This window comes from uncultured Massilia sp. (assembly GCF_913773735.1).
GTDB lineage: Bacteria > Pseudomonadota > Gammaproteobacteria > Burkholderiales > Burkholderiaceae_D > Telluria.
On record NZ_CAJYEB010000037.1, the window covers coordinates 55,275 to 111,340 of the forward strand.

The 56,066-nt window shown below is 68.9% G+C and carries 49 protein-coding genes and 9 tRNA genes (2 of these 58 cut by a window edge); 24 read left to right on the plus strand and 34 right to left on the minus strand.

All coding sequences use genetic code 11. The annotated features are described in order from the left end of the window. The 3 genes from QZ749_RS19100 to QZ749_RS19110 all read right to left on the minus strand — a co-directional run. Positions 1-1,594: the 5' portion of a DUF349 domain-containing protein gene (locus tag QZ749_RS19100; protein WP_296949930.1), read on the minus strand. Its footprint begins 1,097 nt before the window's first position; the window shows 1,594 of its 2,691 coding nt (coding positions 1-1,594); the start codon lies at positions 1,592-1,594; its stop codon lies off the left edge, out of view. Positions 1,595-1,688: 94 nt separating this feature from the next. Next, positions 1,689-2,339 (minus strand): hemerythrin domain-containing protein, encoded by a 651-nt coding sequence (locus tag QZ749_RS19105; RefSeq protein ID WP_296949932.1) that lies wholly within the window; start codon positions 2,337-2,339, stop codon positions 1,689-1,691. A 145-nt stretch (positions 2,340-2,484) separates the two neighbouring features. Next, positions 2,485-3,768 carry a winged helix-turn-helix domain-containing protein gene (locus QZ749_RS19110; protein WP_296949937.1) on the minus strand — a complete coding sequence of 428 codons (1,284 nt, stop codon included), beginning with the start codon at positions 3,766-3,768 and terminating at the stop codon, positions 2,485-2,487. 115 nt (positions 3,769-3,883) lie between these two features. Here QZ749_RS19110 and QZ749_RS19115 point away from each other — a divergent pair, with 115 nt between their 5' ends. The 10 genes from QZ749_RS19115 to QZ749_RS19160 all read left to right on the plus strand — a co-directional run bounded on the left by QZ749_RS19115 (position 3,884) and on the right by QZ749_RS19160 (position 15,995). Beyond that, a complete protein-coding gene (locus QZ749_RS19115) occupies positions 3,884-5,179 on the plus strand; it encodes an exonuclease SbcCD subunit D C-terminal domain-containing protein (RefSeq protein WP_296949941.1) in 1,296 nt (431 codons plus the stop codon). Then, entirely contained in the window at positions 5,176-8,937 is a 3,762-nt protein-coding gene (locus tag QZ749_RS19120) for an AAA family ATPase (RefSeq protein WP_296949943.1), read from the plus strand. Before QZ749_RS19115 ends, QZ749_RS19120 begins: the two co-directional genes overlap by 4 nt. Positions 8,938-9,099: 162 nt before the next feature. Next, the gene (locus tag QZ749_RS19125; protein ID WP_296949945.1) at positions 9,100-9,312 is read left to right on the plus strand and encodes a hypothetical protein; all 213 of its coding nucleotides are present in this window, start codon (positions 9,100-9,102) and stop codon (positions 9,310-9,312) included. An 8-nt stretch (positions 9,313-9,320) separates the two neighbouring features. Next, complete coding sequence (locus tag QZ749_RS19130) at positions 9,321-10,487, plus strand: class I SAM-dependent methyltransferase (RefSeq protein WP_296949947.1); 1,167 nt, start codon at positions 9,321-9,323, stop codon at positions 10,485-10,487. A 62-nt stretch (positions 10,488-10,549) separates the two neighbouring features. Then, positions 10,550-10,626: transfer RNA gene (locus tag QZ749_RS19135), tRNA-Met, on the plus strand. A gap of 64 nt (positions 10,627-10,690) precedes the next feature. Next, on the plus strand, positions 10,691-10,927 hold the full coding sequence (locus QZ749_RS19140; protein WP_296949948.1) for a hypothetical protein: 237 nt from the start codon (positions 10,691-10,693) through the stop codon (positions 10,925-10,927). 107 nt (positions 10,928-11,034) lie between these two features. Continuing rightward, positions 11,035-12,444 (plus strand): ATP-dependent RNA helicase DbpA, encoded by a 1,410-nt coding sequence (gene dbpA / locus QZ749_RS19145; RefSeq protein WP_296949950.1) that lies wholly within the window; start codon positions 11,035-11,037, stop codon positions 12,442-12,444. 142 nt (positions 12,445-12,586) lie between these two features. Next, the gene (locus QZ749_RS19150; protein ID WP_296949952.1) at positions 12,587-13,876 is read left to right on the plus strand and encodes a hypothetical protein; all 1,290 of its coding nucleotides are present in this window, start codon (positions 12,587-12,589) and stop codon (positions 13,874-13,876) included. A gap of 37 nt (positions 13,877-13,913) precedes the next feature. Further along, entirely contained in the window at positions 13,914-14,408 is a 495-nt protein-coding gene (locus tag QZ749_RS19155) for a TssQ family T6SS-associated lipoprotein (RefSeq protein WP_296949954.1), read from the plus strand. 129 nt (positions 14,409-14,537) lie between these two features. After that, on the plus strand, positions 14,538-15,995 hold the full coding sequence (locus QZ749_RS19160) for an MFS transporter (protein WP_296949956.1): 1,458 nt from the start codon (positions 14,538-14,540) through the stop codon (positions 15,993-15,995). Positions 15,996-16,055: 60 nt separating this feature from the next. On the opposite strand, the gene QZ749_RS19165 is transcribed toward QZ749_RS19160, so the two are convergent. The 3 genes from QZ749_RS19165 to earP form a co-directional block, all read right to left on the minus strand. Beyond that, the gene (locus QZ749_RS19165; RefSeq protein ID WP_296949957.1) at positions 16,056-17,666 is read right to left on the minus strand and encodes an amidase; all 1,611 of its coding nucleotides are present in this window, start codon (positions 17,664-17,666) and stop codon (positions 16,056-16,058) included. Between the two features lie 136 nt (positions 17,667-17,802). Beyond that, complete coding sequence (locus QZ749_RS19170) at positions 17,803-18,378, minus strand: elongation factor P (RefSeq protein ID WP_296949958.1); 576 nt, start codon at positions 18,376-18,378, stop codon at positions 17,803-17,805. A gap of 65 nt (positions 18,379-18,443) precedes the next feature. Continuing rightward, positions 18,444-19,619 carry an elongation factor P maturation arginine rhamnosyltransferase EarP gene (earP, locus tag QZ749_RS19175; RefSeq protein ID WP_296950313.1) on the minus strand — a complete coding sequence of 392 codons (1,176 nt, stop codon included), beginning with the start codon at positions 19,617-19,619 and terminating at the stop codon, positions 18,444-18,446. Positions 19,620-20,049: 430 nt separating this feature from the next. On the opposite strand from earP, the gene QZ749_RS19180 reads away from it, so the two are divergent. The 3 genes from QZ749_RS19180 (at position 20,050) to QZ749_RS19190 (ending at position 23,953) form a co-directional block, all read left to right on the plus strand. Further along, positions 20,050-21,537 (plus strand): hypothetical protein, encoded by a 1,488-nt coding sequence (locus QZ749_RS19180; protein ID WP_296949959.1) that lies wholly within the window; start codon positions 20,050-20,052, stop codon positions 21,535-21,537. A gap of 174 nt (positions 21,538-21,711) precedes the next feature. Further along, complete coding sequence (locus tag QZ749_RS19185; RefSeq protein ID WP_296949961.1) at positions 21,712-21,981, plus strand: hypothetical protein; 270 nt, start codon at positions 21,712-21,714, stop codon at positions 21,979-21,981. 16 nt (positions 21,982-21,997) lie between these two features. Beyond that, on the plus strand, positions 21,998-23,953 hold the full coding sequence (locus QZ749_RS19190) for a S8 family serine peptidase (protein WP_296949962.1): 1,956 nt from the start codon (positions 21,998-22,000) through the stop codon (positions 23,951-23,953). A gap of 72 nt (positions 23,954-24,025) precedes the next feature. Here QZ749_RS19190 and QZ749_RS19195 read toward each other — a convergent pair. The 9 genes from QZ749_RS19195 to gltX all read right to left on the minus strand — a co-directional run bounded on the left by QZ749_RS19195 (position 24,026) and on the right by gltX (position 26,603). Further along, positions 24,026-24,101: transfer RNA gene (locus tag QZ749_RS19195), tRNA-Glu, on the minus strand. A gap of 72 nt (positions 24,102-24,173) precedes the next feature. Beyond that, positions 24,174-24,249 (minus strand) — tRNA-Glu (locus QZ749_RS19200). Positions 24,250-24,315: 66 nt separating this feature from the next. Continuing rightward, positions 24,316-24,391: transfer RNA gene (locus QZ749_RS19205), tRNA-Glu, on the minus strand. Between the two features lie 96 nt (positions 24,392-24,487). Next, positions 24,488-24,563 (minus strand) — tRNA-Ala (locus QZ749_RS19210). A 94-nt stretch (positions 24,564-24,657) separates the two neighbouring features. Continuing rightward, positions 24,658-24,733 (minus strand) — tRNA-Glu (locus tag QZ749_RS19215). A 36-nt stretch (positions 24,734-24,769) separates the two neighbouring features. Next, positions 24,770-24,845: transfer RNA gene (locus tag QZ749_RS19220), tRNA-Ala, on the minus strand. A 74-nt stretch (positions 24,846-24,919) separates the two neighbouring features. Continuing rightward, positions 24,920-24,995, minus strand: a tRNA-Glu gene (locus QZ749_RS19225). A gap of 52 nt (positions 24,996-25,047) precedes the next feature. Beyond that, positions 25,048-25,123, minus strand: a tRNA-Ala gene (locus tag QZ749_RS19230). 88 nt (positions 25,124-25,211) lie between these two features. Next, positions 25,212-26,603 carry a glutamate--tRNA ligase gene (gene gltX / locus QZ749_RS19235; RefSeq protein WP_296949964.1) on the minus strand — a complete coding sequence of 464 codons (1,392 nt, stop codon included), beginning with the start codon at positions 26,601-26,603 and terminating at the stop codon, positions 25,212-25,214. A gap of 365 nt (positions 26,604-26,968) precedes the next feature. On the opposite strand from gltX, the gene QZ749_RS19240 reads away from it, so the two are divergent. Then, positions 26,969-28,141: a GGDEF domain-containing protein gene (locus tag QZ749_RS19240; RefSeq protein ID WP_296949966.1), complete on the plus strand. Its 1,173-nt coding sequence runs from the start codon at positions 26,969-26,971 to the stop codon at positions 28,139-28,141. Between the two features lie 126 nt (positions 28,142-28,267). Here the strand turns inward: QZ749_RS19240 and QZ749_RS19245 are convergent, their stop codons facing one another. Both QZ749_RS19245 and apbC read right to left on the minus strand, forming a co-directional pair. After that, positions 28,268-29,338 carry an RNA methyltransferase gene (locus QZ749_RS19245; protein WP_296949968.1) on the minus strand — a complete coding sequence of 357 codons (1,071 nt, stop codon included), beginning with the start codon at positions 29,336-29,338 and terminating at the stop codon, positions 28,268-28,270. A gap of 126 nt (positions 29,339-29,464) precedes the next feature. Further along, positions 29,465-30,553: an iron-sulfur cluster carrier protein ApbC gene (gene apbC, locus QZ749_RS19250; RefSeq protein ID WP_296949970.1), complete on the minus strand. Its 1,089-nt coding sequence runs from the start codon at positions 30,551-30,553 to the stop codon at positions 29,465-29,467. Between the two features lie 148 nt (positions 30,554-30,701). On the opposite strand from apbC, the gene metG reads away from it, so the two are divergent. Beyond that, positions 30,702-32,843, plus strand: coding sequence for a methionine--tRNA ligase (gene metG, locus QZ749_RS19255; RefSeq protein WP_296949971.1), 2,142 nt, complete (start codon positions 30,702-30,704; stop codon positions 32,841-32,843). Between the two features lie 123 nt (positions 32,844-32,966). Here metG and QZ749_RS19260 read toward each other — a convergent pair whose 3' ends face one another. Beyond that, the gene (locus tag QZ749_RS19260; RefSeq protein WP_296949973.1) at positions 32,967-33,098 is read right to left on the minus strand and encodes a hypothetical protein; all 132 of its coding nucleotides are present in this window, start codon (positions 33,096-33,098) and stop codon (positions 32,967-32,969) included. Between the two features lie 160 nt (positions 33,099-33,258). Between QZ749_RS19260 and QZ749_RS19265 the strand changes: the two genes are divergently transcribed. From QZ749_RS19265 to QZ749_RS19285, 5 genes are all read left to right on the plus strand, one after another. Continuing rightward, the gene (locus QZ749_RS19265) at positions 33,259-34,581 is read left to right on the plus strand and encodes a hypothetical protein (RefSeq protein ID WP_296949974.1); all 1,323 of its coding nucleotides are present in this window, start codon (positions 33,259-33,261) and stop codon (positions 34,579-34,581) included. A gap of 84 nt (positions 34,582-34,665) precedes the next feature. Then, entirely contained in the window at positions 34,666-34,869 is a 204-nt protein-coding gene (locus QZ749_RS19270) for a DUF3460 family protein (protein ID WP_296949976.1), read from the plus strand. Between the two features lie 32 nt (positions 34,870-34,901). Beyond that, positions 34,902-35,774, plus strand: coding sequence for a ScpA family protein (locus QZ749_RS19275; protein WP_296949977.1), 873 nt, complete (start codon positions 34,902-34,904; stop codon positions 35,772-35,774). Between the two features lie 27 nt (positions 35,775-35,801). Next, on the plus strand, positions 35,802-36,641 hold the full coding sequence (gene panC, locus QZ749_RS19280; protein WP_296949978.1) for a pantoate--beta-alanine ligase: 840 nt from the start codon (positions 35,802-35,804) through the stop codon (positions 36,639-36,641). Between the two features lie 101 nt (positions 36,642-36,742). Then, the gene (locus QZ749_RS19285) at positions 36,743-37,498 is read left to right on the plus strand and encodes a PilZ domain-containing protein (protein WP_296949980.1); all 756 of its coding nucleotides are present in this window, start codon (positions 36,743-36,745) and stop codon (positions 37,496-37,498) included. A 118-nt stretch (positions 37,499-37,616) separates the two neighbouring features. Here the strand turns inward: QZ749_RS19285 and QZ749_RS19290 are convergent, their stop codons facing one another. The 15 genes from QZ749_RS19290 to flhD form a co-directional block, all read right to left on the minus strand. Then, positions 37,617-38,825 (minus strand): EAL and HDOD domain-containing protein, encoded by a 1,209-nt coding sequence (locus tag QZ749_RS19290; protein ID WP_296949982.1) that lies wholly within the window; start codon positions 38,823-38,825, stop codon positions 37,617-37,619. A gap of 73 nt (positions 38,826-38,898) precedes the next feature. After that, positions 38,899-39,549 carry a protein phosphatase CheZ gene (gene cheZ, locus QZ749_RS19295; RefSeq protein ID WP_296949984.1) on the minus strand — a complete coding sequence of 217 codons (651 nt, stop codon included), beginning with the start codon at positions 39,547-39,549 and terminating at the stop codon, positions 38,899-38,901. Between the two features lies 1 nt (position 39,550). Beyond that, positions 39,551-39,946 (minus strand): chemotaxis response regulator CheY, encoded by a 396-nt coding sequence (gene cheY / locus QZ749_RS19300; protein WP_060566987.1) that lies wholly within the window; start codon positions 39,944-39,946, stop codon positions 39,551-39,553. A 126-nt stretch (positions 39,947-40,072) separates the two neighbouring features. After that, the gene (locus tag QZ749_RS19305) at positions 40,073-41,146 is read right to left on the minus strand and encodes a chemotaxis response regulator protein-glutamate methylesterase (RefSeq protein ID WP_296949988.1); all 1,074 of its coding nucleotides are present in this window, start codon (positions 41,144-41,146) and stop codon (positions 40,073-40,075) included. 17 nt (positions 41,147-41,163) lie between these two features. Beyond that, the gene (gene cheD, locus QZ749_RS19310; RefSeq protein WP_296949989.1) at positions 41,164-41,763 is read right to left on the minus strand and encodes a chemoreceptor glutamine deamidase CheD; all 600 of its coding nucleotides are present in this window, start codon (positions 41,761-41,763) and stop codon (positions 41,164-41,166) included. Between the two features lie 10 nt (positions 41,764-41,773). After that, positions 41,774-42,631, minus strand: coding sequence for a CheR family methyltransferase (locus QZ749_RS19315; protein ID WP_296949991.1), 858 nt, complete (start codon positions 42,629-42,631; stop codon positions 41,774-41,776). A 70-nt stretch (positions 42,632-42,701) separates the two neighbouring features. Next, positions 42,702-43,196, minus strand: coding sequence for a chemotaxis protein CheW (locus tag QZ749_RS19320; protein WP_296949993.1), 495 nt, complete (start codon positions 43,194-43,196; stop codon positions 42,702-42,704). Positions 43,197-43,230: 34 nt separating this feature from the next. Then, a complete protein-coding gene (gene cheA, locus QZ749_RS19325) occupies positions 43,231-45,399 on the minus strand; it encodes a chemotaxis protein CheA (protein WP_296949994.1) in 2,169 nt (722 codons plus the stop codon). 29 nt (positions 45,400-45,428) lie between these two features. Further along, positions 45,429-45,794, minus strand: a complete 366-nt coding sequence (locus QZ749_RS19330) for a response regulator (RefSeq protein ID WP_296949996.1) — start codon at positions 45,792-45,794, stop codon at positions 45,429-45,431. Positions 45,795-46,029: 235 nt separating this feature from the next. Next, a complete protein-coding gene (locus tag QZ749_RS19335) occupies positions 46,030-46,578 on the minus strand; it encodes a chemotaxis protein (RefSeq protein WP_296949997.1) in 549 nt (182 codons plus the stop codon). Positions 46,579-46,603: 25 nt separating this feature from the next. Then, positions 46,604-47,578, minus strand: coding sequence for a flagellar motor protein MotB (motB, locus tag QZ749_RS19340; protein ID WP_296949999.1), 975 nt, complete (start codon positions 47,576-47,578; stop codon positions 46,604-46,606). Continuing rightward, positions 47,578-48,438: a flagellar motor stator protein MotA gene (gene motA, locus QZ749_RS19345; RefSeq protein ID WP_296950001.1), complete on the minus strand. Its 861-nt coding sequence runs from the start codon at positions 48,436-48,438 to the stop codon at positions 47,578-47,580. The genes motB and motA overlap by 1 nt, the downstream gene beginning before the upstream one ends. Positions 48,439-48,573: 135 nt before the next feature. Continuing rightward, positions 48,574-49,383, minus strand: a complete 810-nt coding sequence (locus tag QZ749_RS19350; RefSeq protein WP_296950002.1) for a cyclopropane-fatty-acyl-phospholipid synthase family protein — start codon at positions 49,381-49,383, stop codon at positions 48,574-48,576. A 46-nt stretch (positions 49,384-49,429) separates the two neighbouring features. Beyond that, positions 49,430-49,975 carry a flagellar transcriptional regulator FlhC gene (flhC, locus tag QZ749_RS19355; protein WP_296950005.1) on the minus strand — a complete coding sequence of 182 codons (546 nt, stop codon included), beginning with the start codon at positions 49,973-49,975 and terminating at the stop codon, positions 49,430-49,432. Between the two features lie 140 nt (positions 49,976-50,115). Further along, entirely contained in the window at positions 50,116-50,433 is a 318-nt protein-coding gene (gene flhD, locus QZ749_RS19360) for a flagellar transcriptional regulator FlhD (RefSeq protein ID WP_296950006.1), read from the minus strand. 592 nt (positions 50,434-51,025) lie between these two features. Between flhD and kynU the strand changes: the two genes are divergently transcribed. The 3 genes from kynU to QZ749_RS19375 all read left to right on the plus strand — a co-directional run bounded on the left by kynU (position 51,026) and on the right by QZ749_RS19375 (position 53,779). Continuing rightward, a complete protein-coding gene (gene kynU, locus QZ749_RS19365; RefSeq protein WP_296950007.1) occupies positions 51,026-52,297 on the plus strand; it encodes a kynureninase in 1,272 nt (423 codons plus the stop codon). Between the two features lie 10 nt (positions 52,298-52,307). After that, the gene (gene kynA / locus QZ749_RS19370) at positions 52,308-53,168 is read left to right on the plus strand and encodes a tryptophan 2,3-dioxygenase (RefSeq protein ID WP_296950009.1); all 861 of its coding nucleotides are present in this window, start codon (positions 52,308-52,310) and stop codon (positions 53,166-53,168) included. Between the two features lie 65 nt (positions 53,169-53,233). After that, on the plus strand, positions 53,234-53,779 hold the full coding sequence (locus QZ749_RS19375; RefSeq protein ID WP_296950011.1) for an alpha/beta hydrolase: 546 nt from the start codon (positions 53,234-53,236) through the stop codon (positions 53,777-53,779). 60 nt (positions 53,780-53,839) lie between these two features. Here QZ749_RS19375 and htpG read toward each other — a convergent pair whose 3' ends face one another. Continuing rightward, positions 53,840-55,762, minus strand: a complete 1,923-nt coding sequence (gene htpG, locus QZ749_RS19380; RefSeq protein WP_296950013.1) for a molecular chaperone HtpG — start codon at positions 55,760-55,762, stop codon at positions 53,840-53,842. Between the two features lie 220 nt (positions 55,763-55,982). Here htpG and QZ749_RS19385 point away from each other — a divergent pair, with 220 nt between their 5' ends. Then, positions 55,983-56,066, plus strand: the 5' portion of a protein-coding gene (locus QZ749_RS19385) for an alpha/beta fold hydrolase (RefSeq protein WP_296950015.1). It continues 1,401 nt past the right edge of the window; only the first 84 of its 1,485 coding nucleotides appear in the window; the start codon lies at positions 55,983-55,985; its stop codon lies beyond the right edge, outside the window.

Below are 56,066 nucleotides of genomic sequence, written 5' to 3' on the forward strand. Positions count from 1 at the left end.
TGCCGGCCACGTGCTTCCAGTCGGCGCTGCCGTCGCGCAGGCGCGCGACCTCGGCGTTCGCCTCGTCGACCAGCGCCTGGCCGCGCGCCGCGTTCGCGTGGCGCTCGTCCGCCAGGTGGCGGAAATGGGCGGCGGCCGGCGCATAGGCGGTCGTGCAGGCGGCGTCGAACCGTTCCCACAGGCTCTTCGGCGCGGCGCCGGACAGGCTGTCGAGCGCCTTCCAGCGCTCGCGCATGCTGCCCACCTTCTTGGCCAGCTCGCTCATCGACAGGCCCTGCGTGGGCAGGGCCTCGACCGTCTTGATGAGTTCTTCGCGCGACACGTTGCCGCCCCAGCGCGCCCAGTCGGACAAACGCTTGAGCTCGGCGCGCACATGGGCCAGGCGGTCCGATTGCGCCGGGGTCAGGCGCATGCCCTTGTCGCGCGCTTCCTTCAGCGCCTTGTCGAACTCGGCGGCCGAACCCAGCGAGCCCTGCTGCAGGGCCGCTTCCATCGCATCCATGGTGTCCAGGAAGTGCTGGTCGGCGCCGCGCGGCCGGGCGCGCTGTTCCGGCGCGGCGCCGTCCTGCGCCGGGCGCGCCGCCTTGGCCGCGCGCGGCTCCTCGCGGCCTTCACGGGCTTCACGACCTTCGCGGCCGTCGCGGTGCCTGCGCGGCTCCGGCTGCGGCAGCGTGGCCAGCAGCGCGTCGAAGCGGCGCTGCAGTGCGGCCCCCTGCTCGGTGTCCGGCAGCGCCGGCAGCGCCTTCCAGTCGCGCCGCAGCGCATCCTGGTCGAGCTCGGCGACCGGCACGGCCTGGCGCGCCTCCAGGAACGCGGTGCGCGCGGCCAGCGCGGCCTGGCCCGCCTCGACGACGTGCAGGCCGGCCAGCAGTTTCTGGTGCTCGACGCCGAACTCGGCCACGAGCGTGCGCGGCAGCGAGGCATACTCGGGCGACTGCAGCGCCTGGGCCTGGGCCTGGGCCAGCGCGTCGATGCGCGCGGCCAGCTCGGCCGCCGCAAGAGGCTCGCCGACGGCGCCGGCCAGCGCGCGCAGCGCCGCCAGGCGGTCGATCATGGCGCGCTGCAGGTTCACCTGCGCTTCCAGCCGCGCGCCCAGGGCGGCGCGCACGTCCTGGAAATCGGGCTGCAGCTCGGGCGCGTCGATCACCGACCATTTACGGTCGAGCTCGGCGACCTGGTTCGGCGTGGGCGCGGCCTCGGCCAGCAGGGCGCGGGCCTGGTCCAGCGTCGTCCCGGCGCGGCGGCGCTCGGCTTCGCGGTGGCGGTGCGCATCGAGGCGCGCCTGCATCAGCTTGGCGACGCGGCGGTCGGTATTGCGCATGGCGGCGTGGACGCGCTCGAGCCGCTCCGGCGTATGGACGAACTCGGCGGCGGCGAGCCGCAATTCGGAAAATTCGCACTGGAGGATGAATTCCACCGCGGCGGCTTCGTCGCCGCCGATCCGGCTCAACGCTTCAGCCTGCTTTGCGCGCTGGGCGCTGGATGCCGACGCGCTCCCTGCGGACGCGTCCGCCGCGGCGGAGTCGGCAGGCGGCGCAGCCGCCTTGTCGCCGGGCTTGTTGTCGCCCGGCCGCTTGAACAGGAATTCGAACATGATGAAATCGCACTTCCAAAATCGCCATCATAGCAAAGAACCCTGATGGCTTCGCGCCACCGGGCTGGCGCGTGCGGCACCATGTCCGGCGCCGTCAGTGGACGACGGCAAGCGCCTGGCGCCGCCAGCCCGGTTCCGGCTGGGCGCCGTCGCGCATGGCCGCCGCCAGGACGCGGCCCCCGGGCCCGGCGGGGTCGTCCGGCACCGCCGCCGGCGCCGCGCGCCGCGGCACCGCGCGCCGCTCGCGCTGCCAGGCGTCGTGCGCCAGCATCTGGTTGGCGATCGCGAACCAGGCATCGCCGCCGACCGCGCCGCGCGCCAGCGGCAACAGTTCCCGCTCCTCGCGCTCGAGCCGCAGGCGCAGCGCCGCCACGCTGCGCTCGACGGCCGCGTGGAAGGCCGCGCGCGGCACGACGCGGTGCGCGGCGCCGTCGCCGACGCAGGCCTCGGCCGCCGTCATCGCCTCGGCCGCCTCGGCGCTGAGCGCTTCCAGCTCGCCCAGCAGCGCATCGGCGGCGCCGGTGCCGCGCCGCAGCGCCGGCACGACGAACTTGTCGAGCTTGCGCCAGTGGCAGTCGTCGTAGGCCTGGCGCAACATCCCGCACAGGGACGCCGCGCGCGCCGGCACCAGCGAGGACACGTCGCCGGGCAGCGCGTGGAGCGCGTCGAGCAGCGCCTGCAGCACGGTACGCGCCGTGGCCTGTTCGATGGACAGGGCAACGAGGGTGTAGGTCGAAGTCAGCATCGGGTCTCCTCTGGTCGTTCGCCAACGCCCGGCCGCGCCGGGCGATGGGCCGGCGCGGCCGTCGTCCCGGCAAGGTGGGCGGGGAATGTCGATGGGCCGGGCCTGGGGGATTCTGGATTCGTCGTCGGCCCGAAAGAGTCCTATGTTAAGGAGGCACACCGGTTGGCGTTTGATCTATAACAAAGTCGGTCGGCCCCTGGCCGGCGTCCGTTCCCTCTTCCAGCAACGCCCGCAGCGCCGGCGCCACCGCCTCCGGCCGCGCATGCGCCAGCGCCAGTTGCGGGCAGCCGTGCCAGCGCGCGCACCGCCGCAGCGCGCCGGCCAGGTCGCGCAGCAGGCGCTCGCTGGCGCGCACGCCCGGCTCCAGCGCCAGCGACTTGAGTTCGAACACGCCGGCCTTGCGGTGCGCCTTGGCGTCGACGCGGCCCACCAGCTGCCCGCGGCGCAGCAGCGGCAGCGCGAAATAGCCGTGGCGGCGCTTTTCCAGCGGCGTGTAGCATTCGAGGCGGTAGTCGAAGCCGAACAGTTCCAGCGCGCGCCGGCGGTCCCAGACGATGGGGTCGAACGGCGACAGCACGCTCGTCGACGTTGGCGCCAGCGTGCCGGCGGCGGCGCGCTCCAGCAGCGCCGCATGGTCGGGGTGCACGAACACCGGTTCCTTCCAGCCCTCGACGCGGGCACGCAGCAGCAGGCCGGCGTCGACCAGGGCCTGCGGCCGCAGGTGCGGCGGCCGGGTCCGGTGGTAGTCCGGGATCCAGGCCGCCTTCGCCAGGCCCAGCGCCTTCACCGCCTGCAGCGCGAAGGCGCGCCGGGTCGCCTCGATGGACGGCATGCGCGCATCGTCCCAGCCGGGCAGCACGCGCTCGGCCAGGTCGTAGACGCGGTGGAAGTTCTGGCGCCGCGCGATCATCAGGCGGCCGGCCGTGAACAGCACCTCGAGCGCGCGCTTTTCCGGCTTCCACTGCCACCAGCCGCCGCCCTGGCCGTCGGTGCGCTCGAAATCGGCGGAGCGCGCCGGGCCGCCGGCGCGGATGTGTTCCAGCACGCGCTCGACCTCGTCGGGATGCTCGCGCATCCAGGCGCCCGCGAACTTCCACCCGAGCGCGCCGGGGTCGATCATGCGGTGGCGGTACAGGCCGTAATCCTCGATCGGGATGAAGCAGGCCTCGTGCGCCCAGTATTCGAACAGCCGGCCCTCGGCCAGCAGCGCGTCCAGCCACCCCGGATCGTAGTCGCCCAGGCGGCTCCACAGCACCAGGTAGGGACTGCGGGCGACGACGCTGATGGTGTCGATCTGCAGCACGCCCATGCGCCGGATCGCGGCCAGCACGTCGTCCTTGCGCGCCCGGGTGCGCTGCGGGCGCAGCATGCCCTGGGCCGCCAGGTGCAGGGCGCGCGCGGCGCCGATGGTCAGGATGGGTTCGTTCATTGCTCCCATTCTAGTGACGTTTCGACATTGTTGCCGCTATCCGCCGGAACTTTGTCAGGCATGCGGCGTCTGCGCTATAGTGCTCATCCTCCCGTTGCATCCAACATACTCTCTCATGCGGCTGCTGCACACCTCCGACTGGCACCTCGGCCAGACCCTGCACAATTTCGACCGGACCTACGAACACCAGTGCTTCCTCGACTGGCTGCTCGACACCATCGTGGAACAGGACGCCGATGCCCTGCTGGTCGCCGGCGACGTGTTCGACAACGCCAACCCGTCGGCGGCCTCGCAGCGCCAGCTGTACCGCTTCCTGCAGCAGGCGCGCGCGCGCAAGCCGCAGCTCGACATCGTGATCATCGCCGGCAACCACGATTCCGCCGGCCGCCTGGAGGCGCCGGGGCCGCTGCTGGAAGCCCACGGCACCCGCGTCGTCGGCCACGTGACGCGCGGCGCCGACGGCGAGATCGACCTGGAACGCCTGCTGGTGCCCTTGAGCGGCAAGGACGGCGCGGTCGCGGCCTGGTGCGTCGCCATCCCCTTCCTGCGCCCCGGCGACGTGCCGCGCGACGTACCGCGCGACCCGCCGCCCGAGGGCGCGGACGACGACGCCTTCGACGCCTACCTGGCCGGCACCGCCCTGCTGTACCAGCGCGCCCATGCGCTGGCACGCATGCGCGCCGCGCCGGGCCAGCCGATCGTCGCGATGGGCCACTGCCACATGATGGGCGGCGAGCCGTCGCAGGATTCCGAGCGCCGCATCGTCATCGGCGGCAGCGAGGCGCTGCCGTCCTCGCTGTTCGCGCCCGACGTGGCGTACGCGGCCCTGGGCCACCTGCACCTGGCCCAGCGCGTCGGCAGGCAGGAGCACCTGCGCTACAGCGGCAGCCCGCTGCCGCTGTCGTTCGCCGAAGTCGGCTACCGGCACCAGGTGCTGCGCGTCGACCTGGACGGCGCCGGCCCGGCCGTGATCGAGGCGCTGCCGGTGCCGCGCGCCGTCGCGCTGCTGCGCGTGCCGCCCGCGCCGGCGCCGCTTCCGGACGTGCTCGCCGCCCTGGCGGACCTGGACCTGCCGGACGACCTGCCCGCGCACGCCTGGCCCTACCTCGAAGTGCGCGTGCTGCTGGACGGCCCGGAACCGGGCCTGCGCGCCCAGGTCGAGGCGGCGCTGGAAGGCAAGCCGGTACGTCTGGCCAAGATCGAGCCGACCCGGCGCGTGACGACCACGGCCGGGATCGAGCCGGCGCTGAGCCTGGACCAGCTGGCCCAGCTGCAGCCGGACGACATCTTCCGGCGCCTGTGGCAGCAGCGCTTCGGCGCCGACGCGCCCGACGACCAGCTGGCCGCCTTCGCCGAGCTGCTGCTGCCGCAGGACGGCGAACGCGGCGACGGCGCGCGGGAGGCTGCATGAAGATCCTGCGCATCGGCGGCAAGAACCTGGCGTCGCTGGCGGACGCGTTCGAGGTCGACTTCGAGCGCGAACCGCTGGCGTCGTCGGGCCTGTTCGCGATCAGCGGCCCCACCGGCGCCGGCAAGAGCACCCTGCTCGACGCCCTGTGCCTGGCCCTGTACGACGCCACGCCGCGCCTGGTCAAGGGGCCGCGCGTGGGCAACTACCTGCCCGACGTCGGCGCCGAGACCCTGTCGGTGGGCGACCGCCGCACCCTGCTGCGGCGCGGCGCCACCGAAGCCCATGCGGAGGTCGACTTCATCGGCAACGACGGCCAGCGCTACCGCGCGCGCTGGAGCGTGCGGCGCTCGCGCAACCGCGCCTCGGGCGCGCTGCAGCCCTCGACCATGAGCCTGCAGGCGCTGCCCGCCGGCCAGCCGCTGGGCGGCACCAAGACCGAGGTGCTGGCCGAGGTCGAGCGCCGCATCGGCCTGTCGTTCGAACAGTTCACCCGCTCCGTGCTGCTGGCCCAGAACGAGTTCTCCGCCTTCCTGCGCACCGACGAGAACGAGCGCGGCGAACTGCTCGAGACCCTGACCGGCAGCGCCGTCTACAGCGACATCTCGCGCCGCGCCTTCGAACGCTGGCGCCAGGAACAGGAAGCGCTGCGCCGCATCACGGCGCGCCTGCAGGACCAGGCGCCGCTGGCGCCCGCCGAGCGCACGGCGCTGGACGACGAGCATGCCGCGGCCCAGGCCGCGCTGCGGGACGCCGACACCCGCCGCGACGCGCTGGAGCGGCGCCTGCGCTGGCACCAGGAACTGGAACGCCTGCGCGGCGGCGAGGCGCAGGCCGAGGCCGCGCTGGCCGCCGCCGCCGCCGAGGTCGACGCGGCCGCCGGCCGGCGGCGCCACCTGGCCACGCTGGACGCCGTGCAGCCGGCGCGCGCGCTGGTCGCCGACCTGGCGCGCCTGGACGGCGAACAGCGCCAGGTGCAGGCCCAGCTGGCCGGCGGCGAACGCGAACTGGCGCGCGCGCTCGACGCCCAGCAGGCCGCCGCGCGCGGGCTGATGGAAGCCGAGCGCCGCCTGGAAGCGGCCGAGGACGCGCAGCAGGCCGCCAAGCCGGACCTGGACGCGGCCAAGAAGCTCGACGCGGCCCTGGAGGCGCTGGCCCCGGCCCATGCCGGCGCGCGCCAGGCGCTCGACAGCGCCGCCGGCGACGCGGCGCAGGCCGAGCAGGCGCTGCGCGCCAAGACGGCGCAGCGCGACGCCAGCCGGCACGCGCTGGCCGAGGTCGGCGCCTGGCTCGCCGCCCAGCGCCGGCGCGAGCCGCTGGCCGTGCAGTGGGCGCGCTGGGACCAGCGCCTGCAGCAGGCGGGCGCCAACGCGCGCCAGGATGAAGCGAATGCCGCCGCGCTGGACACGGCCAGGGCCGCCGCCGAGCAGGCCGCGCAGGGCGCCCAGCGCACCGCGACCGCGCTGTCGGCGTCGATCGCACTGCTGGACGTGCGTGAGGCCACGCGCCGGCAGGCGCTCGCGGCGCTGGCCGGCGTCGACGCCGACGCCCTGCTGGCCGAGCGGCGCGCGCTGGAAGCGCGGCGCGCGCAACTGGCCTCGCTCGACCAGACCTGGCAGGCGCTGGTCGCCAGCCGCGCGCGCCTCGCAGACCTGGATGCGCAGGCGGCGCAGCAGGACAGGATCCGCGCCGACGCCGCGCGCGACCTGGACGCGGCGCGCGCCGCCGGCGGCGCACTGGACGGCGCTGTCGGCCAGGCCGAGCGCGCCCTGAAGGCGGCCGAACTGGCCTGCGCCGGCGGCGTCGAGAGCCTGCGCGCGCGCCTGGTCGACGGCGAGCCCTGCCCCGTGTGCGGCGGCGCGGACCACCCCTACCGGCACCAGGACGAGCGCCTGCACGCGCTGCTGGAACACCTGTCCGGCGAGCTGGCGGCGCGCCGGCGCGAGCAGCGCGACAACCGCGACGCCCAGGCCGACCTGCGCGCGGCGCACGAGCAGGCCGGCGAGCGCCTTGCCGGCCTGGCGCGCGAACGCGCCGCGCTGGCGCGCACGCTCGAACAGCTCGACGCCGAGTGGGACGAGAGCCCGCTGACGGCGCAGGCGCCGGCGGGCGACGCGCGCGGGCCCTGGTTCGCGGCCGGCATGGCCGCGCTGCGCGCCGACCTGGACGCGCTCGACGCGCGCGACGGCGACCTGCGCCGCGCCGTGCTGGCGCGCGACGGCGCCCAGCAGGCCTGGGACGCCGCCAACCGCGAACATGCGCGCCTGCTCGACGCGGCCCAGGCCGCCCAGGGCCAGCTGGCGCGCCTGGACACGGAACTGGCCGCGCTGCAGGCGCGCCGCGACGCCTCGCGCCAGGCGCTGGCCGAGGCGCTGGCCGAACTCGACCCGGTGCTGGCCGACGCCGCCGGCGACGGCTGGCAGGATGCCTGGCGCCGCGACCCCGAGGGCTGGCGCCGCGCGCGCGCCCTCGAGGCCGGCGAGTGGAACGAGCGCGCCCGGCGCCATGCCGAGCTGGCCGGCGCCATGGGCGCGCTGGACGCCGAGCATGCGGCGCTGTCCAGCCGGGCCGAGGGCGCGGCCGCGCGCCTGCGGGCGGCGCGCGCCGAGCACGAACGGGTCGACGCCGACCTCTCGGCGCGGCGCACGCAGCGCCGCGCCCTGTTCGACGGCCGCCAGGTCGTCGACGTCGAGCAGGCCCTGGGCGCGGCGGTGACGGCCGCGCGCGCTGACGTGCAGGCCGGACTGGCCGCCAGCCAGGCCGCGGCCCAGTTGGAAACCCGGGTGCGCGCGGCCCAGGCCCAGGCCGCCGGCCGCATCGCCGACCTGCAGGCGGAACTGGCGCGCGCCGGCGAGCGCCTGGCCGGCTGGCTGCAGGACTTCGACGGCGCCGACCCTGGCCTGGAACCGGTCGCCGACGAGGCCCACCTGGGCCGCCTGCTGCAGGTCGGCAGCGCCTGGATCGCCCAGGAACGCGCCGCCCTGCTGGAACTGGACGCCGGCGCGCGCCAGGCCGGCGCCGTGCTGGCCGAACGGCGCGCGCAGCGCAAGCAGCACGAGGACTCCCCGCCGGACGACCCCCCGGCGCAGGACCAGGAAGCGGTCGCGGCGGCGCTGGATGCCGTCCGGGCCGAGCGCGCGCGGGCGCACGAGACGGCCGCCGCGCTGGCGGTGCGCCTGCGCGAGGACGACGTCCGGCGCGAGCGCGCCAGCGCGCTGGCGTCCGAACTGGCGCGGCAGCGCGCCGTCGAGGACCGCTGGGCCAGGCTGGCGGAGCTGATCGGCTCCGCCGACGGCAAGAAGTTCCGCAACTACGCCCAGCAATTCACGCTCGACGTGCTGCTCGGCTATGCCAACACGCACCTGGCGCACCTGGCGTGGCGCTACCGCCTGGAGCGCGTCGTCAGCCAGGCCGGCCCGTCGCTGGCGCTGATGGTGCGCGACCAGGACATGGGCGGCGAGGTGCGCTCGGTGAATTCCCTGTCCGGCGGCGAGAGCTTCCTGGTCTCGCTGGCGCTGGCGCTGGGACTGGCCTCGCTGTCGTCGAACCGGGTCAAGGTCGAGTCGCTGTTCATCGACGAGGGCTTCGGCAGCCTGGACAGCGAAACGCTGGGCGTGGCCATGGATGCGCTGGACGCCCTGCAATCGCTGGGGCGCAAGGTGGGCGTGATCTCGCACGTGCAGGAGATGACGGAACGGATCGCGACCAAGGTGCTGGTACGGCCGGCCGGCGGGGGCAGCAGCGCAGTGACGGTGCAATGAGCGGGGCGATCAGCGAGGCGACGAGTCAGGCAATGAGCGGTGCTACAATGCGCCCCTTCCCGTCGCCCCGGCGCAGGCCGGGGTCAAATTTCCTGTGCGCAATCGTGCAGGCCGGCCCCGGCCGGCGCCCGCGCGACGCTTGACCCTTTCACACGATCGACCATGTCCAAACCCGCCCGCATCCTGACCTTCAAGTGCGCCAAGTGCGCCAAGCCCGTCAAGGTATTCCTGCAACAGGTTTCCGCCTGCTCGCACATCACGCCCTACCAGGGCATCTGCGGCTGCGGCGAGATCAGGCGCCATGCCACCGGCAACGCGGAGACCGTGAAAGCCTTCGTCGAAACGGGCGCCACCCACTCGCACCACCACCATTGAGCGCCGCGATGACCACGGCCGACGGCGCGGCGCGCATCCACTGGGTCGAGCACGGCGAGCAGCGCTCGGCGCTGTGGCGCTCGGAAAGCGGCTGGCCGGCCCCGAAGAAGGTCGTGCCGGCCGACGACACCATGAACGCCGACACGGCCTACCGGCTGGCGCTGGACGGCACCGCCCTGCTGTGGCGCGGCGACTTCCAGAACGCGCGCCAGCTGGTGCAGGCGCTGGCGCGCCGCATCGACCACAAGGGCGAGCGCGCGAAGCGCTCCGCCAAGGCCAGGGCCGGCAAGCCGGCGCCGACGCCCACCGAGCAGTTCCACCGCCACCGCTTGGCCCAGCTGCAGCGGGCGCGCACGCTGGCGATGCTCCTGATCCCGTTCGATGCCGGCCATGCGATCCCGCTGCGCCGCGCGCCCGACGTGCGCGAGGCCTGCACCGAAGCCTGGGGGCCCGCGGACGCGCCGCACGTGGCGTCGCTGCGCGAACTGCTGGGCGCGATCGGCGCCCACGAGTGGCGCCGCAAGGGCGTGTTCGTGCCCGCGCTGGACGAGCGCATCCACCCCTGGTACGGCGTGTTCTCGCCGGTGCGCGGCGAATACCTGGAACTGGTCGCGCAGGCGCCGCTGCCGCCCGGCGCCACCAGCGCCTTCGACGTCGGCGCCGGCACCGGCGTGCTGTCGGCCATCCTGGCGCGGCGCGGGGTGCGGCGCGTGGTCGCCACCGACCTGGACGCGCGCGCGCTCGGCTGCGCGCGTGCCAACATCGAACGCCTGGGCCTGGCCGGCCAGGTCGAGGTGGTGCGCGCCGACCTGTTCCCGCAGGACCGCGCCGCCCTGGTCGTGTGCAATCCGCCGTGGCTGCCCGGCAAGCCCAGCTCGGCCATCGAACATGCGGTCTACGATCCGGACAGCCGCATGCTCAAGGGTTTCCTGGCCGGCCTGAAGGACCACCTGCTGGAGGACGGCGAAGGCTGGCTGATCGTGTCCGACCTGGCCGAGCACCTGGGCCTGCGCACGCGCGCGCAGCTGCTCGACTGGATCGCCGCGGCGGGCCTGGCCGTGGCCGGGCGCCACGACATCCGCCCGACCCATCCGAAGGCCAGCGACCCGGACGATCCGCTGGCCGCGGCGCGCATGCGCGAAGTCACCTCGCTGTGGCGCCTGCGCGCGGCCTGACGGCGCGTTCGGCAAGCCGATTTGCGTTCGCGGCCCGATCGCGATACAATAGCGTTCTCAGACGCGGGGTGGAGCAGTCTGGCAGCTCGTCGGGCTCATAACCCGAAGGTCACAGGTTCAAATCCTGTCCCCGCAACCAAATTCGCATGACAAAAGCCCGACTCTCGTAGCCGGGCTTTTGTTTTCTGGGCCGTGGCAAGCGCATGAGAGACAAGAAAGACAACGCGACGATCGATTTGCCGGGCTTCGAGTCCGGACCCGATACCGATGCCAGTGTCGTTGTCCCGGAACCGAAGCGCAGCGGCCCGCGCCCGCGCCGCATGGCGCTCAGGCAGGAACAGCTGGCCCTGCTGGAAGATACCGATGCGACCGGCCTGCCGGTCTGGAAGCGCGATCCGGATCTCGACCTGACCGGCCTGCCGGTCTGGAAACCGGATTAAGATAACGAGCAAGACCAGCGCATCCTGCATTGTCGTCATACCGTATCATTCGTTGCGCTGCCTGCGGGCGGCGTTTTTTTCGTGCCCACGCCTTACGCCGCCATCCCATGTCCGATACCTCCTTCGCCTCGCTGCAACTGGCAGCCCCCTTCCTCGCCAACCTCGACCAGCTCGGCTACAAGGAGATGACGCCGGTGCAGGCCGCCACGCTCCCCGTCGTGTTGCAGGGGCGCGACCTGATCGCCCAGGCCAAGACCGGCAGCGGCAAGACCGCCGCCTTCGGCATCGGCATGCTGCTGCGCCTGAACCCGGCGCTGTTCGCCGTGCAGGGCATGGTGCTGTGCCCGACGCGCGAGCTGGCCGACCAGGTCGCGGGCGAACTGCGCCGCCTGGCGCGCGGCATCGGCAACGTCAAGATCGTCACGCTCACGGGCGGCATCCCGATGCGCCCGCAGATCGCCTCGCTGGAATTCGGCGCCCACATCGTGGTCGGCACGCCGGGCCGCGTGCAGGACCACCTGTCGAAGAAGACGCTCGACCTGGCGCGCCTGCGCACCCTGGTGCTGGACGAGGCCGACCGCATGACCGACATGGGCTTCTACGACGAGATCGCGGCCATCGTGCGCGAATGCCCGAAGCACCGCCAGACGCTGCTGTTCTCGGCCACCTACCCGGACGACATCCGCCAGGCCACCGAACGCTTCCTGGCCGACCCGGAAGAAGTCGCCGTCGAGACCCGCCACGCGCAGAACCAGATCGACCAGCAGTTCTACGAGATCGGCTTCGACGGCCGCGACGCCGCGGTGGCGCGCGTGCTGCGCCACTACCAGCCGACCTCGGCGATCGCCTTCTGCAACACCAAGGCGCGCTGCCGCGAACTGGCCGAGACGCTGCGCGCCGCCGGCTTCACGGCGCGCGCGCTGTACGGCGAGATGGAGCAGCGCGACCGCGACGAGACGCTGGTCATGTTCGCCAACCGCAGCTGCACGGTGCTGGTCGCGACCGACGTGGCCGCGCGCGGCATCGACATCGCCGGGCTGGAACTGGTCGTCAACGTCGACGTGTCGAAGGATCCGGAAGTCCACGTGCACCGCGTGGGCCGCACCGGCCGCGCGGGCGAGACCGGCCTGGCCGTCACGCTGGCCGCCCCCAACGAGAAGCGCTTCGTGCGCCTGATCGAGGAGATGCAGGGCATCGAGGCCGAGTGGTACGACCTCGCCTCGCTGGACGACGGCGACGGCGCCGCCGACCCGGCCCCGATGGTGACCCTGTGCATCGCCGGCGGCAAGAAGGACAAGCTGCGTCCGGGCGACCTGCTGGGCGCGCTGACCGGCGACGCCGGCCTCGTCAAGGAACAGGTCGGCAAGATCAATATTTTCGAGTTCAACGCCTACGTGGCGCTGGACCGCCGCGTGGCCCAGGATGCCTTCGACCGCCTGAACGGCGGCAATCCGCTGGGCGTCGACTTCGGCACGATCAAGGGCCGCAACTTCAAGATGCGGTTCATCGACGCATGATCGCAGGGCGGGCCCGGGGTGCCCGCCCTGCGGACGAGTCCGTGGCACCGGTCGACGACGCCCCAGGGGGCGCGCACGGTTGAGTTGGCGGCAAACGCCAAGGCGCCAAATCTGGCATGATCTGACCAGGAGCCTTGCCGAAATGACCACGCAATCAACCATCGGACCGCCGCACCAGCACCTCGAAGGCCGCACGGTACGCGACATCGTCGAGTACAGTCCCGACCAGGTCGACGAACCCTGGTGCCGCCGCATCTTCCGCCAGGTACTGCAGTCGCTCGAACTGCAGTACGCCATGCGCATGCCGCACCGGCCCATCACGCCCGACACCATCGTCTTCCACGAGAACGGCGAGCCGCTGCTCGTCCCGACGCCGGGCGCCGCCGCCGAAGGCGACGAAGCCGGCGACCTGAACGCGCTGGCGCGCGTCGTGCACTACGCCGTCACGCGCGAACTGGCGCCCGCCGGGCCGCTGCGCGGGCGCGCGCCCGGCTACAGCGAGGCCCTGGTGACGGCCGTCGACCGCTGCATGGCGCCCGCCCCGGCCGAGCGCCCGCAGACCGTCGAGGCGCTGCGCAACCTGCTCGGCATCGTGCCGCTGGGGCCGCCGGTCACGCCGGCGCCGGCCATCGGCGCCGACGCCGCCATACGGCCTGCGCCACACGCTGCACCGCATGCCGCCGCTTCAGGCACCACTTCCGGCGCCGCCGCAGGCGCCGCTTCCACCGCGCCGTCATCCACCGCTTTCACCGCAGCCGCCCCCATGGACGCGCCAGCGGCCGTGCCGTCCCAGCCCTCGTCGGCCGCGGCGGCAGCCATGGACGCGGCCGTCCTCGCCCGCGCCCTTGCCCCGGCTTCCGGCCGCGGCCGGCGCTGGCGCGGCCTCGCGCGCTGGCAGCGCTGGGCCGTGGCGGGCGGCGCCGGCGCCGTGCTGCTGGCGCTGGCCCTGGCCGTGTTCGCCGAGCTGCGCGACGCCAGCTCCTTCGACCGCATCGTGCTGACGCTGCCGCAGGCCGGCGAAGCCCACGGGCCGGCCGCGCCGCCGGGCGACGTCCCCGCGCCGGCCGGCGCCGCCGCGGCCGGGTCCCCGCAGCCGGCGAATCCAGCCGGGTATTCAGCCGGGTATCCGGCCGAGCATCCCGTCGAAAATCCGGCGGCGAACGCGGGGACGCATCCCGCCGCGCCCGCCCGCGCGGCGGCCGCCCCGGCCGCGGACGGCAACGCCTACAAGTTGCTGATCCAGCCCTGGGGCGTCGTCTACGTGGACGGCGTCGACCGCGGCGTCAGCCCGCCCGTCAAGCGCCTCGTGCTCGCGCCGGGCAGGCACACGGTGCGCATCGCCAATCCGAACTTCCACGACCGCGTGCTGGAGATCGATACCGCCGCCGGCGGCGACAGCATCGCCGTCGACTTCAACGAGGCCGCGCCATGACGTCCGCCGGCCGGCCTCCCAACCGCCACGCAGCCCGATGATCATCCAGCGCACCGCCCTGCCGTCCCTCCTCGCCGTCGCCGTCCTGCTGGGCGGCTGCGCCGAGTTCCCCATCTTCGACAAGAAACCGGCCCGCAACGCCGCGCACCCGAAGGCCGCCGTGGCCGAACGCGACGCGACGGCGCGCGAACCGGCCGCGCGCCCGAAGGAGCGCCCGCACGAGCGGGACGACGCCCCCAGGGAGTCCACGGGCCTGCAGGAAGGCATCAGGCTGTACGACGACGGCGACTATGCCGGCGCGATCCGGCGCCTGGCCGCGCGCGACGTCAACAACGGCCCGCTGGCGACGCGGCTGGCGGCGCTGAAGTACACGGCCTTCAGCTATTGCGTGACGTCGCGTCCGGCGCAGTGCCGCCAGGCCTTCGATAAGGCGCTGCGCCTCGACCCCGACTTCGACCTGGCGCCCGGCGAGCACGGCCATCCGCTCTGGGGGCCGGTATTCACCCGGGCCAAGCAGGCGGCCGGACGCTGAGGCTGGCGCGGGCTTGCGTGCGCATGCGAACAGACGGCGCCGGCCGGCGCCGCGCACCATCGCGGCCATGATCCCAGCACATCTCTCCGCGCCGCCGGCGCCGCCGCCACCGTTCGCCGGAGCCACGGCATGAGCACCGTCCCGTCCCACTGCGACCGGCCGCTGGCCGAGGGCGCCCCGGCCGCCGCGCCGGCCGCGCGCAGCGCCCATCCGCACCTCGTGCTGGCGACCTCGATCCTGTCGAGCAGCCTGGCCTTCATCGACGGCTCCGTCGTCAACGTCGGGCTGCCGTCGATCGGGCGCGACCTGGGCGGCGACGGCGCCGGCCTGTCCTGGGTCGTGAACGGCTACCTGCTGCCGCTCAGCGCCCTGCTGCTGCTGGGCGGCGCGGCCGGCGACCGCTTCGGACGGCGCCGCATCCTGCTGGGAGGCATCGCCGTGTTCGCCGTCGCCTCGCTGCTGTGCGCGCTGGCGCCGCGATTGTGGCTGCTGGTCGGAGGGCGGGTATGGCAGGGCATCGGCGCGGCCATGGTCCTGCCGAACAGCCTGGCGATCCTCGGCGCCACCTTCGAGGGCAAGGCACGCGGCAAGGCGATCGGCATCTGGGCCGCGGCCGGCGCCGGCGCCGGCGCCATCGGACCGCTGCTGGGCGGCTGGCTGATCGACACGGTCGGCTGGCGCGCCGTCTTCACCATCAACCTGCCGATCGCGGCGGCCGCCCTGTTCATGGGCTGGCGCTACGTGAAGGCGCCGTCCGGCGGCCAGCGCGCCGCCCTCGATCCGGGCGGGGCGCTGCTGGCCAGCCTGGGGCTGGGCTGCGTCACCTGGGGCCTGGCGTCCGCCTCCGCCGCCAAGGCCTTCGGCGTCGCGTCCGCACTGGCCGTGCTGGCCGGCACGGCGATCCTGCTGGCCTTCCTGCGCGTCGAGCGGCGCGCCGGCGAAGGCGCGATGCTGCCGCTGGCGCTGTTCGCCTCGCGCAGCTTTTCCGGCCTGAACCTGATGACCTTCCTGCTGTACGGGGCGCTGGGTGCGCTGATGCTGCTGGTGCCCTACATCCTGATCGAGGCGCTCGGTTACTCGGCCAAGCAGGCCGGCGCCGCGCTGCTGCCCTTCCCCGTCGTGATGGCGCTGGGTTCGCCGCCGATGGGGCGGCTGGCCGGCCGGATCGGCTCGCGCCTGCCGCTGTCGATCGGCGCGCTGGTCGTGGCCGGCGGCTTCCTGCTGGCGCTACGCATCGGCAAGGGCGACTACGTGGCCACGGTACTGCCGGCCATCCTGACGATCGCCGTCGGCATGGCCTGCGTCGCCTCGCCGCTGACCACGGCCGTGCTGTCCTCCGTGGACGGCAGCCGCACGGGCGTGGCGTCCGGCTTCAACAGCGCCGTCGCGCGCGCCGGCGGCCTGATCGCCACCGCCCTGCTGGGTCTGGTGCTGACGGCGCGCGGCGAGGCGCTGCTGGCGCCCTTCCACGCGGCGCTGGCCGTGTGCGCGGCCAGCGCCGCGGCGGCGGCCGTGTGCGCCTTCATCTGGGTCGACGCCGACGGCAAGCCGCCGCCGGCGGCCGGGCACCAGGAGCGCACCGACTGAAGCCTGGCGCCGGACGCGCGCCCGCCGTCCCGGCGCCTCGCCAGGCAGCTGCCACGGCATTCAGGCGCGCGGGTTCACCGACGCCGGAAACGTCGGCGCCCGGCGCCGCCGGCTCGCCTGCTCGTAGGCATGGGCCATGCCGATCAGCGCCGCGTCGGTCCAGGCGGTGCCGACGAAGGAGATGCCGACCGGCAGCCCATGCACGTGGCCGGCCGGCACCGTCACGTGCGGATAGCCGGCCACGGCCGCCGGCGACGAGAAGCTGCCGCCGTAGTGGTCGCCGTTGATGTAGTCGGTCAGCCAGGCCACGCCGCCGGTCGGCGCAACCAGCGCGTCGAGCTTTTCCGCGCGCAGGACCTGGTCGATGCCTTCGGCGCGCGCATGGCGCCGGTTGTCGGCCAGCGCGGCGCGGTAGGCCGCGTCCTCCAGGCCCGGCATGGCCTGCGCCGCGACCAGGTGTTCCTGGCCGAAGAAGCGCAGCTCGCGCGCCGCCTGCTTCTCGTTGAAGGCGATCACGTCGGCCATGGTCTTGACCGGCGCGTGGGGCGCGTAGGCGGCCAGGTACGCTTCCAGGCCCGGGCGGAACTCGGCCAGCAGGACGGCGAGCTCGCTGTCCCCGTACTTGTCGATGTTCGGCACCTGCACGTCGACCAGCACCGCCCCCTGCGCCTTCAGCACGGCCAGCTCGGCCTCGACGACCGCATCGACGGCCTTGTCGCTGCCGAAGGCATTGCGCGCGACGCCGATGCGCTTGCCCCGCAGGCCGTCGCCGCGCAGCGCGGCGGCGAAGTCGGCCGGCTTGCCGCGGCTGTCCGCGGTCGCCGCGTCCTGCGGATCGGGGCCGGCCAGCGCGGCCAGCAGCAGCGCGGCGTCGGCCACGCTGCGCGTCATCGGGCCGGCCGTGTCCTGCGAGTGGGCGATGGGAATGATGCCGCTGCGGCTGACCAGGCCCAGCGTCGGCTTGATGCCGACGATGCCGCAGGTCGAGGCCGGCGAGACGATCGAGCCGTCGGTCTCGGTGCCGACCGCCAGCGTCGCCAGGCTGGTCGCCATCGCCGCGCCGGCGCCGGAACTCGACCCGCTGGGATTGCGGTCCAGCGCATACGGATTGCGGGTCTGGCCACCGCGGCCGCTCCAGCCGCTGGTCGAATGGGTCGAGCGCATATTGGCCCATTCCGACAGATTGGTCTTGCCGAGGATGACGGCGCCCGCCGCGCGCAGGCGCTGCACGATGAAGGCGTCGCGGCTGGCGCGCACGCCGTCCAGCGCCAGCGAGCCGGCGCTGGTGCTCATGCGGTCGCCGGTGGCAATATTGTCCTTCAGCAGCACGGGAATGCCGTGCAGCGGACCGCGCACCTTGCCGGCCTTGCGCTCGCGGTCGAGATCGGCGGCAATCGCGAGGGCGTCGGGGTTCAGTTCGATCACGGCATTGATGGCAGGCCCGGCCTTGTCGATGGCGGCGATGCGCGCCAGGTAGCGCTGCGCCAGCGCGACGGCCGTCAGCGTCCCGGCCTGCATGCGGGCCTGCTGCTCCTGGACGCCGGCTTCCAGCAGTGGATCCGCGACCGGCGCGGCCTCCGGTACGGCGGCCTGCGCCGTGCGCGCGATGGCGGTGGCGGCCGCGGCGCTGCCGGCGGCGAGTCCGAGTCGAACGAAATCCCTGCGCTCCATGCCTTCCTCCGTGAAATGAATGCGCCAGCATAGCAGCAAACTTGCCTATGTGACACGACTACGTGTCGAAGCCAGGAAAACGCGGACGAAAAAAAACGCTGCCCGTGGGCAGCGTTTTTCCTGAAGCGGCGGCAGCTTAGTTGCGGACCACTTTCTTGTACTCGGCGGTACGGGTGTCGATCTCGATGACGTCGTCCTGGTTGACGAACAGCGGCACCTGGATGGTGAACTGCTTGGCTTCGATCGCGTTCTCGATCTTGGCTTCCTTCAGGACGTTGCCCGAAGTATTGCCCTTGACGGCCGGCTCGGTGTAGATGACCTGGCGCGCGATGGTGATCGGCAGTTCGACCGAGATGGCCTTGCCGTCGTAGAACACGGCTTCGCATTCCATACCGTCTTTCAGGTAGTTGATGGCGTCGCCCATGTTTTCTTCTTCGATTTCGTACTGGTTGTACTCTTCATCCATGAAGACGTACAGCGGGTCGGCGAAGTACGAGTAGGTCACCGGCTTCTTGTCCAGCACGACGACGTCGAACTTGTCGTCGCCGCGGAACACGTTTTCCAGCGGGGCGTTGGTGAGAAGATTCTTCATCTTCCACTTGTAGGTGAAGCCCGTGCGGCTCGAGCCGTTGACGTCGGAGCGCAGCACGATAAAGGGCTTGGCATCGACCATGATGATGTTGCCGACACGGATTTCTTTTGCGGGTTTCATAGGAATATGTAATTCAAATGTGAGTTGCGTTAATCGAGCATCATACCACGTCCCCGGCGCGCCGCCTACGGCAGCGACCGGACGAAAGCCAGCAGATTGCCCACCAAGTCGCCGTTTGCCAACATCCGCGCCTGCCACTCGGCATTGCGCTGCGTGATCGCCGGCAGTTCGGCTTGCAGGGACGTCCACAACGGCCGCCAGTCGGCCGCGCTCCCGTCCATGTCGGGATGTCCCGCGCCATTCCAGCGCAGGGAAAATGCGGTCAGGCCCGGCAGGCCTTCCGCGCTCCGCTGCAGGAAAGCGCGGAGTTTAACATGATGCAAGTTTTCATCCTGCGGATAAATGTGCCAGATGAACGGTTTGCCCGCCCATTGGGCGCGCACCCAGGAATCCTCGCCGCGCACGACGTTCAGGTCGCAGGCCCACAGCAGACGGTCGTAGTCGTCCTGCCGCATGAACGGCACGACGCGCAGCGTCAGGGCGCCGCGCGTCGCCTGCGCGCCGGGGACGGCCGCGCCGCCGAGGAACGCCTCTACCGGGACGCGTGCCACGCCTTCCGGCACCAGGCAGGTCAGCGGCCGGCCGCCGTCGCGCCAGGCGTCGAAGAGCGGCGCGACCGGCGCCTCCGGATAGCAGAACAGGCTGACGCGGAAGGCGTCCATCTCGGCGGGCGCGACGCCGAGCCGCGCCAGGAACGCCGCCTGCGCGGCGGGGTCGGCCTGGAAGCGGTCGCGCGCGTCCAGCAATGCCCGCTCGCGCAGCAGTCCGCCCGTCCGGTCGGTAAAGCCGGGAAAGAAGAAATGCTTGGTCAGCGGCAGGCGCGGGTGCATCGACGGCAGCCGGTGGCACCCCTCGACCCATGCTTCGGCGCTCAATCCCTCGTAGTTGATCCAGGCCGGGCGCGGCGTGCGCTGCGCCATCGCCGCCACGTAGCCGGGCGGGATGTCGACGCCGAAGAACTCGATCACGATGTCGGCCACGTCCTCGGGCGCGAACGCGCCGTCCTGGCCGCGCCAGTGGCGCACCTGCACGCCGTCCACCGCCTGCGCGTCGGCATCGACGTCCACCGCCGGCCAGATGCGACGAAAGCTCGCCAGGTCGTCGACCCACAGCGTCACCGCGATGTCGTGCTCGTGGCGCAACTGGCGCGCCAGGCGCCAGCAGATGCCGATGTCGCCATAGTTGTCGACGACCTTGCAGAAGATGGCGAGCGAGGTCGGGCGGGCGGCGGCGTGGAGCATGCGTGACAAGGAAAACGGTGAAGGATGGCGGGAAGGCGCCCGGCGGCGCGGGCCGGAGATTGTACCGGATTTCATGAAATCAAGAGCCTGTTCGACGTCCTGGCCACCGATGCCGCACGACGACAGGGAGTGTCCGCACGAATCCGGTGCAAACCCGGTTCCTTCTGCGCCATCGCAATGCGCGAATGCGTCACGACGATTCACGGGGCGAACGTCCAACTTCGCACAAACTTCGCCGGGGCGCCCCGGTCCAACAGCCACCTGTAGCAAAGCGGGCAGCACAGCAGCCCGCGTCCATCGCCACGGCGAGACCGGCGCGCATCCGGCGCCGCGGCGATCCTTCAACCACCGCGGCCGTGCGTGGTGCATGGCGTCCGGCGCGCATCGCGCCGTGTCCGGACGGCGGCCGCAACCACAGGAGACGTCGATCATGTACGAATTTCAGCAACCCGGGGTTGGACAACAGGCAGGACAGCAACTGGCACAAGGCTTGGCGCCGCAGGGATTCTTCGGCAGCGTACTGGGCGGCCCGCTCGGCGGGCTGGTCGGCCGCGGCATCGGCGGCCTGTTCGGCAATTCGCAACTGGGCGGCCAGATCGGCCAGCTGGCAGGCGGCATCGGCGGCGGCTTCCTGCCGCTGTCGGCCGACCCCTATCAACAGCTGCAGCAAGCGCAGCAGGCTCAGCAGGCCCAGCAGTTGCAGCAGCTGGCCCAGCTGCAGGCGCTGCAGGGCCAGCAGGGCCAGCTGGCGCCGCAGGGCTGGTTCGGCAACGTGCTGAGCCAGATAGGCAAGCCGCTGGGCGGCGTCATCGGCGGCCTGGCCGGCAACCAGCAACTGGGCAGCACCATCGGCGGCATCGCCTCGCACCTGGGCGGCATGCTGCCGTTCTCGGTCGATCCCTATCAGCAGCAGTTGCAGCAGCAGTTGCAGCAGCAACTTGCCCAGCAAGGCCAGGTCGCGCCGCAGGGCCTGTTCCCGCGCTTCGGCAAGCCCTCGCTGGCCGACATGATTCCCGACATGATCCCGCCGCGCCAGCCCGGCATCTTCGGCATGCCGTACGGCGGCTTCTTCCCGCTGCCGTTCAATCCGCAGCAACCGCAGCAGCAGCAGGCGCAGCAACCGCCGCAACAACCGCCGCAGCAGCAGGCGCAGCAACCGGGCCAGATGGCGCCGCAGGGCTGGTTCGGCAACGCCCTGAGCCAGCTGGGCCAGCCGGTGGGCGGCTTCATCGGCGGCCTGGCCGGCAACCAGCAACTGGGCAGTACCATCGGCGGCCTCGCCGCGCAACTGGGCGGCATGCTGCCGTTCTCGGTCGATCCCTACCAGGTCCAGCAGCTGCAGCAGCTGGCCCAGCAGCAGGCGCAGCAGGGCCAGCTGGCGCCGCAGGGCTGGTTCGGCGACGTGCTGGGCCACATCGGCAAGCCGCTGGGCGGCGTCATCGGCGGCCTGGCCGGCAACCAGCAGCTGGGCAGCACCATCGGCGGCATCGCCTCGCACCTGGGCGGCATGCTGCCGTTCTCGGTCGATCCCTACCAGCAGCAGGCCCAGCAGCAGCAGCAGCAGCAGCAGCAGATGCAGCAACTGGCCCAGCTGCAGGCGCTGCAGGGCCAGCAGGGCCAGCTGGCGCCGCAGGGCTGGTTCGGCAACGTACTCGGCCAGATCGGCAAGCCGCTGGGCGGCGTCATCGGCGGCCTGGCCGGCAACCAGCAACTGGGCAGCACCATCGGCGGCATCGCCTCGCACCTGGGCGGCATGCTGCCGTTCGCCGTCGATCCGTATGCCGCCGCAGCGCAGGGGCAGGCATTCGGCCAGCAGGTGCATCCGGGCCAGTTCCCGATCTACCAGGCGTTCGCGCAGCAGGGCGGCTACGGGCAGCAGGTGCCGGGCCAGCAGGCCGGGGGCCCGACGCTGCATTAAGCCGCGGCCGACGCCCGCCCGGGCCAGGCCAGGCCACGCCACCCCGCGCCACTGCGGTGCGGCTGTGGCCGGCCCGGCCGCCGCGGGCGCCGGCACGCCAACCGGCCCGCCGCAGCCAGCGCGCCGCGCTCGGGCCGTCTCGCCCCGCCACGGGGCAACACGACCGAAGGAGACATGATGCCGAACGCCAGTGGGACCAGCCGCTACATCATCCGCACCGTCCACGAGGGACCGGTGCTTGCCGCCTTCATCGCGGGCATCCGTACCAACCCCGCGGTCAGGCTGCTCGAGGCCATCGGGCCGCAGCAGCAGCCGCACACCGCGGTGGTCGAGACCGACGCGGCGACCGCCGAGCAGCTCAGGCAGTCGTTCAGCACCTCCAACCAGTTGATGATCGAGCCGGACAGCCCGCTGTCGCTGTTCGACCGGCAGGCAGCACTCTGATGCGAAAGGAACAGACATGGCCAAGACTCCAAGCGGCGGCCAGCCCGATGGGCCGGATGGCACGCCCCAGGACCCCGAACGCGGCCCGGAAGCGCCGCGCGGCGCACGCGGTGCCGGCGGTGGCGGCGCTGGCGGCGGTGCGGGCGATCCCGCCGGACGGCGGGTGACCGAACGGCGCAAGCAGTACCTGATCACCCCGCAAGCCGCGCCCGCCGGCCTGCATGCGCTCGCCCTGGGCGCGGGCGCCCTCGCGCCGCCGCCGCTGCAATCGGTCGAGCAGGCGCTGCGCAACGCGTCCGACATCGACGTGGTACGCACGGTCGGCACGACCGGCATCGGCCTGTTCGGCGCCGGCATGGAAGCCAGTGCCGGCACGCTGGTGGCGCGCATGACCGACGACAAGGCGCAGGCGCTGCGCCAGCAGGGCCAAGGGCGCTTGCTGGTGGAACGCGACCAGCACCTGCACCTGCTCGACCCGGTGCCGCGCCATCCGACGCTGGTCAATTCGTTCACCGCCAACGACGGCCCGCAGTTCCAGGTGTCGCTGGTCGTGGTCGACAAGCAGGGCGCGCGCCTGGCCGGCGCCGAGGTATCGCTGTTCGGCGGGCTGCAGCCCGCCGCCGGCCAGACCGACGAGAACGGCCAGGTCACGCTGACGGTGCGCGGCGACTCGCCGCACACGATCAGCGGCGTCTACGTCAAGCCGCGCGCCGACTACTGGAGCTTCTACCAGCGCGACCCCGACCTCGCCGTCGACGAACCCAACGTGATCGGCCTGCACGCGCTGTCGAACTGGCCGCCGCTGCCGGGCTTTCCCGCGCGCGGCGCGATGGGCTGGGGCGAACGCGCGATGCGCCTGGACCAGGTGCCGGCCGGCTTGCGCGGCCAGGGCGTCAAGATCGCGGTGATCGATTCCGGCGTGGCCACGAGCCATGCCAACCTGAACCGGGTGCGCGCCGGCTTCGACATCATCGGCAAGCATCCCGACACGTGGACCCAGGATGTGCTCGGCCACGGCTCGCACTGCGCCGGCGTGATCGCGGGCGCCGATCCCACCTTCGGCATCCGCGGCTTCGCGCCGGACGCCGAGATCCATGCCTGCAAGCTGTTCCCCGGCGGCCAGATCAGCCAGTTGATCGAGGCGCTCGAATACTGCATCGAGCACCAGGTCGACGTCGTCAACCTGAGCCTGGGCGGCAGCGGGCCGTCGGCGGCGCTCGAGCAGCAGATCCTGCGCGCCAGGCAGGCGGGCATCGCCTGCATCTGCGCCGCCGGCAATTCGGGCGGGCCCGTGCAATATCCGGCATCGTCGCCCAACGTGCTGGCAGTGGCCGCGATCGGCAAGATCGACGAGTTCCCGCGCGACAGCTACCATGCCGAGACCATCAAGGCGGACGTCGACGCCCAGGGCTATTTCACGGCGAGCTTCAGCTGCTTCGGTCCCGAAGTCGACGTGTGCGCGCCGGGCGTCGCCATCGTCTCCTCGGTGCCGCCGAATAATTTCGCGGCCTGGGACGGCACCTCGATGGCCGCACCGCACGTCACCGGCCTGGCGGCGCCGATGCTGGCGCACCATCCCGCCTTCCAGGGGCAGGGACGGATACGCTCGGCGGACCGGGTGGAACGGCTGTTCCAGCTGATCCGCATGAGCGCGCGCCGCGTCACGCGGTCCGACCCCACGCATACGGGCCATGGCATGCCGGATGCGCTGGTGGCGCTGGGCCTGGCCGTGGCGCCGGGACAGCAGCAGGCGTTCGAGCAGATGCTGGGTTCGCTGCTGGGCGGCGTGGCGGGTACGGGGATGCCGATGGCGGAGGCCGGCATGGGTGGCATGGGCGGCCCGGGAGGAATCGGACTGGGCGGCCTGGGCGCCCTGGGCGGCATCGCGTATCCGGGCATGGCCGGACCGCGGCCGATCGGCATCGGCGCCTTTCCGTTCAACGTCGCGGGATTGCGGCCGCAAGGGTGGTGAACGCGGCGGCCGGAAAAAGAACAACCGGAGCACCTGTCCGCGCACGCACGGTGGTCTGCTCCGGTTGTAGACTGGCGTCCCCACGGGGATTCGAACCCCGGTACTCACCGTGAAAGGGTGATGTCCTAGGCCTCTAGACGATGGGGACCTAAAACTGTTCCTGCACTACACTTGCCTGGCGCCGCCCTTCCCGCCCGATGGCGGAAACATTGCGACAACCTGGCGTCCCCACGGGGATTCGAACCCCGGTACTCACCGTGAAAGGGTGATGTCCTAGGCCTCTAGACGATGGGGACCTAAAACGTGACTGTGGCGGCATCATATCATCAAAAACCCGGCGCTTGCCGCCCTGCCAGGTTTTTTGGCGTCCCCACGGGGATTCGAACCCCGGTACTCACCGTGAAAGGGTGATGTCCTAGGCCTCTAGACGATGGGGACCTAGGGGGTCGGAGCCCGGTGTTGCCTTTCAGGGCTCCGACCCCGGTTTTCGCCGACCCGGATCGTGTACGCGACACCATCCGGCCCGACCATGTTTGGTGGAGGTAAGCGGGATCGAACCGCTGACCTCTTGCATGCCATGCAAGCGCTCTCCCAGCTGAGCTATACCCCCGTTGTTACTACGTCGCGCAGGTCGCTGGACAACCCCTGCACTCAACAAAAAAGCCGCTCAAGGCGGCTTCCTTGCACAACCTGACACAAATTCTTGGCGTCCCCACGGGGATTCGAACCCCGGTACTCACCGTGAAAGGGTGATGTCCTAGGCCTCTAGACGATGGGGACCCTGGACTGCAATGCTACGTATCGTTTTCCCTGCTTTGGTGGAGGTAAGCGGGATCGAACCGCTGACCTCTTGCATGCCATGCAAGCGCTCTCCCAGCTGAGCTATACCCCCCTCGGGAAAACAACACTATAACATACTGCTTGAACTTCTGACAGCGTCGTTTTTTCGACACCGCCTACGCATTCTGGCGTCCCCACGGGGATTCGAACCCCGGTACTCACCGTGAAAGGGTGATGTCCTAGGCCTCTAGACGATGGGGACCCTGGACTGCATATCGTTACTGCCTGCTACCTTTGCTACACACTTCAGAACGTGGTGGAGGTAAGCGGGATCGAACCGCTGACCTCTTGCATGCCATGCAAGCGCTCTCCCAGCTGAGCTATACCCCCGCAGTGCTGAAGTGCGAGCATTATAGCGGACGCCCTTGCATTTCGCAAATACCCAAAAGGCATCGGCCGTCCGCGATTTCCGGGACGCTCAGAGGCCCTGGCGCACGCGCGCCAGCACGACGTCGCGGCCGAACAATTCCAGCACGGCGTCGATGGCCGGCGTCTGCAGCTGGCCGGTCAACAGCAGGCGCAGCGGCATGGCCAGTTGCGGCATCTTCAGGCCGTTGGCGGCCAGCACTTCCTTCATCATGGCCGACAGCGCCGGCTTGGTCCATTCGACGTCGGCCACGCGATCGGCGAACTGCGCCAGCGCCGGGCGCACGGCATCGGTCAGGTGCTGGGCCAGCAATGCCGCGTCCGGCTTCGGCGCGCGGTAGAACAGCATGGCGGCGTCGGCCAGCTCGTTGATGGTATTGGTACGCTCCTTCAGCAGGCCCAGCACGGCGGCCAGCGGCGGCGCGCCGTCGAACACGGCGCCGTCGCGCTCGAGCACCGGACGGGCCAGTTGCGCCAGGCGCGCGTTGTCCGACTGCTTGATATAGTGGTTGTTCAGCCAGGCCAGCTTTTCCGGATTGAACTGGGCGGCCGAGGCGGTCAGGTGTTCGAGGTTGAACCACTCGGTGAACTGCTGCATCGAGAAGATCTCGTCGTCGCCGTGGCTCCAGCCCAGGCGCGCCAGGTAGTTGAGCATCGCTTCCGGCAGGAAGCCCTGCTCCGGGTACTGCATGACGCTGACCGCGCCGTGGCGCTTCGACAGCTTCTGGCCGTCCGGGCCCAGGATCATGGGCAGGTGGCCGTACTGCGGCAGCTCGGCGCCGAGCGCGTTCAGGATGTTGATCTGGCGCGGCGTGTTGTTGACGTGGTCGTCGCCACGCAGCACGTGCGTGATCTTCATGTCCCAGTCGTCCACGGCCACGCAGAAGTTATAGGTCGGCGTGCCGTCCGGACGCGCGATGACGAGGTCGTCCAGCTCCTTGTTGGCGATCGTGATCGGCCCCTTGACCACGTCGTGCCAGGTGACTTCGCCGTCGAGCGGATTCTTGAAGCGCACCACCGGCTTCACGCCTTCCGGCACGGCCGGCAGCGTCTTGCCCGGCTCCGGACGCCAGGTGCCGTCGTAGCGCGGCTTTTCGCCGGCGGCGCGCATGCGCTCGCGCATGGCTTCCACTTCCTCCGGCGAGCAATAGCACAGGTAGGCCGTGCCGGCTGCCAGCATGCCCTTGACGACCTCGCGGTAGCGGTCCATGCGCTGCATCTGGTAGAACGGGCCTTCGTCGTGGTCGAGGCCGAGCCACTTCATGCCGTCGAGGATGGCCTGCACGGCTTCCGGCGTCGAACGCTCCAGGTCGGTATCTTCGATGCGCAGGACGAAGGTGCCGCCGAAGTGGCGGGCGTACGCCCACGAATACAGCGCGGTGCGGGCGCCGCCGAGGTGGAGATAGCCGGTCGGGCTGGGAGCGAAACGGGTACGGACGGTCATGGTCGAAACGAATAGATAAGGCCCGCAAGGAACGGGACGGATTGCTCGGAACGCGTCGCGGCGGCGGCACGGCCGGGGCCGGCCGCAGTTGCGGACGTGTCTGCTTGTTGGAACATGGCTGGCGGCGGCATGCCGCGGCGCAGTGCGCGCGGCGCGGGCCGCCGGGGCCAGCCGGATGTCGGGACAAGCGGCTATTTTACAGGCTAACGGCGTGCGTGCCGAACTGCCCCCTGCGCGGCGCCGCCGCAACACTCGCGCCGCGATGACCCGGTTTTCTTTGAGCAATTTGAGTTATTACTTTACAGAAATTAGAAGACTGGCTACAGTCTTGCGCTTATTTCAGCATTTCCATCCCCGCGTCTTCCATGCCGAACGATCCGAGCAACGCCACCATTGCGCGCCTGCGCGGCGAGTTTTCGTCGGCGACGACGGAAGCCGGCTTCCTGCACCAGCAATCCGGCACCATCCTGCGCTACCTGCGCCGGGCACTGCTGCTGTGTTCGCTGTTCTACCTGATGTTCGGCATCAACGACATCGTCGTGCTCGGCGCCGGCGCCGCCGGTCCGCTGCTGACCCGGCTGGCCGTGCCGGCCGTGGCGTACCTGGCCTGGCGCTACGTGCGCCGCGCGCAAGACCAGGTGCGCGCCGCCTATCGCGCCTCCAGCCTGTTCACCGCGTTCTGGATCGCCAGCTACATGCTGGTGATCCAGCACCGGCCGCTGGACGTGCTGCTGCACGCGATGTCGATGCTGATCATCGTGATCGTCATCCAGGTCTTCATCCCGAACCGGCCGCTGCATGCGCTGGCGATCGCCGCCGGCGGCAGCGCCGTCTTCCTGCTGCTGTCCTGGCACCAGCACGTGGAGAGCACGCGCCACCTGGCATCGATGAGCCTGCTGATCCTGTTCGCCAACGCGTTCGGCGCGCTGGCCGGCAACCGCTACGCCCGCCTGTGGCGCGAGCAGTACCGCGCCCAGCAGGTGCTGACGAACCTGTCGGTCCGCGATCCGCTGACGGGCTGCTACAACCGGCGCCACCTGAACGCCGCCCTGCTCGACGGCGAAATCGCGCGGGCGCGCCGCTACCGCCTCAGCCTGTCGCTGATCATGTGCGACCTGGACGGGTTCAAGGCCGTCAACGACACCCATGGCCACCAGGCCGGCGACACCCTGCTGCGCGGCTTCGCCACCCTGCTGCAGGCGCTGACGCGCGATTCGGTCGACACGGTGGTGCGCTACGGTGGCGAGGAATTCCTGATCATCCTGCCGGAGACCCGCCTGAGCGGCGCCTGCGAACTGGCCGAGCGCATCCGCGCCGCCTGCGCCGCCCAGCGCATCGACTGCTGCGGCCACGAACTGGCGGCGACGGCCAGCTTCGGCGTGGCCAGCGCCGACTTCGCGGCCGACCGCGCCATCGCGCCGCAGGCCCTGATCGCCGCCGCGGACGAACTGATGTACGAAGCCAAGCGCGCCGGCCGCAACCGCGTGCGCGCGCGCCAGTTCGACGCGCACGCCCAGGCAGCCGTCGCGGCGCACTGACGAGCGCGGCCGGCGCGCTTCGCCACGCTGCTCGGGGCCTTGCGGCCGGGCCAGGGGGCGTGGACCGTGCAGGCGTCACGCGTGATCAGGTGGCGCGGCCCACCTACGTCCGGGCCAAGGCACATGTCATGTGTCGCGCGTCGGCACCCCGTGCCCGCCGTGCGCTGCCGGCGCCCGGTGCCGCACCAGCGGGCGCACCGCCGGCGCCGCGCGCGCCCGCAACTGGCCGCAACCGCCGTCGACGTCCTGGCCGGCCGAGTCGCGCAGCTTGGTCAGCACGCCGCGCCCGAGCAGGCGGGCGGCGATCGCGCGGGCCCGGCCCCAGTCGGGCCGGCGGAACGGCAGGCCCGGATTGAAGTTATAGGGAATCATGTTGAGCACGGCATACTTGCCGCGCAATAGCGCGACGATGGCGTCCAGCTCGTCCTCGCCGTCGTTGACGCCGTCCAGCAGCGTCCACTGGTACTGGATCGGGTAGCCGGTCAGGCGCGCATAGCGCTCGCCGTGCGCGACCAGTTCGGCCGGGTCCAGGCGCGGCGCGCGCGGCAGCAGTTGCGCGCGCAGCGCCGGCTTCGTCGTGTGCAGCGACAGGGCCAGTGCCGGCTTCACGCGGCCGGCCGGCAGGCGCTCGAACACGCGCAGGTCGCCCACGGTCGAGAACACCAGGTTCTTGTGCGCGATATTGCCCTCGATGCCGAGCAGGTCGATCGCCTCCAGCACGTTGTCGAGGTTGTGCGCCGGTTCGCCCATGCCCATGAACACGACCTTCTTCACCGGCCGGCGGCGCCGCGCCAGCACGACCTGGGCCACGATTTCCCCGCTCGTGACCTGGCGCAGCAGGCCGTCGCGGCCCGTCATGCAGAAGCGGCAGCCGACGGCGCAGCCGACCTGGCTCGACACGCACACGCCGTCGCGCGGCAGCAGCACCGACTCCACCGCCTGGCCATCGGCCAGCCCCACCAGCAGGCGCGCCGCGCCGTCCCCGGCCGGATGCTCGCTGACGACGCGGGCCAGCGCGTCCAGCTCGGCGTCGAGCTGCGGCAGGGCTGCGCGCACGGGCTTGGGCAGGAAATCGTCGGGGCGGCGGCGGCCGCGGTCGTGGTCCATCACGCGGACCCAGTCGCGCAGGACGCGGTCCTCGTGCAGTGGCTGGGCGCCCAGGGCGCGCAGGCGGGTGCGGATATCGGCGATGCGCATGGTCTTGCCTATTGCAGAAGCGCGTCGTCCCGGCGCAGGCCCGGGATCCAGTTGCGTCGTCCTGCACGCAAACCTGGATCCCGGCCCGCGCCGGGACGACGCTTCACACGGTAGCGAACGGCCGGCTCAGTCGTTCTTGACGACGATGGTCGGGAACTTCGCGCTCATGTCCTTGGCCTGCTCCGCCACCTTCACGGCCACCTTGCGCGCGATGTCCTTGTAGATGCCGGCCACGGCGCCGTCCGGCTCGGCCACGACGGTCGGCTTGCCGGAATCGGTCTGCTCGCGGATCGACAGCTGCAGCGGCAGCTTGCCCAGGAACTCGATATTGAAGTCCGCCGACATCTTCTCGCCGCCGCCGGCGCCGAAGATTTCCTCGACGTGGCCGCAGTTCGAGCAGATGTGGGTGCTCATGTTTTCCACCACGCCCAGGATCGGGATGCCGACCTTCTCGAACATCTTGACGCCCTTGCGCGCGTCCAGCAGGGCGATGTCCTGCGGCGTGGTGACGATCACGGCGCCGGTGACCGGCACTTTCTGCGCCAGGGTCAGCTGGATGTCGCCGGTGCCCGGCGGCATGTCGACGACCAGGTAGTCCAGGTTCTTCCAGTTGGTCTGTTCCAGCAGCTGGTGCAGCGCCTGGACGACCATCGGGCCGCGCCAGACCATCGGCTCGTCCGGGTCGATCAGGAAGCCGATCGACGAGACCTGCACGCCATGGCCTTCGAGCGGCTCCATCGACTTGTTGTCCAGGCTGATCGGGCGGCCGCTGACGCCCAGCATCATCGGCTGCGACGGACCATAGATGTCGGCGTCCAGCAGGCCGACCGAGGCGCCCTCGGCGGCCAGCGCCAGCGCCAGGTTGACGGCCGTGGTCGACTTGCCCACGCCGCCCTTGCCGGAGGCGACGGCGATGATGTTCTTGACGTTCGGCATCACCTTCAGGCCGCGCTGCACGGCGTGCGACAGTACCTTGGTGACGACGTTGACGCTGACATTGCCCACGCCGGGCATGGCGCGCAGCGCGTTCACGACGGACGCACGGATGGCGGCCGCCTGGCTCTTCGCCGGATAGCCGAGTTCGATGTCGAGGGCGACGCTGTCGCCGTCGACCTGGATGTTCTTGACGGACTTGGAGGAAACGAAGTCCTTGTTGGTATTGGGGTCGACGACGACGGCCAGCGCGGCCTTGACGCCTTCTGCGGTAATGCTCATGGGGTTCTCCGAAGGTAATGTGCAAGTTTAGCGCAAATCAGCCCGGCCGCCCGGGCATACCGGCAAATCCGGCAAGATCCCCCCTGCGCGTTCATGGTCATCCACTGGTAAAATGCTTTTTTTCATCCATGATCCCCCTTTCCCGACCATGACACGCCAGCTGTTCGTCACCACCGCACTGCCCTACGCCAACGCAGCCTTCCACATCGGCCACATGATGGAATACATCCAGGCCGACATCTGGGTCCGCTTCCAGCGAATGCAGAACGACGGCGGTGCGCAGCGCGTCGTGCACTTCGTCGGCGCCGACGACACCCACGGCACCCCGATCATGATCGCCGCCGAGAAGGAAGGCGTGACGCCGCAGGAATTCGTGGCGCGCATCGCCGCCGGCCGCGCCCAGTACCTGGACGGCTTCCACATCGCCTTCGACAACTGGTATTCGACCGATTCGCCGGAAAACGTCGACCTGTCGCAGGGCATCTACCGCCGCCTGCGCGACGCCGGCCTGATCTACACCAAGACCGTCGACCGTTTCTACGACACGGCCAAGGGCATGTTCCTGGCCGACCGCAACATCAAGGGCGAGTGCCCGGTGTGCCATGCGAAGGACCAGTACGGCGACAACTGCGAAGTCTGCGGCGCCGCCTACCAGCCGACCGAGCTGATCAACCCGTACTCGGTGTTCACCGGCTCGACCCCGATCCTCAAGCCCTCGGAACAGTATTTCTTCAAGCTGTCCGATCCGCGCTGCTTCCAGTTCCTCAAGCAGTGGCTGAACACCCCGGGCCGCCTGCAGCCGGAAATGGTCAACAAGGTCTCCGAATGGCTGGGCGAGGACGGCGAGAAGCTGGCCGACTGGGACATCTCGCGCGACGCGCCCTACTTCGGCATCCCGATCCCGGACGCCCCCGGTAAATTCTTCTACGTCTGGCTGGACGCGCCGGTCGGCTACCTGGCCAGCCTGAAGAACTATTTCGAAAAGAAGGGCATCGACTACGACGCCTTCCTGAACGACCCGGCCACCGAGCAGGTGCACTTCATCGGCAAGGACATCGTGTCCTTCCACCTGCTGTTCTGGCCGGCGATGCTGGAATTCTCCGGCCACCCGGTCATCGACAAGCTGAAGGTCAACGTCCACGGCCACCTGACCGTGAATAACGAAAAGATGTCGAAGTCGCGCGGCACCGGCATCTCGCCGCTGCGCTACCTGGAACTGGGCATGAACCCGGAATGGCTGCGCTACTACCTGGCCTTCAAGCTCAACAGCAAGGTCGAGGACCTGGACTTCACCGGCGAGGACTTCGTCGCGCGCGTGAACAGCGACCTGATCGGCAAGTACGTGAACATCGCCAGCCGCTGCGCCGGCTTCATCGCCAAGAAGTTCGACGGCAAGCTGGCGTCCGGCCTGTCCGACCAGGCCAGGGAATGGATCGCGCGCGCCATGAACGGCGAGCACGGCGAGCGCCAGGCGTCGATCGCGGCCAGCTTCGAGGCGCGCGAATTCGGCAAGGCGATCCGCGAGATCATGGAAGTGGCCGACGTCGCCAACCGCTACGTCGACGAGAACAAGCCCTGGATCCTGGCCAAGGACGAGAGCAAAACCGCCGAGCTGCACGACGTCTGCACGACCGCCCTGGTCCTGTTCCGCCAGCTGACCATCATGCTGTCGCCGGTGCTGCCGCACGTGGCGGCGCGCGTGCGCGAGTTCCTGGGCGACGCGGCCTATTCCTGGGAAGACACGCAGGGCGAGCGCGTCCACACGGCCGTGCTGGGCCGCACGATCAATGCGTACAGCCACCTGATGCAGCGCGTCGACGCCAAGATGATCGACGACCTGTTCGACAAGCCGGCCCAGCCTGCCGCGCCGGCAGCGGCGCCGGCCGTGGCCGCGCCTTCGGCCGCCGCGCCGGCGGACGCCGCCGCGTCCGACGTCGAGGAACTGGCCCCGGAAATCTCGATCGACGATTTCACCAGGATCGACCTGCGCGTGGCCAGGATCGTCCACTGCGAACACGTCGAAGGCTCCAGCAAGCTGCTGCGCCTGACGCTGGACGTGGGCGAAGGCCGCCACCGCAACGTGTTCTCCGGCATCAAGTCGGCCTACCAGCCGGAACAGCTGATCGGCAAGCTGACCGTGATGGTCGCCAACCTGGCGCCGCGCAAGATGAAGTTCGGCGTGTCCGAAGGCATGGTGCTGTGCGCGTCCGCCAAGGACGAGAAGGCCAATCCGGGACTCTACCTGCTGGAGCCGGTGTCGGGCGCGCAGCCGGGGATGCGGATTCGCTAGGCGGCGTCCGGTGCGCACGGGGTGCGCGCCCTACGTTGCGGCTTCGTTCGACACCGGGGTCGACACCGGGGTCGGAGCCCTGTTAAAAGCAACACCGGGCTCTGCCCCCTGCGCTGCCGACCGTCACGCGATCGGCGGCGCCTTCGCCGCCGCCCCCGGCGCCGGCTCGGAGGCCGGCGGGCTGCTGGACGGGGTCGTGCATGCGGCCGACAATACGGCGACGATCAGCGTGCAGCTGGACAGGAATCGTTTCATGATGCGCCTCCAGGGTGGCGGGAACGGGGTGGGAGGCGCTTGCCAAGTTACCATCAATTTCTGCGCGCCAGTGGCAGTATAATGCGCTGTTTTCAAAAACCAGGACGCATGGGGCCGCCCGGCGTCCGGACTTTCATCCTTTTGAGTGGTAGATAAGAATATGACCGCATACCAAGCCCTTCGACACATCCCCCACGCGAACCTGTTCCGCCAGGGCGACGTATTCGTCCTGTTCGGCGAGCTGTTCGGCCGCGGCTATGTGAACGGCCTGATCGACGAGGCGCGCGCCGCCGGCATGACGATCGTCGGCATCACGGTCGGCCGCCGCAACGACGATGGCAGCCTGCGCGCGCTCACGCCCGAGGAACACGCGGAAGCGGAAGCCAAGCTGGGCGGCCGCATCGTGAACGTGCCGCTGATGGCCGGCTTCGACATGGATGCCCCGCCGGGCGAACGGAATCCGACCGAGATGCTGTCCGGTATCACCCTCAAGAGCTGGCAGGACGACAAGCTGGACTGGGACAAGATCGAAGCCTGCCGCCAGGCCGGCGTCGCCCGCTTCACCGCGTCCGCGCGCCAGGCGATGACCGAGATCGACAAGCTGGTGCCGGACGGCGCCAACGTCTTCTTCGCCCACACCATGGCCGGCGGCATCCCGAAGATCAAGGCCTTCCTGGCCATCGCCAACCGCATCTACAAGGGCCGCGGCGAGCGCTTCATGTCCTCGCGCGCGCTGCTGGACAGCGACCTGGGCAAGCTGATCCTGATGAACTTCGACGAAGTCACCGCCAACACGTTGAACTACCTGATCGACGCCTCCGGCGGCATCCGCGCGCGCGTCGAGGCCAAGGGCGGCCAGGTGCGCTACACGGCCTACGGCTACCACGGCACCGAGGTGCTGATCGGCGACGACTACACCTGGCAGACCTATACCAACTACACCCAGGGCTATGCCAAGATGCGCCTGGAATCGATCGCCACCGCGGCCTGGAACCAGGGGGTCGCGGCGACCGTGTTCAACTGCCCGGAAATCCGCACCAATTCGTCCGACATCTTCGTCGGCGTCGAATTGTCGCTGTTCCCGCTGCTGACCGCCCTCAAGAAAGAGGGCGGCGGCGCCTGGGCGCAGCAGCAGTGGGATGCCTGCCAGGCCCTGCTGGGCGAAGGCGTGTCGCTGCAATCGATCCTCGACAAGCTCGAAGCCTACCTGCAGACGCCGACGAGCGCCACGTTCCGCAATTTCGAAGCCTGGCCGATGGACAACACGCCGGAGCTGGCCGACCTGATGATCGGCACCTCGGACGAGATCACCTCGCTGCACGCGGACAAGAAGGCGCTGATCACCGACCACCTGTCGGCCCTCGTGCTGGAAGGCGCCGGCCCGCTGATGTTCCACGGCGCGGCCGAGAAGATCGCGCCGGTGCTGTGGCTCAACCACGACATCATCGCCCGCCAGCTCAACGCCCTGCACCCGGACGCCTGAGCAGCGGGTATCATTTCACCTTTGCATGACGCGGCGGTGCGCCACGCACCGCCGTGTGTTTCGACCCACAGAAAAGCCACGAACATGTCCAAGAAAGACACGATGTACGAATCCGAGCACACCAAGTTCATCCGCGAACTGAAGGAAAAGACGCCCGGCATGGAAGAACGCCAGCAGGCCGGCCGCGCCCTGCTGTGGGACAAGGCGCCGATCTCGCTGGACGAGCAGCGCCGCTTGAACGAATCGCGCCTGCGCCAGCAGGCCTACCCGTACCAGACCAAGCTCTGAACGGCACCTGACCCCATCCGAGGCCGGCGACGATGACGTCCGAGCAGGCGACGCCCGACGGGCGCGCCGGATCCGTTGCCGGCGGCGGCGCCACGCCCGGCGAGCCCGCGCCGCCCGACGCCGTCGAGAGCGCGATCGCGCGCCTGTACGGCGAGCCGCTGCTGCGCCTGCCCACCGACCTGTACATCCCGCCCGACGCGCTCGAGGTGTTCCTGGACGCCTTCGAGGGACCGCTCGACCTGCTGCTGTACCTGATCCGCAAGCAGAACTTCAACATCCTCGACATCCCGATGGCCCAGGTCACGCTGCAATACCTGGACTACGTCGAGCAGATCCGCAAGCACAACCTCGAACTGGCGGCCGAATACCTGCTGATGGCGGCGATGCTCATCGAGATCAAGTCGCGCATGCTGCTGCCCAAGCGCCAGGACGACCTGGTCGAGGACGTGGGCGACCCGCGCGCCGAACTGGTGCGCCGCCTGCTGGACTACGAGCAGATCAAGCTGGCGGCCCAGCAGCTGGGCACCCTGCCGCAGGAGGGCCGCGACTTCCTGCGCCCCGCCCTGCCGATCGAGCAGGGGCTGGCGCCGCTGTGGCCGGACGTCGATCCGCACGACCTGCAGCGCGCCTGGATGGACGTGCTGCGGCGCGCCAAGCTCACCCAGCACCACCGCATCGGCCGCGAGGAACTGTCGGTGCGCGAGCACATGTCGGCCATCCTGCGCATGCTGCAGGGGGCGCGCTTCGTCGAATTCTCGGAACTGTTCGGCGGCCATGCCGGGGTGCCGGTCGTCGTCGTCCACTTCGTGGCGATGCTCGAACTGGCCAAGGAAACCCTGATCGAAATTACCCAGGCCGAACCTTTCGCGCCTATCTACGTGCGCCTGGCCTATTCCCCGGCCTGAGCGCGCGTGCCAACGCTTGATACCACCATGAAAATCATTTCCACCATCGACGAACTGCGCGACCAGCTGCGCGGACAACTGCGCACCGCCTTCGTGCCGACCATGGGCAACCTGCACGAAGGCCACCTGTCGCTGATGCGCCTGGCGCGCAAGCACGGCGACCCGGTCGTCGCCTCGATCTTCGTCAACCGCCTGCAGTTCGGCCCGAACGAAGACTTCGACAAATACCCGCGCACCTTCCAGGCCGACGTCGAGAAGCTGGAAAAGGAAGGCGTCTACGTGCTGTTCGCGCCGACCGAGAAGGACCTGTACCCGGAACCGCAGGAATACCGCGTGCAGCCGCCGGACGACCTCGGCAACATCCTCGAAGGCGAGTTCCGCCCCGGCTTCTTCAACGGCGTCTGCACGGTCGTCACCAAGCTGTTCTCCTGCGTGCAGCCGCGCGTGGCCGTGTTCGGCAAGAAGGATTACCAGCAACTGATGATCGTGCGTAACATGGCGCGCCAGTTCGCGCTGCCCACCGAGATCATCGGCGCCGAAACCTTCCGCGCCACGGACGGCCTGGCGCTGTCCTCGCGCAACGGCTACCTGTCCGCCGATGAGCGCGCCGAAGCCCCGTTCCTGTACCAGACGCTGCAATACGTGGCCGAGCAGACCCGCGCCGGCCACCCGGACCTGGCCGCCCTCGAGCGCGACGCCATGGACCGCCTGGCGGCGCGCGGCTGGCAGCCGGACTACGTGGCGATCCGCAAGCGCATGAACCTGCAGGCGCCGCGCGCCGACGAACACGCTGCCGGCGCGCCCCTCGTCGTCCTGGCCGCCGCCAAACTGGGCGCCACGCGTCTCATCGATAATCTCGAGATCTGACAAAGATTCCTCTGTGCAATTTATTTGTAGAAATTATCAACAGTGTTTGCTAGACTCTGGAATCCGCTTTTTACCCAAACCCCGTAAAAAGGAGTGGTACCGTGACTGATCTCGCGTTCGCGCCCATGCGCAAAGGCCCGCCCAGCTTAGCGGACGCCGTCGAGCGCATCACCCTGAACAGCATCGCGCACGAAATGCGCGATCCGTTCGACATCGGCGATGCACTGGCGACGCTGTCCGCCACCGGCGAGGCCGTGACCGTCTATCCGCCTGGACGGGATTTCACGATGGCGCGCATCGACGCCATCGACACCGATGCCAGCACCTTCCTGCTCGACCTGGCCGAGGACGTCACGCTGCCGGAGGGCAGGATCGCCTTCGTCGCCGCGCTGGGCAGCAATGCCAAGATGCAGTTCGAGCTGGACGCGGACTGGGCGATGGTACGCGGCGCCGGCAGGCGCGTGCAGATGCCCTTCCCGGAGGTGTGCCTGGTGCTGAACCGGCGCGCCGAGCAGCGCCTCGACACGCCCGTCGGCGGCAACTACGGCGCCCGCTTCACGCTGCTGGGCAAGGTCTTCGACATGCCGCTCTACGACTTCTCGCGCAACGGCGTCGGCCTGCGCGCGACGCCGGAACAGGCGCTCGAACTCTACGTCGGCAAGAAGATCGAGAACGTCGAACTGGAGATGGGACCGTCGCTGGTGGTGCAGGCCGACCTCGAGGTGCGCCTGCTGCGGCCGTTCCGCACCTTCCTGCTGGGCGCGCAGGTGCAGGTGGGATGCCGGATTTCCAACATGTCGATGCAGATGCGCCAGAGCCTGGACCGGGCGGTCACCAAGGTCGAGCAGCGCCGCTGACCGTTTCCCTCGCGTCGCCCCGGCGCAGGCCGGGGCCCAAGTTCGAGGCGCATCCAGCGCACGCAAGCATTGGGCCCCGGCCTTGCGCCGGGGCGACGTCATTCCATATCGCGTCTTTTCACGCTGCCACGTTCTGCGCCCACGCCAGCGCCGACAAATGCGCCTTGTTCACTTCCAGCGGCTTCAACCCGAGCGCGGCGGCCATCGAGGCCACCAGCGTCGAATTCAGCTCGCACGCCTCGGCCAGCGCCAGGTAGGGGCCGTAGACGCCCTCGCGCGCCAGCAGCGCCTGCACCACCGCTTCCGGCAACTGGATCGCGTCCAGCACTTCCTTCATCGGCAGGCCCAGCAGCCGGTCCAGCAGCGAGAACATGCCGGCCACGAACAGGTGCTCGCCCTCGCCGGGCGCCAGCACCGCCGAGCCCAGCAGCTCGCACAGGCGCGCGCGCACGACGGCGGTTTCCATCAGCACCGGCGAATAGCCGCTGGCGCTCGCCGTCGCCAGCAGCAGCACCAGCCAGCGGTACAGCGGCGCATAGCCGAGCATGGCGATGGCCTGGCGCAGCGACTGGATGTCGCGGCCGGCGCCGAAGCCCGCCGAATTGATGAAGCGCAGCAGCTTGTAGATCAGCGCGGGGTCGCGCTTGATGACCGCCTCGATCTTCGGCACGTCCTCGTTGTTCTGCACCATCTGCATCAGTTGCAGGATGATCGTCTGGCTCGGGTTCATGCCCTTGACCGGCGGGCCGCTGCGCGGGGTCAGGTGCAGCTTGCCGACGAAGGCGTCCAGGCCCAGCGCCGCGCAGGCGTCGAAGTCGGACCAGCTGGCGACCGGGCGTCCCACCATGCGCAGCGACGCCTGCTTGACGGCCGCGTAGGTGCGCGCCTGGGCGGCGACGTCCTCGCCGTTGAAGCGCACCTCGGCCCAGGACGCGATCACGGACAGGTTGCGTCCCAGGATCTTGAGGTCGGCGCCGCGCAGCGAGATGCCGACGCCGCCGGCGCGCAGGGCCTGGGCGGCGGCGCGGGCGTCGACGTCGACCAGGTCGCGCAGGTGCACCGACAGCACGGTGCGCTCGGGCGGCAGCGCATGCAGGGCGTCGAGCGAGAACATGGCGGGGACGGCGTCGAGGAACAGCAGCTTGTCGCGCAGCAGCCAGCCGCGCTCGGCATCGACGAGATGGTCGGCAACGAAGCCGACCAGCGACTCGAGGTCGGCGCTGCGCACGTCCAGGCCGTACTGCTGTTGCCAGCCGAGTTCGTAGCCGACGACGCGCTGCTGCGGATCGAGCAAGGGCTCACGGACGATGAAGTTGGTCTGGTGCATGTCTTGTCGCGATGCCGGTGAAGCCAGGGGAAAGGGCGGCGGGCGCCGCCCGGTACTGCGTCGGCAGGCTGCGTCAGAAGCCGAGGCTGTCGAGCAGGTCGTCGACCTGGCCCTGGTCGGCCACGACGTCGCTCTTGCCTTCGGGATTGATCTGCGGACCGTTCAGCAAGCCGTTGTCCAGCTCGCGCTTGATCTCTTCCGGAGCGAAATCGACCAGCACCTGCACGAGCTGCTTTTCCAGGTTCTGGGCGATGCCGGTGATGCGCTTGATCACCTGGCCGGTCAGGTCCTGGAAGTCCTGGGCCATCATGATGTCCATCAGGTGCCCCTTGGTGGCGCTGGCGGCGCCGCGCGAGGCCTCCAGGCTGGCGATGGTCTGCGCGGCCAGCGCGCGCCAGCGCTGGTCGGCGCCCTGGGCCGCGTAGCCCGGCGGCGCGTCCAGCAGCGCCTGCCAGGAACGGCTCAGTTCACCGGCACGGTCGTCGATGCCGTCCTGCAGCGGATTGGCCGCATCGGTGGCGTCCAGCACGCGCTTGGCGGCATCTTCCGACAGGCGCGCCACGTAGTCGAGACGATCGCGCGCATCCGGGATGTCGCTGGCGGCCTTTTCGATCAGCTTGTCCAGCCCCAGCCCGCGCAAGCTCTCGTGCAGCGCGCGGGTCATGTGACCGATCCGGCTCAGCACTTCCTCGTGCGAGGCCGGCTCGGCGATGTGCTCGCTCATCTCAGGCAGCCTTTTCCATCTTTTCGAAGATCTTGTTCAGCTTCTCGTCCAGGGTGGCGGCGGTGAAAGGCTTCACGACGTAGCCGTTGGCGCCGGCCTGGGCGGCGGCGATGATGTTTTCCTTCTTGGCTTCGGCGGTGACCATCAGCACCGGCAGCTTGGCCAGCGCGGGATCGGCGCGGATGTTCTGCAGCATGGTCAGGCCGTCCATGTTCGGCATGTTCCAGTCCGACACCACGAAGTCGAATTGCTCGCTGCGCAGCTTTGCCAGTGCCATGACGCCGTCCTCGGCTTCGTCGACGTTGGCGTAACCCAGTTCTTTCAACAGATTCCGGACGATGCGTCGCATCGTCGAGAAATCGTCAACAACTAAAAAACGCATCTTTGGATCAGCCATGAAATACTCCGTTGATTCTCTAAATCTATTTATGTTGGTTGGATTCGGCACTGCGCCAGCAGGCCTAAGCATAGCATTTTTGTTGCTCTACGGCGATAAAACCCCTGCGAAAGCCTATTGCGCGGATCAAACGCGCAACGCCCGTCCGCCGTGCGCCGCCAGGTGGCCCAGCACCAGTCCCGGCAACGCCGTCAACGCCGCCACCTCGTGCGCGGCGCCGATCGCGATCGCTTCGCGCGGCATACCGAATACTACGCTGGACGCCTCGTCCTGGGCGAAATTGTAGGCGCCCGCGGCCTTCATTTCCAGCATACCCTGTGCGCCGTCCTTGCCCATGCCCGTCAGGATCACGCCGACGGCGTTCTTGCCGGCCGCCTGGGCCGCCGAACGGAACAGCACGTCCACCGACGGACGGTGGCGGTTGACCGGCTCGGTCTGCTCGATGTGCGTCATGTAGTTGGCGCCCGAGCGGCGCAGCAGCAGGTGCGAGTGGCCCGGCGCGATGTAGGCATGGCCCGGCAGCACGCGCTCGTTGCCCTGGGCTTCGCTGACGCTGATCCGGCACAGCGAATCCAGCCGCCGCGCGAACGAGGTCGTGAAGCCTTCCGGCATGTGCTGGGCGATCAGGATGCCGGGACAGTCGGACGGCATCTGCATCAGGAATTCGCGGATCGCCTCGGTGCCGCCGGTGGAGGCGCCGATGATGATCAGCTTCTCGGACGACGTCAGCGGGCTGCGCAGCTGGGGCAGCTCGCCGGCGGGGGCCGGCGCGTGCAGGCTGCGCGCCTTGACGCGCGCGCGCGCGGCGGCGCGGATCTTATCGGTAATCAATTCGGTGTACTCGCGCATGCCGGACTGGATCGAGATCTTCGGCTTGGTGACGAAATCGACGGCGCCCAGTTCCAGCGCGCGCATGGTGATCTCGGAACCGCGCTCGGTCAGCGACGACACCATCAGCACCGGCATGGGGCGCAGGCGCATCAGTTTTTCGAGGAAGTCGAGGCCGTCCATCTTCGGCATCTCGACGTCCAGCGTCAGCACGTCGGGGTTGGTGCGCTTGATCAGGTCGCGCGCGACGAGCGGATCGGGCGCCACGCCGACGACTTCCATGTCGGGCTGCGAATTCACGATCTCGGACATCACGCTGCGGATCAGGGCGGAATCGTCCACGATCACGACTTTGATCTTGTTGGCTGTCATGGTCTGTGCCTTTCTCGTCAGAACAGGTCGATGGCGCCTCCCACGGGCGCGACCTTGAGGCGGCTGGCGTAGTCGCGTTCGCGTTGCACCAGCGTATCGTTATGGGTTTGCGTTAATTTCTTGACGAGCACCTTGCCCGTGCGCGGGAAGAAATACACCTTGCGCGGGTAGATGTCGTTCAAGTCCTGGGCCAGCACCGGGATGCGCTCGGTCTTGAGGAACTGGACGACGAAGGCGGCGTTGCGCTCGCCCACGTTCATGGCCGAGAAGCCGCGCAGCACGGCGCCGCCGCCGAACACCTTGGCTTCGAGGTGCTCGCGCCGGGCGCCGGCCTTGAGCAGGTCGTTGATCAGCACTTCCATCGCGTAGGTGCCGTAGCGCATCGACGCCGACACCGGATTGCCGGGCTCGCCGCCATCGGGCAGCATGAAGTGGTTCATGCCGCCCAGGCCCTTGACGCGATCGCGGATGCAGGCCGAGACGCAGGAGCCCAGCACCGTGACGATCAGCATGTCCTTGGACGTGTAGTAATACTCTCCCGGCAAGATCTTGGCGGCCTCGCAGTCGAAGGTGCGGTCGTAGTAGACGTTGCTGGCGAACTGGCTGTTGGTTTCCATGGGGCTCCGGCTAGCTCAGTTCGTAGACCGTCTTGCCGCGCAGGCGCAGCGCGTCGGAGACGTACAGGAAATTCTCGGAGTGCCCGGCGAACAGCAGCGCGTCCGGCTTCATCAGCGGCACGAAGCGCGACAGGATCTTGCGCTGCGTGGCCTTGTCGAAATAGATCATCACGTTGCGGCAGAAGATCGCGTCGAACGGGCCGCGCACCGGCCAGTCGTCGGACAGCAGGTTCAGCTGGCGGAAGGTGATCAGCTGGCGCAGCTCCGGGCGCACGCGCACCAGGCCTTCCTGGGCGCCCTTCCCTTTCAGGAAGAAGCGGCGCAGGCGTTCCGGCTCCAGCTTCTCCACGCGTTCCTGCGGGTAGACGCCGGCGCTGGCCGTGGCCAGCACGTTGGTGTCGATGTCGGTGGCGACGATGGTGGCGGGCGGCGTCAGGGTGTTGAACGCCTCGCACAGCGTCATCGCGATCGAGTACGGTTCCTCGCCGGTCGAGCTGGCCGAGCACCAGATCGTCAGCGGCGTGCCGTGCTGGCGCTTCGCCTTGAGCACGTGTTCGGCCAGCAGCGGGAAGTGGTGGGCTTCGCGGAAGAACGAGGTCAGGTTGGTGGTCAGCGCGTTGACGAAGGATTCCCACTCGCCCGGCATGCGGTTGCCCTCGAGGCTGTCGAGATAGGTCGCGAAGGACGCGATGCCGGTGGCGCGCAGGCGGCGCGCCAGGCGGCTGTAGACCATTTCCTGCTTGCTGTCGGCCAGCGAGATGCCGGCGCGCTGGTAGATCAGGCCGCGCACGCGCTCGAAGTCGGCGCGCGTGAAGTCGAATTCCTTGCCGGCTTCCTGCCTGGCATGCTGTTTGGTGGTGAGCGCCACGTTTTTCCTCGGGGTTGGTCTGGTTCGCGGGCCGCGCGGGCCCGCATGCGTCCCTGGCGCCGTTGCCTTGTCAGGCCGCCATGCGGTCGATCAGGCCCATTTCGCTGGACGACATCAGCTTGTCGATGTCGATCAGGATCAGCATGCGCTCGTCGACGGTGCCCAGGCCCATCAGGTACTCGGAATTGAACGCGGTGCCCATTTCCGGGGCCGGCTTGACCTGGTCCGGGGTCAGCGTGGTCACGTCCGACACGCTGTCCACGACCATGCCCATGATGCGGCCGCCGATGTTCAGGATGATCACGACGGTGAACTGGTCGTAGGTCGGGGTGCCGAGCTTGAACTTGATGCGCATGTCCACCACCGGGATGATGATGCCGCGCAGGTTGATCACGCCCTTGATGAATTCCGGCGCGTTGGCGATGCGGGTCACCGCTTCGTAGCCGCGGATTTCCTGCACTTTCAGGATGTCGATGCCGTACTCCTCGGAGCCGAGGGTGAAGGCCAGGTATTCGCTGCCGCTGCCGTCGTGGTTGTCGGTCTTGGTGGTCGGTTGGGTGGACATGTCGGTTCCTAGTCAGAAAATGGGATGATGCGATTCACGAGACGACCGATTCGTCGGTCAACTGGCGCGACGCGCGCAGCAGCGCGGCCACGTCCAGGATCAGCGCCACGCCGCCATCGCCGAGGATGGTGGCGCCGGAGATCCCGGCCACCTTGCGGTAGTTCGCTTCGAGGTTCTTCACCACCACCTGCTGCTGGCCGACCAGCTCGTCGACGAACAGCGCGGCCTTGCGCCCTTCCGTCTCGAGGATGACCAGGATGCCCTGGCACGGGTCGGTGATGCGCGGCTCGATGTTGAACATCTGGTACAGCGGAATCAATGGCAGGTAGTCGCCGCGCACCTTGACCACGCGGCCCTGGCCGGCGATCTCCTTGACGTCGGCGCGCGCCGGCTGCAGCGACTCGACCACGAAGCCGAGCGGCAGGATGTAGACCTCCTCGCCGCAGCGGATCGACATGCCGTCGAGGATCGCCAGCGTCAGCGGCAGCGAGATCAGGATCGTGGTGCCGAAGCCCCGCGCGGAGCGGATGTCGATGGTGCCGCCCAGCGCCGTGATGTTGCGCTTGACGACGTCCATGCCCACGCCGCGGCCGGACACGTCGGTGACGATCTCGGCGGTCGAGAAGCCGGGCGCGAAGATCAGCTGCCAGACGTCGGCGTCAGGCATGTCGTCGGACACGGCCAGGCCGTTCTCCTTCGCCTTGGCGAGGATCCGCTCGCGGTTCAGGCCGCCGCCGTCGTCGGCCACCTCGATCACGATGTTGCCGCCCTGGTGGGCCGCCGACAGGAACAGCCGTCCCGCCTCGGTCTTGCCAGCGGCGCTGCGTGCGGCCGGCAGTTCGATGCCGTGGTCGATCGAGTTGCGCACCAGGTGCGTCAGCGGATCGACGATGCGCTCGATCAGGCCCTTGTCCAGTTCGGTCGCGGCGCCGTTGGTGATGAAGTCGACCTTCTTGCCGAGCTTGCCGGCCAGGTCGCGCACCATGCGCGGGAAACGCGAGAACACGAAGTCCATCGGCATCATGCGGATCGACATCACGGCTTCCTGCAGGTCGCGCGTGTTGCGGGTCAGCTGCGACACCGATTGCAGCAGGCGCTGGTGCAGCATCGGATCGAGGCCGTCGCTGCGCTGCTCGATCATGGCCTGCGTGATCACCAGTTCGCCGACCAGGTTGATCAGCTGGTCGACCTTCTCGATCGACACGCGGATCGAACTCGATTCGGCCTGGGCGTGGGCGGCGTCGGCCGCCTTCTTGGCCGCCTTCTTCTCGGCGGCGGCGTCGAGCGCCTCCTGGGTCGGCGCCGCGTGCTCGTGGACGTCGTGCTGGCCCGGCGCGTCGGCGACGATGCCGGCCTCGCGGCGGATCTGCTCGATCGGCTGGAAGAAGCCGTAGCCGAGCTCGTCTTCCGAGGTGCCGGCGGCCTGGGCCGGCGCACCGTCGTCGGCCGGGTCGAAGAAGCCGTAGCCCTGCTCTTCCTCGATGCGCGCGCGTTCCGCCGCCTCCCTGGCGCGCTGCTCGGGCGTGAGCGGCGGCGCCTCGAAGATCTTCAGGTCGTCCGGATCGAGCACGAAGGAGCAGATGGCGACGATGTCGTCCAGGCTCTCGTGCGTCATGATGATCAGCGCCGTGCGTCCGGCCTCCAGCGGCACGACCGAGACGCGTCCCAGCAGGCCCAGTTCGTCGACGAGGGCGTCGATGTCGCGCTTGGCCAGGTCGGGCAGTTCGATCTTGTAGCGGTGCGCGCCTTCGCTGACCTGCTGCTTCTGCTCGGCGTGCAGGAAGGACGGCACGGTCGGCTGGTGCGCCGGCACGACGCCTTCGGACAGGTCGTGCAGCACCATGCGCACGTTGGCGACGGCGTCCTGGTCGACGTCGGCGCCGTTGCGGTGGCCGTCGAGCTGCATCTTGAGGATGTCCTTGGCGGCCAGGAAGGCGTCCACGTGCTGGGCCGTGAGCGCCATTTCGCCCTTGCGGATCCGGTCCAGCAGGGATTCGAGCACGTGCGTCACTTCGCTCATGTCGTTCAGGCCGAACGTCGATGCGCCCCCCTTGACCGAGTGGGCGGTACGGAAGATCGCGTTCAGGTCTTCCGCGTCCGGCGCGGCGATGTCGACGGCCAGCAGCAAACGTTCCATTTCGGCGAGCAGCTCTTCCGCTTCGTCGAAAAAGACCTGGTAAAACTGGCTGATGTCGATGGTCATGATGGGTCTGTCGTCTACGTTGTCGCGTCTTAGCCGATGACTTTCTTGACCACCTCGATCAGGCGCTGCGGGTCGAACGGCTTGACCAGCCAGCCATTGGCGCCGGCCGCGCGGCCCTTCTGCTTCATCTCGTCGGACGACTCGGTGGTCAGCATCAGGATCGGGGTCTTCTGGTACTCCGGCAAGCCGCGCAGGGCCTTGATCAGCATGAGGCCGTCCATCTTGGGCATGTTCTGGTCCGTCAGCACCAGGTCGACGCTCTGGTTTTTCGCCTTTTCCAGGCCGTCCTGGCCGTCGACGGCTTCCACCACCTGGTAGCCGGCGGCCTTCAGGCTGAACGCCACCATCTGGCGCAGGGAACTCGAATCGTCGACCGCAAGAATCGTTTTTGCCATGTTTGTTTGCTCCTGGGGCAAGCCCGCTGGGGGTCGGAGCCCGGTTCTTCTTTTAGGGGCTCCGACCCCGGTTTTCATACGCGCCGGTTGCCCAGCCACAGTTTTTTGGGTGTCAATATCGGATTGTAAAACCGGATTCTGACCTGATCACTAAATTCGTACTTTTTTCTAGTCAGATGGGGTCAGAGCCCACCCGGATGAACCGGGCTCTGACCCCATGATTTCAGTATCGCCGTCAGAACAACTCCACGTCGCCGCTTTCGAGGTGCTTCTGCTCCACCGACTTGCGCAGCATGCTGCGCAGTTCCAGCGACTGGATGGCCAGCGCCATGCTGACCTTGCCCAGCCGTTCCACGATCTCGTCGCTGTCCGATTCCGGCAGGATGTCCGCGCCGTGCTCGCTGAGCGTGGTGAGGAATTCGCGCAGGCCGGTCACGCGGCGCAGCGTGCGGTCGAGCAGCTGGCTGGTCATGTCCTGGAACTGCATGCTGGTGATGGCCGTGTTCACGTGCTGGCCGATCTCGCCCGACATCGCCGCCAGGCGCGCGCTTTCCTCGGCCGTCGGGGCCTGGCCCGCGACCAGGCGGTCGATCGCCGCCTGGCTGGCCTCGACGGTGCTGTGGATCGCCATGAAGCTGGACGTCAGCTTCTCGACGGCCTCCTCGAGCAGCAGCGTGGTCTGCACGAGATCGGTCTCGACCTCGGTCAGGTGGCGCCGGCCATGGGCGGAGACGCCCGACAGCAGGCGCTTCACATGTGACCCAAGTATCTTTTTTCTTGTCATCGCGTCCTCCCGGGCGTTGCGCCCTCTACTTCTTTTCCGCCGCTTGGTCCGTCGCCTCCGGCGCCAGCCCGCCGCCGGTGGCCCCGGCGACCGCCTTGATGGCCGCGTCCGGGTCTTCGCCCGACACGTCCAGCCCGGTGCCGTCGCGCAGCACGGCTTCCTCGGTACGCTTGTTCATGACCAGGATGCTGATGCGGCGGTTGATCGGGTTGAACGGATCCTTGCGGTCGAGGTGGGCGGCATCGGCCAGGCCCACCACGCGCAGCATCCTGGCGTCCGACATGCCGCCGCGCAGCAGTTCGCGGCGCGAGGCGTTGGCGCGGTCGGCCGACAGTTCCCAGTTGCTGTAGCCGGCCGCCGTCATGTAGGGCGTGGCGTCGGTATGGCCGGACAGGCTGATGCGGTTCGGCACGTCGTTCAGCACCAGGCCCAGCACGTCCAGGATGTCGCGCGCATACGGCTGCAGCTCGGCGCTGGCGGTGGCGAACATCGGGCGGTTCTTCTCGTCGACGATCTGGATGCGCAGGCCCTCGGTGGTGATGTCCAGCAGCAGCTGGTTCTTGTACTTGCGCAGCAGCGGGTTGGCCGTGATGGTCTGCTCGATGCGCTCCTTGAGCACCTTCAGGCGGTTCGCCTCTTCCTGCTCGACCAGCGCGCGCGCCGACTTCATGTCGTAGACCTTCTTGTCCGGCGCCACCTCGCCGCGCTTGACCTGGCCGGCGCGGCGCGTCAGGTCCTGGCCGCCGCCCTGCAGGATCGTGGTGCTGTCGCCCGAGCCGGAACCGCCCTGCAGCGCGACCTTCAGCGGGGTCTTGAAGAATTCGGCGATGCCTTCCATGTCGCCCTTGGTGGTCGACCCGAGCAGCCACATCAGCAGGAAGAACGCCATCATCGCCGTCACGAAGTCGGCATAGGCGATCTTCCAGGCGCCGCCATGGTGCCCATGGCCGCCCTTCTTGATGCGCTTGACGATGATGGGCTTCTGGCCTTCGTCAGCCATTATTTGCTCTTCGCTTTCTTGATATGGTCTTCCAGTTCCGCGAACGTCGGACGCTCGGTCGAGTACAGCACCTTGCGGCCGAATTCCACGGCCAGCGCCGGGGCATAGCCGTTCAGGCTGGCCAGCAGCGTCACCTTCACGGTCTGGAACATCTTGGTCGACTCTTCCAGCTTCTGCTCCAGCAGGCTGGCCAGCGGGCCGACGAAGCCGTAGGCCAGCAGGATGCCGAGGAAGGTGCCGACCAGCGCGTGCGCGATCAGCATGCCCAGCTCGGCCGGCGGCGCGCCCACCGATTCCATGGTGTGCACCACGCCCATCACCGCCGCCACGATGCCGAACGCCGGCAGGCCGTCGCCCAGCTTGGCGATGCACTGCGCCGGGACATGACCCTCATGGTGATGGGTCTCGATCTCGTTGTCCATCAGGTTTTCGATCTGGAAGGCATCCATGTTGCCGGAAACCATCAAACGCAGGTAATCGGTGATGAATTCGACGATGTGGTGGTCGGCCAGGACCATCGGGTATTTCGAGAACACCGGGCTCTGCTCCGGGCTTTCGATGTCGCCCTCGATCGACATCAGGCCTTCCTTGCGGACCTTGGACAGGACGTCGAACATCAGCGACATCAGTTCCATGTACATCTCGCGCGTGTACTTCGAACCCTTGAACAGGCTCGGCAGCGCCTTCATGGTGGCCTTGACGGCCTTGGGGGTATTGCCGACGAAGAAGGCGCCGACGGCGGCGCCGCCGATCATCAGCACTTCCAGCGGCTGCATGAGCGCGGCCACATGGCCGCCGCTCAGGACGAATCCGCCGATGACGGACGCGACGACGATGACGTAACCAACAATGACAAACACGGGACTCCCGATCTGTGAATCCGGGAACGCGCCCGGTTTGGATGCAAGCTGCTGAATCCAAAGAGAAATATTTACGTAGGGAACTAGATTAGCTTGAGAATGGCCACTGGGCAAGTAAAACCGCCGGAATGTGGTTCAAAAGTGCCAGAGATGGAGGATTTTCTTGCTATCAGTGGTTACAAAACTAAAATCCGGCGGTCGGTCGTCGATGATGAATTCATAACTCAGCAGCATCGTCCCCGGCCGCATTTCCGCTTCGGCCTTGCGCCACAGCGCGCCCATGGCCGCCGGCGACAGGTAGGCGAACACCACGTCGTAGTGACCGAAATTCAAGTCCTCGTAGTCGCCGCGCAGGAAACGGGCGCGGCTGTTCGCCAGCAGCGCGCGCAAGCGGCTCGCCAGCCACGGCAGCGGCGCCAGCTCGATGCCGCTGACCCGGCAGTCCGGACGGCGCCGGGCCAGGTCCAGCACGAAGCCGCCCAGGCCGCTGCCGATGTCGATGACGTCCAGCGGCCGGTCCTGCGGCAATTGCTGGGCGACGAGGTCCCAGGCGCCCTTGCCGGACGGGTAGTACGGTACCTGGGTGCGGAAGGTCGACCAGTACACCAGCAGCAGCAGCACGAACACCGCCAGGAACAGCGCCGGCGGCAGGTCGAACGCGGTGGCGCCGGCGCTGGCGGCCAGCACGGCGACCGGGAACAGCAGGCCGATCGCGCGCCACCAGCTGGCCAGCCGGAGCCGCCAGGACACCAGCGCGGCCCAGGCGCCCTGCAGCAGCGCGACGGCGAACCAGGTGGCGCCCCCCTCCCCGCCCAGCACGCCGGCGCGCGCCAGCAGCCAGGTGGCGAGCAGCGTCAGCGGGAACGCGAGCACCTGCGCCAGCAGCGCGCGCAGCGCCGGCAGCGCGGCCAGCCCGCGGATGCGGCGAGGGGCAGGACCGGTCACGGCCTGCCCCTCGGGGAAAGGAGGAAGACGATCAAGTGTCGAACGCTCAGTTGCCCGCCAGCGAGGCATCCTTGGCCTTGCGCGTCTTGCCGGCACGCGAAGGCATGTGGCACAGGCCGCACTGGTAATCGTCGTTCAGGTCGAGCGCGTTGACGACGAACTTGCCCTGGCATTTCGAGCACGGCGCCAGCAGCAGCATATTGCCCTGGAAGAAACGCACGAGGGTCCAGGCGCGCGTCAGCGACAGCACCGGTTCCTCGCTTGGCGCCGGCGGCATCTGTTCGAGGTAGAGCTTGTAGGCCTTCATGACGGCCTCGATCCCGGTGGCGCCCGCATGCTCGACCAGGAATTTATAGATATTGATGTAGAGGGAGGAATGGATGTTCGGCTGCCAGGTCAGGAACCAGTCGGTCGAGAACGGCAGCATGCCCTTCGGCGGCGACACGCCCTTGAGTTCCTTGTACAGCTTGATCAGGCGCTCGCGCGACAGCGAGACTTCGCTTTCCAGCAACTGCAGGCGCGCGCCGAGCTGGATCAGTTCGATGGCCAGCTGGATTTCCTGGGCTTCCGAGACGACGCTTTTCTTGGTCATTGTTCTTCTCCGTAGGGGCCGGCAGGGGTCGGAGCCCGGTATTGCTTTTCAAGGGGCTCTGACCCCGGTGTGCGCCGTGGCAGCCAACCGAAGCCGGCAGCGTAGAACCGGGGTTGGAAACACCCCAACGGAAAAGAATTTTAAACGATTTCTTCAGCCGGCTGCCCAGCCATCAGGATGGCCGCATGGGACTGCGCCAGCGTGCGGTCCTTGGTGTGGCTGGTCAGCATCGACAGGATCGCGCTGTCGTCGAAGCGGAAGCGGGCCAGCATCATGTTGCCGCCGGCGAGCTTGAGGATCTGGGCGTTGCTCATGCCTTCGATCAGGTCGGCGATGTCGGCCGAGATGCCGAGGCGGAAGATCGCGGTGACCTTATCGGCGCGGATCATCTGCTGGGCCAGCATCAGGTAGCTGAGGTTGGCGTCGCGGATTTCAGCCATCATGTCGTTCGCAGTCATGTTCATCTCTCCGTGGTCTGTATCTTCAGGGCGTTATGTGTTGCCGTTGAGATAGATTCTGACTGTGGGGAAACTTTTGGGGAATCGGCGCCCGTCTGTATTTTGCGTCCGCAAAAGACGACAGACTTCGTAGGAGTTTGTCTGACAAACTCCCGGGAAGCCTGGTGATTCCCCTATGGCGAAGGGGCAGATGTACGGTGAAGATCCGGCGGGTTTCGTACCGCCGCGACGTTTCAAAAAACACTGTCTGTGTTGGTTAACGTCAACGTTTTCGAGAACTTTAGGGTCGCCCGACGATTTTTTTTCGGTCTTTCCCGGCTCTCATGACTCGTTATCGGCGGCGTTTTCAGGAACTTTAGGGTTCCGGCAAACTTTTTTTGAAATTTTTTCGCCCCACTACCCAATCCCGGTCATCTGGTTGGGTTATCGGCGGGCTTTTCGGGAACTTGAGGGATTTCGCGAAAAAATTTCGAAAATTTTTTTGTTGCAAATAATTCAAGTCGGCCTCGTCGGGTTTTCTTGCTACACTGCGCGCTTCGCAATCCGGGCCGCAGCCCACAGCCAGAACTCTCCGAATTCCCGAAGGACAAGCATGATCCCCGCTTCCCCATTCGCGGCCGCCGACCCGCGTGCCGCCTGCCAGGCGCTCGACGCCGCCGATCCGCTGGCGCCGCTGCGCGAGCGCTTCGACCTGCCGCCCGGCGTCATCTATTTGGATGGCAACTCCCTGGGCGCCCGGCCGCGCACGGCGCTGGCGCGCGCGCAGCAGGTGGTGGCGCAGGAATGGGGGCAGGACCTGATCCGCAGCTGGAACGACGCCGGCTGGTTCGCGATGCCGAAGCGCCTGGGCGACCGCCTGGCGCCGCTGGTCGGCGCGCAGCCGGGCGAGATCGTCGTCACCGACACCACGTCGCTGAACCTGTTCAAGGCGCTGGCGGCGGCGCTGGCGATCCAGCACGAGCGCGACCCCGCGCGCAAGGTCATCGTGACCGAGCGCAGCAACTTCCCGACCGATATCTATATGGCGGACGGCCTGGCCCGCTGGCTCGAGCGCGGCTACTCGGTGCGCCTGGTCGATGCCCCGGAAGACCTGGACGCCGCCATCGGCCCCGACTGCGCCGTGCTGATGCTCACCCACGTCAACTACCGCACCGGGCGCCAGCACGACATGGCGGCCCTGACGGCGCGCGCACAGGCGCGCGGGGCCCTGGCGGTCTGGGACCTGGCCCACTCGGCCGGCGCGGTGCCGGTCGACCTGCACGCGGCCGGCGCCGACTTCGCGGTCGGCTGCACCTACAAATACCTGAACGGCGGCCCCGGCGCCCCGGCGTTCATCTGGGTGCCGGACAAGCACCAGGCGGCGTTCCGCCACCCCCTCACCGGCTGGTGGAGCCACGCCGCGCCGTTCGCGATGATGCATGGCTACGCTGCCGCCAACGGCATCGGCCGCGCCCTGTGCGGCACCCAGCCGGTGCTGTCGCTGGCCCTGGTCGAGTGCGGGCTGGAGATCTTCGAAGCGACGACGATGGAGGCGCTGCGCGCCAAGTCGCTGGCGCTGACCGACCTGTTCATCGCGCTGGTGGAACTGCGCTGCATGATGCACCCGCTCGACCTGGTGACGCCGCGCGCGCACGCCGAACGCGGCAGCCACGTCAGCTTCGTGCATCCGCACGGCTATGCGGTGATGCAGGCGCTGATTCGGCGCGGCGTGATCGGCGACTACCGCGAGCCGGGCATCATGCGCTTCGGCTTCACGCCGCTGTACACGCGCTTCGCCGACGTCTGGGACGCGGTCGACATCCTGGCCGACATCCTCGACAACGAGACCTACGACGCCGCCGCCGCGCGCGGCGCCGTGACCTGAGGAGGCGCGCATGAGCGATTCCGGCAAGGACCAGCAAGCGGACAAGGGCGCGGCCGCGTGGCACGGCGCGCAGATGGACTTCAGCCGCAGCATGAGCTACGGCGACTACCTGGGCCTGGGGCAGATCCTGTCGGCCCAGCACCCGCGCTCGCCCGACCACAACGAGATGCTGTTCATCGTCCAGCACCAGACCAGCGAGCTGTGGATCAAGCTGATGCTGCACGAGCTGCAGGCCGTGCGCACCCACCTCCGCGCCGACGACCTGCCGCCGGCCTTCAAGATGCTGGCGCGGGTGGCGCGCATCATGGACCAGCTGGTGCACGCCTGGGACGTGCTGGCCACGATGACGCCGCCCGAGTACAGCGCCATCCGGCCCTACCTGGCCTCGTCGTCCGGCTTCCAGTCCTTCCAGTACCGCGAGCTGGAATTCATCCTGGGGAACAAGAACCCGGCCATGCTGGCCGTGCACGAGCCGGTGCCCGAGCACCATGCGCGCCTGGACCGGGAGCTGCACGCGCCCTCCATCTACGACGAGGCCGTGCGCCTGCTGGCGCGCTCGGGCCTGGCGGTGGCGCCGGAACGCCTGGCCGCCGACCCCACCCGCCCCACCGTCCACGACGACAGCGTGATGGCGGCCTGGCTCGCCGTCTACCGCGACCCGCAGCACCACTGGGCGCTGTACGAGCTGGCCGAGAAGCTGGTCGACCTGGAGACGGCGTTCCGCTTCTGGCGCTTCCGCCACGTCTCGACGGTCGAGCGCATCATCGGCTTCAAGACCGGCACCGGCGGCACGGCGGGCGTGAGCTACCTGCGCAAGATGCTCGACGTGGTGCTGTTCCCCGAGCTGTTCGCGCTGCGCACGGCGCTCTGAGCGCACGGCGCTACGCGCCGCGCGCCGCCGTCGTACAATACGCAGCAACCATTCGAGGAGCCCGTATGAAGTGCGACATCCTGATCGTGTCCGGCCTGTGGAATTCCGGCCCCGAGCACTGGCAGACCCATTGGGAACGCAAGTACCCGGCCTGGACCCGCGTGGCGCACCGCGACTGGAATGCGCCGGACCGCGACGAATGGGTGGCCGAACTGGACGCCGCCATCGCCGCCTGCCAGGGCCGCCCGATCCTCGTCGCCCACAGCCTGGGCTGCATGCTGGTGGCGCAGTGGGCCCGCTCCGGCTCGCCGCTCAAGGCGGCCGGCGCCTTCCTGGTGGCGCCCAGCGACACCGAAGCCGACTCCTATCCGATCGACGCCAACGACTTCCGCCCGGTCCCGCTGGAACCCCTGCCCTTCCCCTCGATCGTGGTCGCGAGCGGCAACGACGACTACGCGCGCATCGAACGCGCGCGCGCGTTCGCGCAGGCCTGGGGCAGCAAGCTGGTGGAAATCGGGGACGCCGGCCACATCAACGCCGACAGCGGCTACGGGCCGTGGCCGGAGGGCGAGGCCATGCTCGAGGCATTCTGCCGCGACCTCGATCCCTGAGCAAGGAAACGTCGCCCCGGCCTGCGCCGGGACGACGGTATCGACGCTACCGGACAGCGATTACTTGCCGGCGGTCGCCAGCAGCATCTCGTTCAGGCGCTTCACGAAGGCCGCCGGATCGGCGAGTTGGCCGCCCTCGGCCAGCATGGCCTGGTCGAACAGGATGTTGGCCCAGTCGCCGAAGCGCGCCTGCTCCGCATCCTCGTACTTCAGGCGCGTCACCAGCGGGTGGTTCGGGTTGATCTCGAGGATCGGCTTGCTGTCCGGCGCATCCTGGCCCGCGGCCTTGAGCATGCGCACCAGGTTGGCCGACAGCTCGTGCTCGTCCGCCACCAGGCAGGCCGGCGAATCGGTCAGGCGGAAGGTCACGCGCACGTCCTTGGCCTTGTCCGCCAGTGCTCCCTTCATCTTCTCGACCAGGTCCTTGTACTGGGTCTCGGTCTCTTCGTGTTCCTTCTTCTCGGCCTCGTCTTCCAGCTTGCCCAGGTCCAGGCCGCCCTTGGCGACCGACACCAGTTCCTTGCCTTCGAACTCGGTCAGGAAGGACAGCATCCACTCGTCGACGCGGTCGGTCAGCAGCAGCACTTCGACGCCCTTCTTGCGGAAGATTTCCAGGTGCGGGCTGTTCTTCGCCGCGTTGAAACTGTCGGCGGTGACGTAGTAGATCTTGTCCTGGCCTTCCTTCATGCGGCCCACGTAATCCTCGAACGAGACGGTCTGGTCGGCCGAGTCGTTCTGCGTGGACGCGAAGCGCAGCAGCTTGGCGATGCGGTCCTTGTTGGTGGCGTCCTCGCCGATGCCTTCCTTGAGCACCTGGCCGAATTCCTTCCAGAAGGTCGCGTACTTGTCCTTGCCTTCCTGCTCTTCCGCGTTCGCCATCTCTTCCAGCATGCCCAGCACGCGCTTGGTCGAGCCTTCGCGGATCACGCGCACGTCGCGCGATTCCTGCAGGATCTCGCGCGAGACGTTCAGCGGCAGGTCGCTCGAATCGATCACGCCCTTCACGAAGCGCAGGTAGACCGGCATCAGCTGCTCGGCGTCGTCCATGATGAACACGCGCTTGACGTACAGCTTGATGCCGCCGCGCTTGTTGCGGTCCCACAGGTCGAACGGCGCGTGCGCCGGCACGTACAGCAGCTGGGTGTACTCGCTGCGGCCTTCGACGCGGTTGTGGGTGTGCGCCAGCGGCGCCTGGAAGTCGTGCGAGACGTGCTTGTAGAACTCGTCGTACTGTTCCTGGGTGATGTCCGACTTCGAGCGCGCCCACAGGGCCGACGCCTGGTTCACGGTCTCGAACTCGTCCTTGACGACGTTTTCCTTCTTCTCGTCGTCCCACTCTTCCTTCTTCATCAGGATCGGCAGGGAGATGTGGTCGGAGTACTTGCGGATGATCGACTTCAGCTTCCACGAGGACAGCAGCTCTTCCTCGCCGTCGCGCAGGTGCAGGATGATGTCGGTGCCGCGGCCCGGCTTGTCGATCTGCTCGATCGTGTAGTCGCCTTCGCCGGTCGATTCCCAGCGCACGCCTTCGGACGCCGCGGCGCCCGCGCGGCGGGTCTCGACGGTGACGCGGTCGGCCACGATGAAGGCCGAGTAGAAGCCCACGCCGAACTGGCCGATCAGCGCGGCGTCGGCCTGCTGGTCGCCCGACAGCTTGCCGAAGAATTCCTTGGTGCCCGACTTGGCGATGGTGCCCAGGTGGGACACGGCCTCGTCGCGGCTCATGCCGATGCCGTTGTCGGAAATGGTGACGGTCTTCGCGTCCTTGTCGAACAGGACCTTGATCTTCAGTTCATGGTCGTCGCCGTACAGGGCGTCGTTGTTGATCGCCTCGAAGCGCAGCTTGTCGGCGGCGTCGGAAGCGTTCGAGATCAGCTCGCGCAGGAAAATCTCCTTGTTGGAATACAAGGAGTGGATCATCAATTGCAGCAACTGTTTTACTTCTGCTTGGAAGCCAAGGGTTTCTTTTTCGGCAACAGCCATCTTGTGTCCTCGTTGAAATCAGGGTTAAACAGACCGGGCCAATATTGGGATAAAGAAAAGGGTTTCAAGAGCCTTTTTGCTGATAAATCGCCACCGCCCTCCCGCACTTCGTGCCGCGCAGCCGCAATCCGGCATCGCCGTCCGGCGCTTCGTCGCCCCGGCGGCCCACACCACCGCCTTCCTGCCGATACTCGCGGCATCATCCACCGCGAGGACACCCATGACCACCCTACCGCGCAAGGCCGCCGGGCCGACGCTGCCGCCGTTCCTTTTCCTGTTCCTGCTCCCGTTCCTGTTCCTGGGC

What these genes read in the sequence shown, in the direction of transcription:
- QZ749_RS19105 (WP_296949932.1), bottom strand. Translation starts at nt 2,339, where the DNA reads ATGCTGACTTCGACCTACACCCTCGTTGCCCTGTCCATCGAACAGGCC.
- QZ749_RS19110 (WP_296949937.1), bottom strand. Translation starts at nt 3,768, where the DNA reads ATGAACGAACCCATCCTGACCATCGGCGCCGCGCGCGCCCTGCACCTG.
- QZ749_RS19115 (WP_296949941.1), top strand. Translation starts at nt 3,884, where the DNA reads ATGCGGCTGCTGCACACCTCCGACTGGCACCTCGGCCAGACCCTGCAC.
- QZ749_RS19120 (WP_296949943.1), top strand. Translation starts at nt 5,176, where the DNA reads ATGAAGATCCTGCGCATCGGCGGCAAGAACCTGGCGTCGCTGGCGGAC.
- QZ749_RS19125 (WP_296949945.1), top strand. Translation starts at nt 9,100, where the DNA reads ATGTCCAAACCCGCCCGCATCCTGACCTTCAAGTGCGCCAAGTGCGCC.
- QZ749_RS19130 (WP_296949947.1), top strand. Translation starts at nt 9,321, where the DNA reads ATGACCACGGCCGACGGCGCGGCGCGCATCCACTGGGTCGAGCACGGC.
- QZ749_RS19140 (WP_296949948.1), top strand. Translation starts at nt 10,691, where the DNA reads ATGAGAGACAAGAAAGACAACGCGACGATCGATTTGCCGGGCTTCGAG.
- dbpA (WP_296949950.1), top strand. Translation starts at nt 11,035, where the DNA reads ATGTCCGATACCTCCTTCGCCTCGCTGCAACTGGCAGCCCCCTTCCTC.
- QZ749_RS19150 (WP_296949952.1), top strand. Translation starts at nt 12,587, where the DNA reads ATGACCACGCAATCAACCATCGGACCGCCGCACCAGCACCTCGAAGGC.
- QZ749_RS19155 (WP_296949954.1), top strand. Translation starts at nt 13,914, where the DNA reads ATGATCATCCAGCGCACCGCCCTGCCGTCCCTCCTCGCCGTCGCCGTC.
- QZ749_RS19160 (WP_296949956.1), top strand. Translation starts at nt 14,538, where the DNA reads ATGAGCACCGTCCCGTCCCACTGCGACCGGCCGCTGGCCGAGGGCGCC.
- QZ749_RS19165 (WP_296949957.1), bottom strand. Translation starts at nt 17,666, where the DNA reads ATGGAGCGCAGGGATTTCGTTCGACTCGGACTCGCCGCCGGCAGCGCC.
- QZ749_RS19170 (WP_296949958.1), bottom strand. Translation starts at nt 18,378, where the DNA reads ATGAAACCCGCAAAAGAAATCCGTGTCGGCAACATCATCATGGTCGAT.
- earP (WP_296950313.1), bottom strand. Translation starts at nt 19,619, where the DNA reads ATGCTCCACGCCGCCGCCCGCCCGACCTCGCTCGCCATCTTCTGCAAG.
- QZ749_RS19180 (WP_296949959.1), top strand. Translation starts at nt 20,050, where the DNA reads ATGTACGAATTTCAGCAACCCGGGGTTGGACAACAGGCAGGACAGCAA.
- QZ749_RS19185 (WP_296949961.1), top strand. Translation starts at nt 21,712, where the DNA reads ATGATGCCGAACGCCAGTGGGACCAGCCGCTACATCATCCGCACCGTC.
- QZ749_RS19190 (WP_296949962.1), top strand. Translation starts at nt 21,998, where the DNA reads ATGGCCAAGACTCCAAGCGGCGGCCAGCCCGATGGGCCGGATGGCACG.
- gltX (WP_296949964.1), bottom strand. Translation starts at nt 26,603, where the DNA reads ATGACCGTCCGTACCCGTTTCGCTCCCAGCCCGACCGGCTATCTCCAC.
- QZ749_RS19240 (WP_296949966.1), top strand. Translation starts at nt 26,969, where the DNA reads ATGCCGAACGATCCGAGCAACGCCACCATTGCGCGCCTGCGCGGCGAG.
- QZ749_RS19245 (WP_296949968.1), bottom strand. Translation starts at nt 29,338, where the DNA reads ATGCGCATCGCCGATATCCGCACCCGCCTGCGCGCCCTGGGCGCCCAG.
- apbC (WP_296949970.1), bottom strand. Translation starts at nt 30,553, where the DNA reads ATGAGCATTACCGCAGAAGGCGTCAAGGCCGCGCTGGCCGTCGTCGTC.
- metG (WP_296949971.1), top strand. Translation starts at nt 30,702, where the DNA reads ATGACACGCCAGCTGTTCGTCACCACCGCACTGCCCTACGCCAACGCA.
- QZ749_RS19260 (WP_296949973.1), bottom strand. Translation starts at nt 33,098, where the DNA reads ATGAAACGATTCCTGTCCAGCTGCACGCTGATCGTCGCCGTATTGTCG.
- QZ749_RS19265 (WP_296949974.1), top strand. Translation starts at nt 33,259, where the DNA reads ATGACCGCATACCAAGCCCTTCGACACATCCCCCACGCGAACCTGTTC.
- QZ749_RS19270 (WP_296949976.1), top strand. Translation starts at nt 34,666, where the DNA reads ATGTCCAAGAAAGACACGATGTACGAATCCGAGCACACCAAGTTCATC.
- QZ749_RS19275 (WP_296949977.1), top strand. Translation starts at nt 34,902, where the DNA reads ATGACGTCCGAGCAGGCGACGCCCGACGGGCGCGCCGGATCCGTTGCC.
- panC (WP_296949978.1), top strand. Translation starts at nt 35,802, where the DNA reads ATGAAAATCATTTCCACCATCGACGAACTGCGCGACCAGCTGCGCGGA.
- QZ749_RS19290 (WP_296949982.1), bottom strand. Translation starts at nt 38,825, where the DNA reads ATGCACCAGACCAACTTCATCGTCCGTGAGCCCTTGCTCGATCCGCAG.
- cheZ (WP_296949984.1), bottom strand. Translation starts at nt 39,549, where the DNA reads ATGAGCGAGCACATCGCCGAGCCGGCCTCGCACGAGGAAGTGCTGAGC.
- cheY (WP_060566987.1), bottom strand. Translation starts at nt 39,946, where the DNA reads ATGGCTGATCCAAAGATGCGTTTTTTAGTTGTTGACGATTTCTCGACG.
- QZ749_RS19305 (WP_296949988.1), bottom strand. Translation starts at nt 41,146, where the DNA reads ATGACAGCCAACAAGATCAAAGTCGTGATCGTGGACGATTCCGCCCTG.
- cheD (WP_296949989.1), bottom strand. Translation starts at nt 41,763, where the DNA reads ATGGAAACCAACAGCCAGTTCGCCAGCAACGTCTACTACGACCGCACC.
- QZ749_RS19320 (WP_296949993.1), bottom strand. Translation starts at nt 43,196, where the DNA reads ATGTCCACCCAACCGACCACCAAGACCGACAACCACGACGGCAGCGGC.
- cheA (WP_296949994.1), bottom strand. Translation starts at nt 45,399, where the DNA reads ATGACCATCGACATCAGCCAGTTTTACCAGGTCTTTTTCGACGAAGCG.
- QZ749_RS19330 (WP_296949996.1), bottom strand. Translation starts at nt 45,794, where the DNA reads ATGGCAAAAACGATTCTTGCGGTCGACGATTCGAGTTCCCTGCGCCAG.
- QZ749_RS19335 (WP_296949997.1), bottom strand. Translation starts at nt 46,578, where the DNA reads ATGACAAGAAAAAAGATACTTGGGTCACATGTGAAGCGCCTGCTGTCG.
- motB (WP_296949999.1), bottom strand. Translation starts at nt 47,578, where the DNA reads ATGGCTGACGAAGGCCAGAAGCCCATCATCGTCAAGCGCATCAAGAAG.
- flhC (WP_296950005.1), bottom strand. Translation starts at nt 49,975, where the DNA reads ATGACCAAGAAAAGCGTCGTCTCGGAAGCCCAGGAAATCCAGCTGGCC.
- flhD (WP_296950006.1), bottom strand. Translation starts at nt 50,433, where the DNA reads ATGACTGCGAACGACATGATGGCTGAAATCCGCGACGCCAACCTCAGC.
- kynU (WP_296950007.1), top strand. Translation starts at nt 51,026, where the DNA reads ATGATCCCCGCTTCCCCATTCGCGGCCGCCGACCCGCGTGCCGCCTGC.
- kynA (WP_296950009.1), top strand. Translation starts at nt 52,308, where the DNA reads ATGAGCGATTCCGGCAAGGACCAGCAAGCGGACAAGGGCGCGGCCGCG.
- QZ749_RS19375 (WP_296950011.1), top strand. Translation starts at nt 53,234, where the DNA reads ATGAAGTGCGACATCCTGATCGTGTCCGGCCTGTGGAATTCCGGCCCC.
- htpG (WP_296950013.1), bottom strand. Translation starts at nt 55,762, where the DNA reads ATGGCTGTTGCCGAAAAAGAAACCCTTGGCTTCCAAGCAGAAGTAAAA.